This is a genomic window from Mesorhizobium sp., assembly GCF_965229135.1.
GTDB lineage: Bacteria > Pseudomonadota > Alphaproteobacteria > Rhizobiales > Rhizobiaceae > Mesorhizobium.
In genome coordinates this window covers 1,294,719-1,349,506 of record NZ_OZ245860.1, presented here as the reverse complement: position 1 = coordinate 1,349,506, position 54,788 = coordinate 1,294,719, and the positions used below count along the sequence as shown (strand labels likewise).

59 protein-coding genes and 2 pseudogenes (1 of these 61 only partly in view) are annotated in these 54,788 nt (G+C 61.9%); 31 read left to right on the top strand and 30 right to left on the bottom strand.

The genetic code is table 11. The annotated features are described in order from the left end of the window. Positions 1-1,702 carry the 3' portion of a DUF3971 domain-containing protein gene (locus ACO07C_RS06680; protein WP_421913406.1) on the top strand. 1,682 nt of this gene lie to the left of the window's left edge, so the window shows 1,702 of its 3,384 coding nt (coding positions 1,683-3,384); its start codon lies beyond the left edge, outside the window; the stop codon is at positions 1,700-1,702. A gap of 58 nt (positions 1,703-1,760) precedes the next feature. On the opposite strand, the gene tyrS is transcribed toward ACO07C_RS06680, so the two are convergent. Continuing rightward, positions 1,761-3,014, bottom strand: a complete 1,254-nt coding sequence (gene tyrS, locus ACO07C_RS06675) for a tyrosine--tRNA ligase (RefSeq protein WP_421913405.1) — start codon at positions 3,012-3,014, stop codon at positions 1,761-1,763. 222 nt (positions 3,015-3,236) lie between these two features. Continuing rightward, a complete protein-coding gene (locus ACO07C_RS06670) occupies positions 3,237-3,500 on the bottom strand; it encodes a hypothetical protein (RefSeq protein ID WP_421917620.1) in 264 nt (87 codons plus the stop codon). Between ACO07C_RS06670 and ACO07C_RS06665 the strand changes: the two genes are divergently transcribed. The 4 genes from ACO07C_RS06665 (at position 3,412) to ACO07C_RS06650 (ending at position 7,032) form a co-directional block, all read left to right on the top strand. Then, positions 3,412-4,146, top strand: a complete 735-nt coding sequence (locus ACO07C_RS06665; protein WP_421913404.1) for a glycosyltransferase family 2 protein — start codon at positions 3,412-3,414, stop codon at positions 4,144-4,146. The two genes, ACO07C_RS06670 and ACO07C_RS06665, sit on opposite strands and share 89 nt — an antisense overlap. Next, on the top strand, positions 4,139-4,474 hold the full coding sequence (locus ACO07C_RS06660; protein ID WP_421913403.1) for a lipid-A-disaccharide synthase N-terminal domain-containing protein: 336 nt from the start codon (positions 4,139-4,141) through the stop codon (positions 4,472-4,474). The genes ACO07C_RS06665 and ACO07C_RS06660 overlap by 8 nt, the downstream gene beginning before the upstream one ends. A 47-nt stretch (positions 4,475-4,521) precedes the next feature. Further along, positions 4,522-6,165, top strand: a complete 1,644-nt coding sequence (locus ACO07C_RS06655; RefSeq protein WP_421913402.1) for an ArnT family glycosyltransferase — start codon at positions 4,522-4,524, stop codon at positions 6,163-6,165. Between the two features lie 210 nt (positions 6,166-6,375). Beyond that, positions 6,376-7,032 carry a phosphatase PAP2 family protein gene (locus ACO07C_RS06650; RefSeq protein ID WP_421913401.1) on the top strand — a complete coding sequence of 219 codons (657 nt, stop codon included), beginning with the start codon at positions 6,376-6,378 and terminating at the stop codon, positions 7,030-7,032. Between the two features lie 45 nt (positions 7,033-7,077). Here the strand turns inward: ACO07C_RS06650 and ACO07C_RS06645 are convergent, their stop codons facing one another. Together ACO07C_RS06645 and ACO07C_RS06640 are read right to left on the bottom strand one after the other, a co-directional pair. Beyond that, positions 7,078-7,728 carry an FMN-binding negative transcriptional regulator gene (locus ACO07C_RS06645; RefSeq protein ID WP_421913400.1) on the bottom strand — a complete coding sequence of 217 codons (651 nt, stop codon included), beginning with the start codon at positions 7,726-7,728 and terminating at the stop codon, positions 7,078-7,080. Between the two features lie 16 nt (positions 7,729-7,744). Then, positions 7,745-8,419, bottom strand: coding sequence for an alpha/beta hydrolase (locus tag ACO07C_RS06640; protein ID WP_227347924.1), 675 nt, complete (start codon positions 8,417-8,419; stop codon positions 7,745-7,747). 237 nt (positions 8,420-8,656) lie between these two features. Here ACO07C_RS06640 and ACO07C_RS06635 point away from each other — a divergent pair, with 237 nt between their 5' ends. The 8 genes from ACO07C_RS06635 to sufA all read left to right on the top strand — a co-directional run bounded on the left by ACO07C_RS06635 (position 8,657) and on the right by sufA (position 16,238). Next, entirely contained in the window at positions 8,657-9,820 is a 1,164-nt protein-coding gene (locus ACO07C_RS06635; RefSeq protein ID WP_421913399.1) for a cysteine desulfurase family protein, read from the top strand. A gap of 185 nt (positions 9,821-10,005) precedes the next feature. After that, positions 10,006-11,523 carry a Fe-S cluster assembly protein SufB gene (gene sufB, locus ACO07C_RS06630; RefSeq protein ID WP_421913398.1) on the top strand — a complete coding sequence of 506 codons (1,518 nt, stop codon included), beginning with the start codon at positions 10,006-10,008 and terminating at the stop codon, positions 11,521-11,523. A gap of 253 nt (positions 11,524-11,776) precedes the next feature. Continuing rightward, positions 11,777-12,064 (top strand): hypothetical protein, encoded by a 288-nt coding sequence (locus tag ACO07C_RS06625; protein WP_421913397.1) that lies wholly within the window; start codon positions 11,777-11,779, stop codon positions 12,062-12,064. After that, complete coding sequence (sufC, locus tag ACO07C_RS06620; protein WP_421913396.1) at positions 12,057-12,812, top strand: Fe-S cluster assembly ATPase SufC; 756 nt, start codon at positions 12,057-12,059, stop codon at positions 12,810-12,812. The genes ACO07C_RS06625 and sufC overlap by 8 nt, the downstream gene beginning before the upstream one ends. A 19-nt stretch (positions 12,813-12,831) precedes the next feature. Beyond that, complete coding sequence (sufD, locus tag ACO07C_RS06615; RefSeq protein WP_421913395.1) at positions 12,832-14,100, top strand: Fe-S cluster assembly protein SufD; 1,269 nt, start codon at positions 12,832-12,834, stop codon at positions 14,098-14,100. Positions 14,101-14,104: 4 nt separating this feature from the next. Then, positions 14,105-15,349 carry a cysteine desulfurase gene (locus tag ACO07C_RS06610; protein WP_421917447.1) on the top strand — a complete coding sequence of 415 codons (1,245 nt, stop codon included), beginning with the start codon at positions 14,105-14,107 and terminating at the stop codon, positions 15,347-15,349. Positions 15,350-15,354: 5 nt separating this feature from the next. Next, positions 15,355-15,747 (top strand): SUF system Fe-S cluster assembly protein, encoded by a 393-nt coding sequence (locus tag ACO07C_RS06605; RefSeq protein WP_421913394.1) that lies wholly within the window; start codon positions 15,355-15,357, stop codon positions 15,745-15,747. Positions 15,748-15,857: 110 nt separating this feature from the next. After that, positions 15,858-16,238 (top strand): Fe-S cluster assembly scaffold SufA, encoded by a 381-nt coding sequence (gene sufA, locus ACO07C_RS06600; RefSeq protein ID WP_421913393.1) that lies wholly within the window; start codon positions 15,858-15,860, stop codon positions 16,236-16,238. A 14-nt stretch (positions 16,239-16,252) separates the two neighbouring features. On the opposite strand, the gene ACO07C_RS06595 is transcribed toward sufA, so the two are convergent. Then, the gene (locus ACO07C_RS06595; RefSeq protein ID WP_421913392.1) at positions 16,253-16,750 is read right to left on the bottom strand and encodes a GFA family protein; all 498 of its coding nucleotides are present in this window, start codon (positions 16,748-16,750) and stop codon (positions 16,253-16,255) included. An 89-nt stretch (positions 16,751-16,839) separates the two neighbouring features. On the opposite strand from ACO07C_RS06595, the gene ACO07C_RS06590 reads away from it, so the two are divergent. Beyond that, positions 16,840-17,163: a TfoX/Sxy family protein gene (locus ACO07C_RS06590; protein WP_421913391.1), complete on the top strand. Its 324-nt coding sequence runs from the start codon at positions 16,840-16,842 to the stop codon at positions 17,161-17,163. A 12-nt stretch (positions 17,164-17,175) separates the two neighbouring features. On the opposite strand, the gene ACO07C_RS06585 is transcribed toward ACO07C_RS06590, so the two are convergent. Next, positions 17,176-18,093 (bottom strand): pseudouridine-5'-phosphate glycosidase, encoded by a 918-nt coding sequence (locus tag ACO07C_RS06585; RefSeq protein ID WP_421913390.1) that lies wholly within the window; start codon positions 18,091-18,093, stop codon positions 17,176-17,178. Positions 18,094-18,169: 76 nt separating this feature from the next. Next, positions 18,170-19,114, bottom strand: coding sequence for a carbohydrate kinase family protein (locus tag ACO07C_RS06580; RefSeq protein WP_421917446.1), 945 nt, complete (start codon positions 19,112-19,114; stop codon positions 18,170-18,172). A 307-nt stretch (positions 19,115-19,421) separates the two neighbouring features. Between ACO07C_RS06580 and recA the strand changes: the two genes are divergently transcribed. The 5 genes and pseudogenes from recA to ACO07C_RS06555 all read left to right on the top strand — a co-directional run bounded on the left by recA (position 19,422) and on the right by ACO07C_RS06555 (position 24,650). Further along, the gene (recA, locus tag ACO07C_RS06575; protein ID WP_421913389.1) at positions 19,422-20,519 is read left to right on the top strand and encodes a recombinase RecA; all 1,098 of its coding nucleotides are present in this window, start codon (positions 19,422-19,424) and stop codon (positions 20,517-20,519) included. Positions 20,520-20,785: 266 nt separating this feature from the next. Further along, the gene (gene alaS, locus ACO07C_RS06570; protein ID WP_421913388.1) at positions 20,786-23,452 is read left to right on the top strand and encodes an alanine--tRNA ligase; all 2,667 of its coding nucleotides are present in this window, start codon (positions 20,786-20,788) and stop codon (positions 23,450-23,452) included. 10 nt (positions 23,453-23,462) lie between these two features. After that, positions 23,463-23,621: pseudogene (locus ACO07C_RS06565) on the top strand (NAD-dependent epimerase/dehydratase family protein); the annotation flags it as partial. 68 nt (positions 23,622-23,689) lie between these two features. Next, a pseudogene (locus tag ACO07C_RS06560) lies at positions 23,690-23,788 on the top strand (DUF2269 family protein); the annotation flags it as partial. A 67-nt stretch (positions 23,789-23,855) separates the two neighbouring features. Then, positions 23,856-24,650: a PhzF family phenazine biosynthesis protein gene (locus ACO07C_RS06555; RefSeq protein ID WP_421913387.1), complete on the top strand. Its 795-nt coding sequence runs from the start codon at positions 23,856-23,858 to the stop codon at positions 24,648-24,650. 151 nt (positions 24,651-24,801) lie between these two features. Here ACO07C_RS06555 and ACO07C_RS06550 read toward each other — a convergent pair whose 3' ends face one another. From ACO07C_RS06550 to ACO07C_RS06540, 3 genes are read right to left on the bottom strand one after another with little or no spacing between them, the layout of a single operon-like run. Further along, entirely contained in the window at positions 24,802-25,641 is an 840-nt protein-coding gene (locus tag ACO07C_RS06550) for a hypothetical protein (RefSeq protein WP_421913386.1), read from the bottom strand. Beyond that, on the bottom strand, positions 25,587-26,213 hold the full coding sequence (locus ACO07C_RS06545; protein ID WP_421913385.1) for a glutathione S-transferase family protein: 627 nt from the start codon (positions 26,211-26,213) through the stop codon (positions 25,587-25,589). Before ACO07C_RS06545 ends, ACO07C_RS06550 begins: the two co-directional genes overlap by 55 nt. Before the next feature lie 26 nt (positions 26,214-26,239). Continuing rightward, positions 26,240-27,451, bottom strand: coding sequence for an NADP-dependent isocitrate dehydrogenase (locus tag ACO07C_RS06540; protein ID WP_421913384.1), 1,212 nt, complete (start codon positions 27,449-27,451; stop codon positions 26,240-26,242). Between the two features lie 216 nt (positions 27,452-27,667). On the opposite strand from ACO07C_RS06540, the gene ACO07C_RS06535 reads away from it, so the two are divergent. Both ACO07C_RS06535 and murI read left to right on the top strand, forming a co-directional pair. Then, positions 27,668-28,582 carry an RNA methyltransferase gene (locus tag ACO07C_RS06535; protein WP_421913383.1) on the top strand — a complete coding sequence of 305 codons (915 nt, stop codon included), beginning with the start codon at positions 27,668-27,670 and terminating at the stop codon, positions 28,580-28,582. Then, complete coding sequence (gene murI / locus ACO07C_RS06530) at positions 28,575-29,363, top strand: glutamate racemase (RefSeq protein ID WP_421913382.1); 789 nt, start codon at positions 28,575-28,577, stop codon at positions 29,361-29,363. Before ACO07C_RS06535 ends, murI begins: the two co-directional genes overlap by 8 nt. A 58-nt stretch (positions 29,364-29,421) precedes the next feature. Here murI and ACO07C_RS06525 read toward each other — a convergent pair whose 3' ends face one another. Further along, positions 29,422-30,804: an RNB domain-containing ribonuclease gene (locus ACO07C_RS06525; protein WP_421913381.1), complete on the bottom strand. Its 1,383-nt coding sequence runs from the start codon at positions 30,802-30,804 to the stop codon at positions 29,422-29,424. 164 nt (positions 30,805-30,968) lie between these two features. On the opposite strand from ACO07C_RS06525, the gene ACO07C_RS06520 reads away from it, so the two are divergent. The 4 genes from ACO07C_RS06520 (at position 30,969) to ACO07C_RS06505 (ending at position 34,268) form a co-directional block, all read left to right on the top strand. Further along, positions 30,969-31,157, top strand: a complete 189-nt coding sequence (locus ACO07C_RS06520; protein WP_421913380.1) for a DUF3008 family protein — start codon at positions 30,969-30,971, stop codon at positions 31,155-31,157. A gap of 688 nt (positions 31,158-31,845) precedes the next feature. Then, positions 31,846-32,463 (top strand): 30S ribosomal protein S4, encoded by a 618-nt coding sequence (gene rpsD / locus ACO07C_RS06515; protein WP_023759539.1) that lies wholly within the window; start codon positions 31,846-31,848, stop codon positions 32,461-32,463. Between the two features lie 109 nt (positions 32,464-32,572). Next, positions 32,573-33,451 (top strand): tRNA 2-thiocytidine(32) synthetase TtcA, encoded by an 879-nt coding sequence (gene ttcA / locus ACO07C_RS06510; RefSeq protein ID WP_421913379.1) that lies wholly within the window; start codon positions 32,573-32,575, stop codon positions 33,449-33,451. After that, a complete protein-coding gene (locus ACO07C_RS06505; RefSeq protein ID WP_421913378.1) occupies positions 33,441-34,268 on the top strand; it encodes an inositol monophosphatase family protein in 828 nt (275 codons plus the stop codon). Before ttcA ends, ACO07C_RS06505 begins: the two co-directional genes overlap by 11 nt. 51 nt (positions 34,269-34,319) lie before the next feature. Here the strand turns inward: ACO07C_RS06505 and ACO07C_RS06500 are convergent, their stop codons facing one another. Beyond that, on the bottom strand, positions 34,320-35,588 hold the full coding sequence (locus tag ACO07C_RS06500) for a multidrug effflux MFS transporter (protein ID WP_421913377.1): 1,269 nt from the start codon (positions 35,586-35,588) through the stop codon (positions 34,320-34,322). A gap of 90 nt (positions 35,589-35,678) precedes the next feature. Beyond that, entirely contained in the window at positions 35,679-36,014 is a 336-nt protein-coding gene (grxD, locus tag ACO07C_RS06495) for a Grx4 family monothiol glutaredoxin (protein ID WP_006332883.1), read from the bottom strand. A gap of 163 nt (positions 36,015-36,177) precedes the next feature. Here grxD and ACO07C_RS06490 point away from each other — a divergent pair, with 163 nt between their 5' ends. Then, positions 36,178-36,972, top strand: coding sequence for a phosphodiester glycosidase family protein (locus tag ACO07C_RS06490; protein WP_421913376.1), 795 nt, complete (start codon positions 36,178-36,180; stop codon positions 36,970-36,972). Between the two features lie 5 nt (positions 36,973-36,977). Here the strand turns inward: ACO07C_RS06490 and ACO07C_RS06485 are convergent, their stop codons facing one another. The 5 genes from ACO07C_RS06485 to ACO07C_RS06465 form a co-directional block, all read right to left on the bottom strand. Further along, entirely contained in the window at positions 36,978-37,706 is a 729-nt protein-coding gene (locus tag ACO07C_RS06485; RefSeq protein WP_421913375.1) for a class I SAM-dependent methyltransferase, read from the bottom strand. Positions 37,707-37,739: 33 nt separating this feature from the next. Beyond that, positions 37,740-37,973: a BolA/IbaG family iron-sulfur metabolism protein gene (locus tag ACO07C_RS06480; RefSeq protein ID WP_227347895.1), complete on the bottom strand. Its 234-nt coding sequence runs from the start codon at positions 37,971-37,973 to the stop codon at positions 37,740-37,742. A gap of 133 nt (positions 37,974-38,106) precedes the next feature. Continuing rightward, a complete protein-coding gene (locus ACO07C_RS06475; protein ID WP_421913374.1) occupies positions 38,107-38,610 on the bottom strand; it encodes a hypothetical protein in 504 nt (167 codons plus the stop codon). After that, on the bottom strand, positions 38,607-40,838 hold the full coding sequence (gene purL, locus ACO07C_RS06470) for a phosphoribosylformylglycinamidine synthase subunit PurL (protein WP_421913373.1): 2,232 nt from the start codon (positions 40,836-40,838) through the stop codon (positions 38,607-38,609). Before purL ends, ACO07C_RS06475 begins: the two co-directional genes overlap by 4 nt. Before the next feature lie 165 nt (positions 40,839-41,003). Further along, on the bottom strand, positions 41,004-42,416 hold the full coding sequence (locus tag ACO07C_RS06465) for a PLP-dependent aminotransferase family protein (RefSeq protein ID WP_421913372.1): 1,413 nt from the start codon (positions 42,414-42,416) through the stop codon (positions 41,004-41,006). A gap of 93 nt (positions 42,417-42,509) precedes the next feature. Here ACO07C_RS06465 and ACO07C_RS06460 point away from each other — a divergent pair, with 93 nt between their 5' ends. Next, complete coding sequence (locus tag ACO07C_RS06460) at positions 42,510-42,755, top strand: DUF1127 domain-containing protein (RefSeq protein ID WP_421913371.1); 246 nt, start codon at positions 42,510-42,512, stop codon at positions 42,753-42,755. A gap of 32 nt (positions 42,756-42,787) precedes the next feature. On the opposite strand, the gene ACO07C_RS06455 is transcribed toward ACO07C_RS06460, so the two are convergent. The 6 genes from ACO07C_RS06455 to purC all read right to left on the bottom strand — a co-directional run bounded on the left by ACO07C_RS06455 (position 42,788) and on the right by purC (position 46,338). Then, positions 42,788-43,450, bottom strand: coding sequence for a Pr6Pr family membrane protein (locus ACO07C_RS06455; RefSeq protein WP_421913370.1), 663 nt, complete (start codon positions 43,448-43,450; stop codon positions 42,788-42,790). A 4-nt stretch (positions 43,451-43,454) separates the two neighbouring features. Then, entirely contained in the window at positions 43,455-43,871 is a 417-nt protein-coding gene (locus tag ACO07C_RS06450; protein ID WP_421913369.1) for a hypothetical protein, read from the bottom strand. Then, positions 43,868-44,533, bottom strand: a complete 666-nt coding sequence (locus ACO07C_RS06445) for a glutathione S-transferase family protein (protein WP_421913368.1) — start codon at positions 44,531-44,533, stop codon at positions 43,868-43,870. The genes ACO07C_RS06450 and ACO07C_RS06445 overlap by 4 nt, the downstream gene beginning before the upstream one ends. Before the next feature lie 61 nt (positions 44,534-44,594). Then, positions 44,595-45,263: a phosphoribosylformylglycinamidine synthase subunit PurQ gene (purQ, locus tag ACO07C_RS06440; RefSeq protein ID WP_421913367.1), complete on the bottom strand. Its 669-nt coding sequence runs from the start codon at positions 45,261-45,263 to the stop codon at positions 44,595-44,597. 1 nt (position 45,264) lies between these two features. Next, a complete protein-coding gene (gene purS, locus ACO07C_RS06435) occupies positions 45,265-45,507 on the bottom strand; it encodes a phosphoribosylformylglycinamidine synthase subunit PurS (protein WP_421913366.1) in 243 nt (80 codons plus the stop codon). Between the two features lie 36 nt (positions 45,508-45,543). Further along, a complete protein-coding gene (gene purC, locus ACO07C_RS06430; protein WP_421913365.1) occupies positions 45,544-46,338 on the bottom strand; it encodes a phosphoribosylaminoimidazolesuccinocarboxamide synthase in 795 nt (264 codons plus the stop codon). A gap of 275 nt (positions 46,339-46,613) precedes the next feature. Between purC and ACO07C_RS06425 the strand changes: the two genes are divergently transcribed. Together ACO07C_RS06425 and ACO07C_RS06420 are read left to right on the top strand one after the other, a co-directional pair. Next, entirely contained in the window at positions 46,614-46,934 is a 321-nt protein-coding gene (locus ACO07C_RS06425) for a DUF1476 domain-containing protein (RefSeq protein ID WP_421913364.1), read from the top strand. Positions 46,935-47,110: 176 nt separating this feature from the next. Further along, positions 47,111-47,884 (top strand): HpcH/HpaI aldolase family protein, encoded by a 774-nt coding sequence (locus ACO07C_RS06420; RefSeq protein ID WP_421913363.1) that lies wholly within the window; start codon positions 47,111-47,113, stop codon positions 47,882-47,884. Positions 47,885-47,912: 28 nt separating this feature from the next. On the opposite strand, the gene ACO07C_RS06415 is transcribed toward ACO07C_RS06420, so the two are convergent. Further along, on the bottom strand, positions 47,913-48,470 hold the full coding sequence (locus ACO07C_RS06415; RefSeq protein ID WP_421913362.1) for an RBBP9/YdeN family alpha/beta hydrolase: 558 nt from the start codon (positions 48,468-48,470) through the stop codon (positions 47,913-47,915). Between the two features lie 246 nt (positions 48,471-48,716). Between ACO07C_RS06415 and ACO07C_RS06410 the strand changes: the two genes are divergently transcribed. After that, the gene (locus ACO07C_RS06410) at positions 48,717-49,532 is read left to right on the top strand and encodes a VOC family protein (RefSeq protein WP_421913361.1); all 816 of its coding nucleotides are present in this window, start codon (positions 48,717-48,719) and stop codon (positions 49,530-49,532) included. Positions 49,533-49,549: 17 nt separating this feature from the next. Here ACO07C_RS06410 and ACO07C_RS06405 read toward each other — a convergent pair whose 3' ends face one another. The 3 genes from ACO07C_RS06405 to ACO07C_RS06395 form a co-directional block, all read right to left on the bottom strand. Continuing rightward, positions 49,550-50,278 (bottom strand): metallophosphoesterase family protein, encoded by a 729-nt coding sequence (locus ACO07C_RS06405; RefSeq protein ID WP_421913360.1) that lies wholly within the window; start codon positions 50,276-50,278, stop codon positions 49,550-49,552. An 8-nt stretch (positions 50,279-50,286) separates the two neighbouring features. Continuing rightward, positions 50,287-51,588 carry an adenylosuccinate lyase gene (gene purB / locus ACO07C_RS06400; protein ID WP_421913359.1) on the bottom strand — a complete coding sequence of 434 codons (1,302 nt, stop codon included), beginning with the start codon at positions 51,586-51,588 and terminating at the stop codon, positions 50,287-50,289. Between the two features lie 62 nt (positions 51,589-51,650). Next, positions 51,651-52,064, bottom strand: coding sequence for a hypothetical protein (locus tag ACO07C_RS06395; protein WP_421913358.1), 414 nt, complete (start codon positions 52,062-52,064; stop codon positions 51,651-51,653). A 320-nt stretch (positions 52,065-52,384) separates the two neighbouring features. Between ACO07C_RS06395 and ACO07C_RS06390 the strand changes: the two genes are divergently transcribed. Then, complete coding sequence (locus tag ACO07C_RS06390) at positions 52,385-52,639, top strand: DUF2171 domain-containing protein (protein ID WP_183453061.1); 255 nt, start codon at positions 52,385-52,387, stop codon at positions 52,637-52,639. Positions 52,640-52,648: 9 nt separating this feature from the next. Here ACO07C_RS06390 and ACO07C_RS06385 read toward each other — a convergent pair whose 3' ends face one another. Further along, positions 52,649-53,674 carry a P1 family peptidase gene (locus ACO07C_RS06385; protein WP_421913357.1) on the bottom strand — a complete coding sequence of 342 codons (1,026 nt, stop codon included), beginning with the start codon at positions 53,672-53,674 and terminating at the stop codon, positions 52,649-52,651. Continuing rightward, the gene (locus tag ACO07C_RS06380; RefSeq protein ID WP_421913356.1) at positions 53,674-54,747 is read right to left on the bottom strand and encodes a branched-chain amino acid ABC transporter substrate-binding protein; all 1,074 of its coding nucleotides are present in this window, start codon (positions 54,745-54,747) and stop codon (positions 53,674-53,676) included. The genes ACO07C_RS06385 and ACO07C_RS06380 overlap by 1 nt, the downstream gene beginning before the upstream one ends. Positions 54,748-54,788: the final 41 nt, after the last annotated feature.

The following is a 54,788-nucleotide window of genomic DNA, read 5'->3' as shown; positions in this document are numbered from 1 at the left end:
GCCCAGCGGCGGAACCGTTGCGGCCAGCAATGGCAAGCTGACGGTGAAGGCGGCGAACCTGCCGCCTGTGATTGGTTCGCTTGACATCGACGTTGCCGGCGAGGCTCCCGCGATTGCCGAACTCGCGTCCTACGAGCCGATCAACGCCATGCGCAATGTCGGTTTTGCGGCCGGAGACCTGTCAGGTTCGGTGACGGGGCACGTCAGGGCGGATATCCCGCTTACGTCCGGGGTTGATACGTCGAAACTCGATTGGCTGGTATCGCTTGATTACACCGGGCTTTCGCTGGCCAAGCCATTCGAAGGTCAGACAGTCACCAATGCCGACGGGGCGATCACGGTGGATCCGGAAAAAGCCGTGATCTCCGCCAAGGCGCAGTTGAACGGCATCTCGGCTGAACTCGACCTGGTCGAGCCGCTCAAGGATGATGGTCCGCCGCGCAGCAGGAAAGTCGCGCTTGTGCTCGACGACAAGACGCGGGCAAGCGCCATGCCCGGCCTGTCGCCGCTGCTTTCCGGGACGATCAAGGTGGCGATCGACAAAAGCGGTGATGGCAACCAGAACGTCTCGGCGGATTTGTCGAATGCCAAGCTGGACATCCCATGGGCGGGCTGGAGCAAGGGACCGGGCATTCCCGCCAACGTCAGCTTCGTCATGACAAAATCCGGCGACACCACCACGCTGTCCAATTTCGACCTGAGCGGAAAAACGTTCTCCATCGATGGCAACGTGGTGCTGGTCAACAACGGCCTGTCGTCGGCACGATTCAGCAAGGTCACGTTGAACAGGGATGACGACGTTGCCATCTCCGTCAAGCGGTCGGGCAGGTCCTATGCGGTCGACATATCGGGCAGTGCGCTGGATGCTCGCTCGCTGATCAAGCAATTTACCTCCGATGTCGATACCGCCACAAAAACCACGGGTTCCGACGCGATTTCCGTCAGCGCCAATGTGGATTCACTGACTGGCTTCCACGACGAGAAACTATCGAATCTCAAACTGGACTACAGTGCCGCCGGCTCCAAGGTGAATGGGCTGAAAGTCAGCGCCACTGCGAGTTCGGGTGCCGCCATAGCCATCAGCAATACCACCGGCGATGGCAGGCGCGCGCTGAGCGTCAAATCCGCCGACGCTGGGGCGATCCTTCGGTTCCTCAATATCTACGAGCATATGGAGGGCGGGTCTCTCACGCTTGCGCTGGCCGGCGCCAGCGACGGCCCAATGAAGGGGCAGGTGGACACCAGCAACTTCTTCGTGGTCAACGAGCCGAAGCTCGCATCGATCGTCTCGACCACGCCGGCCGGCGACAAGCGCAGCCTGAACGAGGCGGTCAAAGGTAACCTCGACACGTCGCGGGTCCAATTCGAACGCGGCTTTGCCGAGATCGACAAGGGCAGCGGCTATCTGAAACTGGCAAATGGCGTGTTGCGCGGCCCAAGGATCGGCACGACCTTCCAGGGGACGCTCTATGATCAAAACAACAACATGGACATGACCGGCACGTTCATGCCGGCCTATGGTCTCAACCGCATTTTCGGCGAGCTTCCGCTGGTGGGGGCGCTGCTTGGCAATGGCCGCGATCGCGGCCTGATCGGCGTCACCTACCGGCTGAAGGGCAATGCCAACAAGCCGGTTCTCGACATCAATCCACTGTCTGTCATCGCGCCCGGAATATTCAGGTCTATCTTCGAATATCGCTAGGCGCTCATGGCGTGAAAACGGAGAGGTCCATCCTGATCATCGGATGGATACGGTCCAATCAAAGCGGCCGCACCAGAATATGTTTTTTCCTGCCCAGCGAGAGCTTTAGGACGTTTTCCGGACTCAGGTCCTGAAGCGTCACCACGCGGCGGTCGTCCGACACCGGCTGGTCGTTGAGCCGTACCGCGCCGCCCTGTATATGCCGGCGCGCCTCACCGTTGGAGGCTGCGAGCCCAGCGGTGACGAACAGTGACAGGATGCCGACGCCGGCTTCGAGGGCCGCCTTGTCGATCTCGATGCTCGGCAGGGACTCGGCAAGCGCGCCTTCCTCGAATGTCTTGCGCGCGGTCTCGCTTGCCCCGTCCGCTGCCTCGCGGCCGTGCAGCAGGGCAGTGATTTCGGTTGCGAGAATCTTCTTCGCCTCGTTGATCTCGGACCCGCCGAGCTTCTGCAGCCGCGCCACCTCGTCCAGCGGCAATGTCGTGTAGAGCTTCAGGAAACGGCCGACATCGGCGTCCTCGGTATTGCGCCAGTACTGCCAGAACTCATACGGGCTCAACATTTCGGCATCCAGCCAGACCGCGCCCGAGGCGGACTTGCCCATCTTGGCGCCCGAAGAGGTGGTCAAAAGCGGCGTCGTCAGCGCATAGAGCTGCGCGTCTTCCATGCGGCGGCCAAGGTCGATGCCGTTGATGATGTTGCCCCACTGGTCGGAGCCGCCCATCTGCAGCCGGCAGCCAAGGCGCTTGTAGAGTTCGACGAAATCATAGGCCTGCAGGATCATGTAGTTGAATTCGAGGAACGACAGCGACTGTTCGCGGTCGAGCCTGAGCTTGACGGAATCAAAGGCGAGCATGCGGTTGACGGAAAAATGCCGGCCCACATCGCGAAGGAAATTGACGTAGTTGATCTCCATCAGCCAGTCGGCGTTGTTCACCATGACCGCGTCATTCGGGCCATCGCCGAATTTGAGGTAAGGCATGAAGTTGCGGCGGATGCCGGCGAGATTGTCGTCGATGTCCTTTGGCGTCAGAAGCTTGCGCGCCTCGTCCTTGAAGGACGGGTCGCCGATCATCGAGGTGCCGCCGCCCATCAGCGCGATCGGCCTCTGGCCCGTCTGCTGCAGCCAATGCAGCATCATGATCTGGATCAGCGAGCCGGCATGCAGGCTCTTCGCAGTTGCATCGAACCCGATATAGGCGGTTACCGTTTCCTTGGCGAAGAGCTGGTCGAGCCCGGCATCATCCGAGGTCTGGTGGATGAAGCCGCGCTCGCTCATCGTGCGCAGGAAGTCGGATTTGAAGGCGGACATGTTTTCTTTCCCGAAAGCTCCGGCCGGTGCTGTTTGGCCGTGGCGTGCATGAACGCGCGCGTTTAGCATCCAAGCGCGATCAGCAAAAGTGGAATCCGGTTTTGCGTGCGATCGCGCGTCATGGGGAATGCGCGATCAGCAAAAAGTGACAATCCGCTTCTTTGGATGACGTCTCCAATCGAATAGCCAATGGCACTGCCCAGCCTGGATCTGGAACGTTTTTCAGATCACATCAACGATCCCCTGAAACGATGCGGCATAGGGCGCGAATGCTTGCGTCATCGTTTCGGCTGGCGTAATGAGGCGCCGCGCCGCCAGGTTCTTGCAGCTCAAAGTCTGGAATGGCACCGTACGGCACCCATCGAATGCCATATCCCGCGACAGAGCCTCACATGATATGCCGGACGCATTGATATCCATTGTCATTCCATGCCGGAACGAGGCGGCAAACCTGCCGCTTTTGCTGGACGAGATCGGCGCGGCCATGAGCGGGCGCGCCTTCGAGGTGATCGTCGTCAACGATGGGTCGACCGACGAAACGGCCGACGTGCTCGCTGCTCAGGCCGCCATTCGCCCATTTCCGCTTCGCCACCTCAGGCATGAGAAATCAGCCGGCCAGTCTCTGTCCGTGCGCTCCGGCGCCTGGGCGGCAAAGGGTGACATCGTGGCCACCATCGATGGTGACGGCCAGAACGACCCGAAATACATTCCGGTGCTGGTCGATGCACTGCGTCAGGCGGGACCTGGTTTCGGTGCTGCTCAGGGTCAACGCCTGAAGCGCCGCGACAGCAAGGTCAAGCAACTGGCGTCCCGTTTCGCCAACTGGCTGAGAAATGCCATCCTGCATGACGAGACCCGTGATACCGGCTGCGGCCTGAAAGCCGTGCACACCGACATCATCCGCAAATTGCCCTTCTTCGATGGCACGCATCGTTTTGTTCCGGCACTGGTCATCCAAGAGGGCTATCGCGTCGTTCATTGCGATGTGGTCGACAGGTCGCGCCGCCACGGCAGCTCGAATTACGGAATTTTCGACCGTGGCCTGCAGGGCGCCCTCGATCTCGGCGGCGTCTGGTGGCTGCGCCGCAGGCGCCGCCGAATGCCCAAGGTAGAGGAAATCAGGCATGGCTAACGTGCTTCAGGAACTGGCGAGCTGGATACACCAGGTTTTTGTGCTGCAGTTCGATGGCTGGGTTCTGCTCGGCTTCGTCGCGCAGTTCTTCTTCACAATGCGCTTCGTGGTGCAATGGGTCGCATCGGAGAAGGCAAAGCGCAGCGTGGTGCCGATCGCGTTCTGGTTCTTCTCGCTGTTCGGGGGCGGGCTGCTGCTGATCTATGCCATCCAGCGCAAGGATCCGGTTTTCATCGCCGGCCAGGCCATGGGCATGTTCATCTACGTCCGCAATCTCTGGCTGATCGCCAACGAGCGTCGGGCGGCGGCGATGACGAAGGTCGACTGAGCGGCCGTCGTTTTGAAGCAAGCGGTTCGAGGGGCTGGGATATCGCGATGAACAGGAACTACATCTTTCTCTTCCTGTTCAGCGTGCTGATGACCGTTTCCGGTCTGGCTGCGATGCCGCCGCTCGACCGCGACGAGCCACGCTTCGTCCAGGCCACCAAGCAGATGGCCGAGACCGGCAATTATGTCGACATCCGGTTCCAGGAAGGCACGCGCTACCAGAAGCCGATCGGAATCTACTGGTTGCAGTCGGCGGCCGTGATCCTGAGCGGGCAGGGAGCCGGGGCGCCAATCTGGGTGTACCGCCTGGTTTCGGTCCTGGGCATCGCGATCGCCGTTGTCGCGACCGCGTGGACGGGCGCCAATCTCTTTGGCGCCAACGCCGGCCTCGCCGCAGGCCTTATCATGGCCGCCGTTTTCGCGACCGCCTTCGAGGGGCGGGACGCCAAGACCGATGCCATGCTTCTCGCCTGTTGCGTTGTGGCGCAGGGCGCGCTGGCGCAGATCTACATGGCTTCGCGCGGGAACGAACCCGTGCCCGGCCGTTTGCGATGGATGTTCTGGATCGCGCAGGGCGCGGGAATCCTGATCAAGGGGCCTATCACGCCGCTGATATCGGCGCTGACCATCGTCGTGCTTTTTGCCTTCGAGCGGGACTGGCGCTGGCTGTCGAAGCTGAAGGCCGGGCGCGGCCTGGCCCTTGTTCTCGTCATCGTTCTGCCCTGGCTCGCCCTCATCACCTGGAAGAGCGGTGGGGCCTTCCTGCAGCAGGCGGTCGGCAAGGATCTGATGGGCAAGGTCTCGCAAGGCGCGGAATCGCATGGCGTTCCGCCCGGCTTCTATGTGCTGACCTATTCCCTGTTCATGTGGCCGTTCGGCCTGATGGCGGTGGGCGCCGGGCTCCAGGGGATCAATCGGCTGCGCGACGATCCTCGGGTCCGGTTCTGCCTCGCCTGGTACATTCCGTTCTGGCTTGTCTTCGAGCTGATCCCCACCAAGCTGCCGCACTATGTCCTGCCCGCCTATCCCGCAATGGCCCTGCTGGTCGGATGGCTCCTGACCTTGACGCCGCAGGACGCGAATGCGCCGCTGAAACGCTGGCAGGTATGGTTGTGGTGGGCGACCGCCTTTGGCCTGGGCACGGTCACCATTGGCCTCGCCGCGTTGTGCATTGGCGCGCCGATCTATCTTTCCCATGCCTTTTCCTGGTGGAGCATTCCGGCGGCCGCCGCGATGCTCGCGGCCGGTTATCTGGCCTTTTCGCGGCAGCTACGGGTTCCCGTCAGCCGCATTGGCGCCGCCGCGGTCTGCGCGGGCATTGGCTACGCCCTGCTGTTCGGCGTCATAGCGCCGTCCTTGAAACCGATATGGCTGAGCCCGGCGATCGAGGCGGCCGTAAAAGCCAATCGCCCTTGCGACACGACGGTGCTGGCTTCGGCTGGCTTCCAGGAACCAAGCCTGGTGTTCCTCGTCGGCACGAATACGCTGCTGACCGATGTGAAAGGCGTCGCCCAACACATGCTCGCGGATCCTGCCTGTGCCATGGGATTGGCGCCAGTCAAACAAGAACAGGAACTGAATGGTGTCCTGACGGGGCAGGGCAAGTCGGCGAACCGTGTCGCCGTGATCGACGGCATCAACTATTCGTCAGGTGAGAAGATGTCCCTCGGCCTCTACCGAATGGTCCAATGACGGCTGTTCGGTGATAGGGTCCGGCCTCAAATGCTGCTGAAATCGCGCACTTCCATCTCCGCCGCGCTGCTTGCGATGCCGCGCCGATCGGTTGATAATTTTCGCGACACTTTACGGATCGCGAGGAAGCGCTTTGCGACGCGTCCAGCCACTTATCCGCGCATCAAATGGCCGGTCTGGGTACTTGTGTGGGGACTGGCTACAGCGGCGGTGTTTGTTCGCCTCGACCTTCCCGCCGGAATGCTTCGGGACCAATGGCCGCCGGGCTTCGTCAAGCTTGCGGATTTTCTCACCCAGTTCGCCTTGGGCGGCTGGTATCTCATACCCGCGGCACTTTTGCTCGTCGTCGCCAATCTGACCGATTGGCGAAGCCTTTCACGGCGAACCCTGATGCTGGCCTACAACTGGACGTCGCTGGCATTCCTGGTGCTGAGTGCGGTTGGCCTGTCCGGTCTCGCCGTCAACGTGCTGAAATACGCGATCGGCCGCGCTCGTCCCTCGCATTTTCAAGAGTTTGGCGTTCTGTCCCTGCACCCCTTCGCGATGGATGCAAGCTTTGCCGGATTCCCATCCGGCCACGCCACCACCATGGGGGCCGTCTTTGGTATCGCTCTCCTGCTGTTTCCGAAGCGCTGGTACATTGCGCTGGCGCTTACCGCGATCCTCACGTCCACGCGGGTTTTCGTCGGGGCACACTATCCAAGCGACACGGTCGCCGGCTTTGGGCTCGGCTTTGCCTTTGCCGTAGCTTCGACGCTGGTCTTTGCCCGCCTTGGGTTCATGTTTCGTCAGGTGCGGTCAGGCCTTCCGGTCCGCAAGAAGACGTTTCGGCTGACATGGTTCGGCGAAGCGAAGCGGGTCGGCTAGCTAGAGCACACGCGCTTCGGATGGGTCCGTTAGGACGCGAAACGCTTAAGGGTTGTCCAGCCCGCCATAGGATCTTACCAACTTGGCCATCTCGGGCGAATTGGGCTCTTCGTTTTCCATGCCCTCGGCAACGCCGACGCGGTCGGCAACCGGACGGTTCTGGCTGACTTTCCACTTGCCGCGCATGTCGGTGATCTCGATCTCCAGCCCGACAATGCCCTTGATCTGCGACTGGATGAACGAGGCTGGGGCATCGGTAACGGCCCACGGCGCTTCGCGTCGGCCTTCGTGGGCCGCGGTCAGTTCCGTGATCTGCCGCGCCAGCCAATCCGGGTCCTCGATCACCCTTACCATGCCGCGCACCTGGACCATGGCATAATTCCATGTCGGCACAACCTTGCCGGTCTCACGCTTGGTCTCATACCATGACGGCGTCACATAGCTGTCCACACCCTGGAAGACGATGAGCACGGGTGACGCCGGATTGTCGGCAAGAAGACGCCACTGCGGATTGGCCCGGGCAAGGTGGGCGCGCAACCGGCCGTTTGGCGGCACATTGGCGTCGAGCAGGAACGGGAGCAGGTTCGCGACCGGCCCCTCCGGTCCATTGGAAGTCAGCATGCCAAGCGGGTGCGCTGTTATCAGCCCGTGCAGCACGTCCTGCCGAATCTCCTGGAAGAGAGGGGGCTCGTACATCGCGATCGGCTCTTTGCTACCTCAGCCGCTTGGGCCGTGGATCCGACAACTCGCCCGCAAGCCGGCGGTCGAGATAATCAGCGCATTCTTCCAGCAGAAGGTCCGCGTCATTGGCGAAGAAATGGTTCGCCCCCGGCAGCGTCTTCTGGGTGATCGTGATGCCCTTTTGCGTGTGCAGCTTGTCGACGAGGCCCTGGACATCCTTTGGCGGCGCCACCTTGTCGGCATCGCCATGGATGATCAGGCCCGACGACGGGCAGGGCGCCAGGAACGAGAAGTCGTAGGTGTTGGGCTGCGGTGCGATCGAGATGAAGCCTTCGATCTCCGGCCGGCGCATCAGAAGCTGCATGCCGATCCACGAGCCGAACGAATAGCCCGCCACCCAGCAGCTCTTGGAATCCGGATGCAGCGACTGGACCCAGTCGAGCGCCGCGGCGGCATCCGACAACTCGCCGGTGCCATGGTCAAACTCGCCCTGGCTGCGGCCAATGCCGCGGAAATTGAAGCGAAGCGTGGTGAAATTGCGCTTCTGGAACATATAGAAGAGGTCGTAGACGATCTTGTTGTTCATCGTGCCGCCAAACTGCGGGTGCGGATGCAGGACGATGGCGATCGGCGCGCTCTTTTCCTTGGACGGCTGATAACGGCCTTCCAGGCGACCAGCCGGACCGGTAAAAATGACCTCAGGCATAAAATACTCCACTTGGCATACGAATGCGCGGCGCCCGGAACAACTTTTCCTCTGGCCTTGACGCAGGGCGAGCGTCTTCTTAGAAGCTAGTTTAGAATTGTTCAAAACTGGATGGCCAAAAAACAGCTTGTCCATCCGCGCCGCAAGCCGCGTAAATAGGACGGCTCGCCTTGGAATTTCAAGGAAATAACGCGATACGCTCGCGGAATGGCTTTTGACGGGACCAATTGAAGGGAAATGACCGCGATACGCGCCTATCTCGACTACAATGCCAGCGCGCCGCTGTTAGCCTCGGCGCGTGACGCCATGGTTGCGGCGCTCGACATTTCGGCCAACCCGTCATCGGTCCATGCCGAGGGGCGCGCGGCACGGCGGCTCATCGAGACTGCCAGGCGCGATATCGCGTCGCTGGTCAACGCCAGGCACGAGCACGTCGTGTTCACCTCCGGCGCGACGGAAGCGGCTTCGACCTTGCTCACCTCGGATTGGCGGATGGGGCGCGCATCGGTGCGCATGAGCCGGCTCTATGTCAGTGAGGCCGATCACCCCTGCCTCTTGAATGGCGGGCGCTTCCCGGCGACGCTGGTCACGCGGATCGGCGTCGATGCCAACGGTGTCATTGATCTCGGCGCATTGGCGGCGGCTCTCGCCACTCATGACAAGGCCGAGGGCTTGCCGCTTGTGGCTCTGCATGCAGCCAACAACGAGACCGGCGTCATCCAGCCCATCGACCGGGTCGCCGAAATCGTCAAGGCGGCGGGCGGTATCCTGGTTGTCGACGCCGTACAGGCAGCTGGGCGAATTCACATCGACATGTCAGCGGGTTACGGCGATTACCTGATTCTATCCTCGCACAAGATCGGCGGGCCCAAGGGTGTCGGGGCCATCATCGCCTCGTCCGATCTGATGATGCCGAAGCCGCTCATCAATGGCGGTGGCCAGGAGAAGGGCCATCGCGGCGGCACCGAGAACCTCGCGGGGATCGCCGGCTTTGGCGCCGCGGCACGGGAAGCCGTCGCCGGCCTGAAGGACATCGATAGCGTCCGGCGTCGCCGCGACGAGGTCGAGGCCATCGTCAAGAGCCTGGTGCCGGACGCGGAAATCTTTGGAACCGGTGCGACACGGCTTGCCAATACGACATTCTTCGCTATTGCGGGCATCAAGGCCGAAACGGCACAGATTGCCTTCGATCTTGCCGGTGTAGCCCTGTCTGCCGGATCCGCCTGCTCGTCGGGAAAGGTCGGTCCAAGCCATGTACTGAAGGCCATGGGACATGGCGACGGCCTCGGAGCCCTTCGCGTGTCGATTGGTGCGGCCACAAGCGCCGGGGAAATCGCATTGTTTCGTGCCGCCCTTGCTGGAATAGCGTCCCGGCGGGCAGGCCGGGAACAGGCCGCCTGAGGGCGGTACAATGAATTCAGGCCGTTTGGCCTGGTAGAGCCGTGCGTTTCAAGCTGGCCGGGTGAAATTCCGGCGGAAACGCACTATATGGAACTTACGCCGCCTCGGGTGCCCTCGGGTGCTGTTGGCGATGCCATAGTTTGAAAACTGTCGGGCCTTGACCCCGGCGTGGATGGAGAACGCTGATGCCTGCTGTGCAGGACACGATCGATCGGGTCCGAAAGATCGACGTCGACCAATATAAATACGGGTTCGAGACCGAAATCGCTGTCGACAAGGCTCCAAAGGGCCTGAGCGAGGATATCATCCGATTCATCTCGGCGAAGAAGGACGAGCCGTCCTGGATGCTGGAATGGCGTCTTGAAGCGTATCGCCGCTGGCTGACGCTTGAGGAGCCCACATGGGCGCGCGTTCATTATCCAAAGATCGATTTTCAGGACATCTACTTCTACGCGGCGCCCAAGAGCACGCCCGGCCCGACGTCGCTGAGCGACGTCGATCCGGAAATCCTGAAGGTCTATGAGAAGCTCGGCATCCCGCTCAGGGAGCAGGAAATCCTTGCCGGCGTGCAGAAGACCGACGCCTCGGAACTCGAGGAAGCCGGCGACAATGTCTACAAATCGGGCCGTGTCGCTGTCGATGCGGTGTTCGATTCCGTTTCCGTCGTCACCACCTTCAAGAAGGAACTGGCGCAGGCCGGCGTCATCTTCTGTTCGATCTCGGAAGCCATCCGCGAGCATCCGGAACTGGTGAAGAAATATCTAGGTTCGGTCGTACCGACCTCCGACAATTATTATGCGACGCTGAATTCCGCCGTGTTCACCGACGGTTCCTTCGTCTTCGTGCCCAAGGGCGTGCGCTGCCCGATGGAACTGTCGACCTATTTCCGCATGAACGAGAAGAACACCGGCCAGTTCGAGCGCACGCTGATCATCGCCGAGGAGGGGGCCTACGTCTCCTATCTCGAGGGCTGCACCGCGCCGCAGCGCGATGAGAACCAGCTTCACGCCGCCGTGGTCGAACTGGTGGCGCTGGACGATGCCGAGATCAAATATTCGACGGTGCAGAACTGGTACCCCGGCGACGCCGAGGGCAAGGGTGGCATCTACAACTTCGTCACCAAGCGCGGCGACTGCCGTGGCGACCGTTCGAAGATCTCGTGGACGCAGGTTGAGACCGGCTCGGCGATCACCTGGAAGTATCCGAGCTGCATCCTGCGCGGTGACGATTCCTCAGGCGAATTCTATTCGATCGCCGTCTCGAACGGCTACCAGCAGGTCGATAGCGGCACCAAGATGATCCATCTCGGCAAGAACACGTCGAGCCGCATCATCTCCAAGGGCATCGCCGCCGGCTTCTCGCAGAACACCTATCGCGGTCAGGTCTCGGCGCACCGCAAGGCAACCAACGCCCGCAACTTCACCAATTGCGACTCGCTTTTGATCGGCGACCAGTGCGGCGCGCACACCGTGCCCTACATGGAAGCCAAGAATTCCACGGCGCAGTTCGAGCATGAGGCGACGACCTCGAAGATTTCAGACGATCAGAAATTCTACGTCATGCAGCGCGGCATTCCCGAAGAACAAGCCATCGCGCTGATCGTCAACGGCTTCGTCAAGGACGTCATCCAGCAACTGCCGATGGAGTTTGCCGTCGAAGCGCAGAAGCTGATCGGCATCTCGCTGGAAGGCTCGGTAGGCTAGTCGAGAAGATGCGGAAGCTCTTGGAAAAAGTGCTACTTGGTGCCTTGGCGATAGCGCTGTTCCTGGCGGTAGCCGGTGCTGTGTTGGCGCTCGTCGGATCTATCGGCGAGTTTCCGGTTCTGAAGCACGTTGGAGGCTCGCTATCCGTATTGGGTGTGTCCTGCTTTTTTACTGCCTTTCTGGTGTTGGGCGTTGCTAACCGAATGAGACCGATGGGACAGCACAAAGTCGATGGCGGTGCTGGGTGATATCGATGAGTGCGCCCATTCCCAGAGAGAACATCTGGTTTGCCGTCCGCTGGCGGCGGCTTTGGGCCGTCCGCCGCGAGGGCAACATCGCTATGGCAAAGTATGCCGCCGCAACCGTCGTCTCGGCGTTCGCCGGCATCCTCTTGGCAGCCTTCGTCAATCTCTATGCCGGAATCGCGGTCTTTGCGATCGCCTTCGGCGTGTCCTTCTGGTGGTTCAAGGCGCTGCAGCGCCGTCACACCGACTATTCGATCACTTACGACGATTATTTCAGAGAAAAGAACAATGCTTGAGATCAAGAACCTGCACGCCCGCATCGCTTCGACGGGCACCGAAATCATCCGTGGCCTGAGCCTGACGGTGAAAGCCGGCGAGGTCGCCGCCATCATGGGCCCGAACGGTTCGGGCAAATCGACGCTGTCCTACATCCTCGCCGGCCGCGAGGACTATGAGGTGACCGAAGGCGACATCCTCTACAACGGCCAGTCGATCCTCGAAATGGATCCGGCCGAGCGCGCCACGTCGGGCATCTTCCTCGCCTTCCAGTACCCGATGGAGATACCGGGCGTCGCGACCATGGAATTCCTGAAGGTGGCGATGAACGAGCAGCGCAAGGCGCGTGGCGAAGAACCGCTTAAGATCCCGGAATTCCTGAAGCGGGTGAAAGAAGCCGCCGCGTCGCTCAGCATGGACATGGCGATGCTGAAGCGGCCGCTCAATGTCGGCTTCTCCGGCGGCGAGAAGAAGCGCGCCGAGATCCTGCAGATGAAGCTTCTGGAACCGAAGCTCTGCGTGCTCGACGAAACCGATTCCGGCCTCGACATCGACGCGTTGAAGATTGTTTCCGACGGCGTCAATGCGTTGCGTGCGCCCGACCGGGCCTTCCTGGTCATCACCCACTACCAGCGCCTGCTCGAACACATCGTGCCCGATAGCGTGCACGTGCTCTACAAGGGTCAGGTCATCAAGTCCGGCGACAAGTCGCTGGCGCTCGACCTCGAAGCCAATGGCTATGCCGGCGTGATCGGCGAAGCCGCGTGACATGCCTGAGGCCAAGCTGATGAATATGCACACACAACCGCAGCGGACACCGGCCGAAACCGCGTTGATCGACGCGTTCGGCGACCGGCTGTCGCTGCTGCCGGGCGATGGCGCTGTCATGCTGAAGCGCGACGACGCTATCGAGGCGATCAAGCACGGCCTGCCGACGCGGCGCGTCGAATCCTGGCACTATACGGACCTGCGCCGACTCCTGAATGTGGTGCCGGACTTCGATCCGGCCGCCGTCGCCAAGGCCGTCGCGCCGATCGTCGAAGGGTCTGCCGTTCTGGCGATCCTGAACGGCAAATCCGACGCGAAGACGCCTGATATCGACGGCGTCACCTTCCAGCGCGTTTCGGAAAAGTTGATCGACGGCAGTATCGCGCCAGGGCTCGATCCCTATGGCAGTGACGATGCGATCGGCGCGCTGAACACCGCTTTCGTCGCTGATGGCTACTTTGTCGACATCGCCGATGGCACCGAGCTGGAAAAGCCCCTCGAACTGCAGAACCTGCAAGCTGGCGGCCAGACCCATGTCCGCCTGCCGGTGCGCGTCGGCGCTGGCGCCAAGGCAGTTATCGTCGAGCGCCAGACGGGTGGCGGGGCTGCTCTGGTCAGTTCGGTCAGCCAGCTTGTGCTCGGCGAGGGCGCCGAGGTGACGTGGCTGATCGTGCAGGAACAGCCGGAAACGGCGACATATCTGGCGCAGTTCAAGGCCGATATCGGCAAGAACGCCAAACTGACGCTGTTCGTCATGAACGCTGGCGGCAAGCTCGTGCGCCAGGAGATCATGATCAAGACGACAGGCGAAGGCGCTGATTTCAAACTGCGCGGCATCAACCTTCTGGCCGGCGACACCCACACCGATGTGACCATGGTGCTCGACCATGCCGTGCCGCACACGACGTCGACGGAAATTATCCGCAACGTGGTGACAGGCAAGGCCCGCGGCGTCTTCCAGGGCCGCATCAACGTCCATCAATATGCGCAGAAAACCAATGCCAAGATGGCCTGCAACACGCTGCTGCTGTCGGATGATGGTGAGTTCTCGACCAAGCCTGAGCTCGAAATATTCGCTGACGACGTGGTCTGCGGCCATGGCGCGACGGTCACCGAGATCGACCACAATCATTTGTTCTACCTGATGGCGCGTGGCGTGGACGAGAAGAGCGCGCGGGGCCTGTTGGTCAAGGCATTCGTCGCCGAGGTGATCGAAGAACTGGACGACGAGGTTATCGTCGAGGCGCTGGAAGCGAAGCTCGACGAATGGTTTGTAGTGCACGGGTGACATGATGAACGCTCCAGGCAAGATCGGGGATTTTTACGACGTCGAGGCGATCCGCCGCGACTTCCCGATCCTGTCGCGCGAAGTCTACGGCAAGCCACTGGTATATCTCGACAATGGCGCCTCGGCGCAGAAGCCGCAGGTGGTGCTGGATACCATCCAGCACGCTTATTCCCAGGAATACGCCAACGTTCATCGCGGCCTGCATTTCCTCTCCAACGCCGCGACCGATGCTTACGAGAAGGCGCGTGAAACGGTGCGCCGCTTCCTCAATGCGCCGAGCACCGACAACATCGTCTTCACCTCGAACACGACCTCGGCGATCAACACGGTAGCCTATGGCTACGGCATGCCTAATATCGGCGAGGGCGACGAGATCGTGCTGTCGATCATGGAGCACCACTCCAACATCGTTCCCTGGCATTTCATTCGCGAGCGCCAGGGCGCCAAGCTGGTCTGGGTGCCGGTCGACGATCTCGGTGCGTTCCATATCGAGGAGTTCGAGAAACGGCTGACCGACCGCACGAAGCTTGTCGCCATCACGCAGATGTCGAACGCGCTGGGCACGGTGACGCCGATCAAGGAGATCGTGCGGATCGCGCATGCGCGTGGAATTCCCGTGCTCGTCGACGGCAGCCAGAGCGCCGTGCACATGCCGATCGACGTGCAGGACCTCGACTGCGATTTTTTCGTCTTCACCGGCCACAAGGTCTACGGCCCCTCAGGCATCGGCGTGCTCTATGGCAAGAAGGACATTCTTGCCGGCATGCGCCCCTTCATGGGCGGCGGCGAGATGATCGAGGAGGTGACGGAAGACATCGTGACCTACAACGAGCCGCCGCACCGTTTCGAGGCCGGTACCCCGCCCATCGTCCAGGCGATCGGACTGGGCGCCGCGCTCGACTACATGGAAAGCGTCGGCCGCGATCGCATCGCCGCGCATGAGGAAGACCTAAAGACCTATGCGCATGAGCGGCTGCGGGCTATAAACTCGCTGCGTATCTTCGGCGACGCACCGGGCAAGGGCGCCATCATATCCTTCGAATTGCAAGGTATTCATGCCCATGACGTGTCGATGGTGATAGACAGGCAGGGCGTTGCCGTCCGCGCCGGCACCCATTGCGCCCAACCGCTGTTGAAACGCTTTGGTGTAACCTCCACATGCAGGGCATCGTTCGGCATGTATAATACCAGGGCCGAAGTCGACGCTTTGGCCGAGGCGCTTGAAAAAGCGCGAAAGTTTTTTGGGTGACCACCATGGATGATGCGACCATCGCTGCAGAGACCGCTCCGGACACGGCAGCCAACCCGCTGGTTTCAGCTTCGGCCATCCCGGCTGACGAACTGGCGCGGCTGACCGACGACATCGTCTCGGCCCTGAAGACAGTCTATGACCCGGAAATCCCCGCCGACATCTACGAACTCGGCCTCATCTACAAGATCGATATCGAGGACAACCGCTCGGTCAAGATCGACATGACGCTGACGGCGCCCGGCTGCCCGGTGGCCGGCGAAATGCCGGGCTGGGTGGAAAACGCGGTCGGCGCCGTCGAAGGCGTGTCCGGCGTCGAGGTCAACATGACCTTCGATCCGCCATGGTCGCCCGACCGCATGTCGGAAGAGGCGCAGGTCGCGGTGGGCTGGTACTAGCGTCAAGCCGGACAATGGTTGGCGCACTTGCGCCAGTGATAAAACTTCACCATTTTAGGTGAGGAATCATTCGGCAGGCCTTGAACCTGCATGGAATGGAGAAGGAAAACATGGGACGCTTCGCCGTCATCACGATGACCGAAAAGGCCGCCGACCGGGTGCGCGAGATCGTCGCGACCCGTGACAATGCGCATGGCATTCGCCTGGGCATCAAGAAGGGCGGCTGCGCCGGCATGGAATACACGGTCGATCTGGTGACCGAACCCAACGCCAAGGACGACCACATCGAGCGCGACGGCGCCCACGTCTATGTGGCGCCCGAGGCTGCGCTTTTCCTGTTCGGCACCGAGATGGATTTCGAGCAGACGACGCTGCGCACCGGCTTTACCTTCCACAATCCGAACCAGAGCTCGGCCTGTGGCTGTGGCGAATCCGTCGAACTAAAGCCTGCCGATCTAAAGGCGCTGGCTGAAGCACGCGCGTCGGCCTGATTGTCGCGGACGCTTCAGTCCACCCACATTCCCGTCCGTTTGTGCCAGTCGGCGATCGATTCTTCCGGGTAGACATCGAACGTCTTGTCGCTCTTGCCGACCACCGGTTCGACCCAGCTCGCCTTGTATTTCAGCATCAGATGCACCCGGCTCGGCGGGATGGGAAGATCGTTGTCGATTGCCGAGGCGAACGGATGCACAAGCTCCGTCCAGGTCGGGTCGTAGAGCCACAGCGCCGATCCGCATTTTCGGCAGAAGTTCCGCTCGCCAGACGAGACATCGCAATGCGGATGCTCGTCGTCCTCGATCTTCGCGCGATAGACGCCGATGTTTCTTTTTCCCCGGATGTTCAATGTCTCGCTGTCGGCGCCCAGATTGATTGCAAAGCCACCGCCGCCCTGCTGTTTGCGGCAGATCGAGCAGTAGCACAGCATGAAAGGTGCCGGCGTGTGGCTTTCCACCTCGAAGCGCACGGCATTGCACCGGCATGAACCCTTGAGCAGAAGCGGCATGGCAAAACTCCGACGAATGGGAGTGAACTTGTCAGCATCGTTTTGGTTGCGGCGATGACAAGGCTCAAACCCGGTGACATGATCGCCGTATGGACAATGAACGCATAGAAGAACTTTTCCAGAGCCTCGGCCCGGTCAGCATTCGCAAACTCTTCGGCGGCAAGGGCATCTACTCGGACGGCGTGATCGTTGCCATCGTGCTGCGCGGTGAGTTGATGCTGAAGGCGGACGGGCAGAGCGCTGGCGACTTCGAAGCCGCCGGCTGTACGCAATGGACCTATACCGGATCCCGCCATGGCAAGCAGGTCTCCATGCCCTACTGGAGCATTCCCGACAGCGCCTTTGACGATCCCGACGAGATGGCGGTTTGGGCGCGCCGGGCCTATGAGGCCGGACGGCGCGCCGGGAAATAAGTGTCTTTGAGACTACAGAGCCTTGGCGATCTTCGCCGCCAGCCGTGCGTTGTTCTCGACCAGCGCGATGTTGGTCTTCAGGCTCCGTCCGCCGGTCAGTTCGAGGATTTTCGACAGCAGGAACGGTGTCACCGCCTTGCCGGTGACGTTCTGCGCCAAGGCGGCCTTTTGCGCCGCCTCGATATAGCCAGCCATCTCGCCGGCGGGGATCTCGTGGTTCTCCGGAACCGGATTGGCGATCAGCATGCCGCCGCCAATCCCGAGCGCCTGTCGCGTCCTGTAGAAATGCGCGATGTCCTCCGGGGTATGCAGGGTCAGCGGTGCGCGGAAGGGCGACTGCCTCGACCAGAAGGCCGGCATTGTCTCGCAGCCGTGGCCGACCACCGGAACGCCACGCGTTTCCAGCACTTCCAACGTCTTTTCGATGTCGAGGATAGCCTTGGCGCCAGCCGACACGACGATGACCGGCGTGCGCGCCAGTTCGTCGAGATCGGCGGATATGTCGAAGCTCTTCTCGGCGCCCTTGTGCACGCCGCCGATGCCGCCAGTGGCGAACACTTTTATCCCGACCATATGCGCCGCGATCATCGTGGCGGCGACCGTCGTGCCGCCGGTGCGCCCTTGCGCGACCGCAAAGCCAAGGTCGGCACGCGACAGTTTCATGGCGTCGCCGGTCATGGCCAGCGATTCGCGCTCGCCGTCCGAAAGGCCGATCTTGATGCGACCGGCAACGACGGCGATCGTCGCCGGCACGGCGCCGCCATCGCTAATGATCTTTTCGACATCGGCCGCCATGGCGCCATTGTCGGGGTAGGGCATGCCGTGGGTGATGATGGTGCTTTCCAGCGCCACAACCGGCCGGCCAGCGGCCAGCGCCTTTGCCACAGGCTCGTGAATGTCGATGAAGGGGCGGGCGGTCTCTGGGGTCATGTGTATCTCCAATCCGGAGCGCTATGCGTCCATCAGGACAGGCAAGCGACATCTCGGCACTGTGAATTTGCCGGTCTCATGCCACTTCCTGCGCGTTGGGCACAAGAGCCAGGGCTGCGGCAAAGGTGGCAGCGCTGAAATCCGGAACGGCACTGGCGCTTTCTATGGCGAGTGTCGCCGCAGCGATGCCTTCGCGCAACGCGGCGCGCAACGCCATGCCATGCAACAAGGCCGCGACCGTCGTGCCCGCCAGGGCATCGCCGGCGCCGGTCACATCCGTAACCCTTCTTGGTGGCGGCGGCAGGATCGAGAAGGCGCCGTCCTGGTCGAAAGCGAGCATGGGATTGCCGCCCGCCGTCACCACGCCGCTTTTGAGTCCGGCACGCCGCAGGCCGTCGAGAATGCCTCGCTCTGTTGTCCCGGTGTCGACGCCGGCCAATGCCAGGGCCTCGCGGCGGTTCATGAACACCATGGCCAGCCTGTCGAGCACCGGATGCAGCCGCACGATCTTGGCCGGAGAGATCGCAATCGCGAAGATCGGCGTGCCGTTGGCGAGCGACACAAGCCGCTCGAGCGCGGCAGAGGGCAGGTTTGCGTCACAGAAGACGGCATCGGCGGCATCGATCGCCGCCCGCACCTTGGCGCGCCGTATTTGCTTGGGAAACGCCAGATCATAAAGCGCCATATCGGCAAAGCCGACGATCAGCTCGCCGTCCCGGTCCAGCAGCGCCGTGTAGCTCGGCGTTGTCCTGTCGAGGAACACCGCGGACAGATCGGAAATGCCCGCCCTGTCGATGGCGGCCGATACCGTGTCGGCGGCGGCATCGCCGCCACGAACGGATAGCAGCGACGCCGATACGCCGCGGCGCACGGTGCTGCGCAAGGCATTGAAGACCCCGCCGCCGACATCCTCGCGCATTGTGCCTGGATTTGACGCGGCGGGCACATAGTCACCCGAAACCTGACCGCGCCGGTCGATGTGGGCGCCGCCTATCGCGAGGATTCTCGGGGACTTCACCATGCTGGCCATGTGACCCTTCTGTTTGTGTGCGGCTCGGACATCAATCCATGTCGAACTGCCCGACGCGTTCTAGATCGCCCGGCGCGACCTCGCAACCGAAGGCGCGATTCGGAAGAACGCGGATTGGGCCAGTCGCGGTAGTGCCGGGCAACCTTGGGCCAGGGCTGGGAAACAAAAATGGAACAGATTTGGATAGCTATTTATCTTCAGTAGCTTAGGGCTCTTGCCAAATGAGAACAAAAAAGGTACAAATCAACAGGGATAACGGATTGTCCGGCCTTCATTGACGACCAAGGGGTGATGTATCATGGCTCAGAATACTTTGCGGCTTGTAGAGGACAAAGCGGTGGACAAATCAAAGGCTCTGGATGCGGCGCTGTCGCAAATCGAGCGGGCTTTCGGCAAGGGCTCGATCATGCGGCTCGGCGCGAATGAGCAGGTCGTCGAGATCGAGACAGTACCGACCGGCTCGCTTGGCCTCGACATCGCGCTTGGCGTCGGCGGCCTGCCGCGCGGTCGCATCATCGAAATCTATGGGCCGGAAAGCTCGGGCAAGACGACAATGGCGCTGCATACGGTTGCCGAAGCCCAGAAAAAGGGTGGCATCTGTGCCTTCGTCGATGCCGAGCATGCGCTCGATCCGGTCTACGCTCGCAAGCTCGGCGTCGATCTCGAGAACCTGCTGATATCGCAGCCCGATACCGGTGAGCAGGCGCTGGAGATCTGCGACACGCTGGTGCGTTCCGGTGCCATCGATGTGCTGGTGGTCGATTCGGTCGCGGCTTTGACGCCGCGCGCCGAAATCGAAGGCGAGATGGGCGATTCGCTGCCGGGCTTGCAGGCCCGCCTGATGAGCCAGGCGCTGCGCAAGCTGACCGCCTCGATCTCGCGTTCCAACACCATGGTCATCTTCATCAACCAGATCCGCATGAAGATCGGTGTCATGTTCGGCTCGCCCGAAACCACAACGGGCGGCAACGCGCTGAAATTCTATGCTTCGGTGCGCTTGGACATCCGCCGTATCGGCTCGGTCAAGGATCGCGATGAGGTCGTCGGCAACCAGACCCGCGTCAAGGTGGTCAAGAACAAGCTGGCCCCGCCCTTCAAGGTGGTCGAGTTCGATATCATGTATGGCGAAGGCGTCTCCAAGACTGGCGAACTGGTCGACCTCGGCGTCAAGGCCGGCGTGGTCGAGAAGTCGGGCGCCTGGTTCTCCTACAATTCGCAGCGCCTTGGCCAGGGCCGCGAGAATGCGAAACTCTTCCTGCGCGACAATCCCGACACCGCCCGCGAGATCGAACTGGCACTCAGGCAGAACGCCGGTCTGATCGCCGAGAAGTTCCTCGAGAATGGCGGTTCCGAAGGTGGCGACGACGGTTTCGAGGATGAAGCCGGAGCCATGTAGTCAGGCGGTGTCTGCCGCGATGAGTTCGCATATCCCAGTTTGAGTTTGCGTATCGATGCGTTTTCAACCGCCGGCCTCGTGCCGGCGGTTTGCATTTGGGCCCCGGACCGGGCCAATTTGCTGGCCGGCCAAGGCCGCCATTTGGACCAATTCCGTGTTTCTGGACAGGGTGCGGTGTGACCGCTAAAAGGCCAAGTCTATCTTCTAGAAACGCAAAGCCCAATTCCGCTGGTTCTGCCGGCGGTCCTCTGGAAAAGGCAGCATTCATGAGTGGCGTGAACGAGATCCGGTCGACATTTCTCGACTACTTCCGCAAGGAGGGTCACGAGATCATCGCGTCGAGCCCGCTGGTGCCGCGCAACGATCCGACATTGATGTTCACCAATGCCGGCATGGTGCAGTTCAAGAACGTTTTCACCGGTCTTGAAAAGCGACCCTATTCGCGCGCCTCGACCGCGCAGAAGAGCGTCCGCGCCGGCGGCAAGCACAATGACCTCGACAATGTCGGCTACACAGCGCGCCATCTGACCTTCTTCGAGATGCTTGGGAACTTCTCGTTCGGCGATTACTTCAAGGAACGCGCCATCGAGCTTGCCTGGAACCTCATCACCAAGGAGTTCGGGCTGAACAAGGACAAGCTGCTGGTCACCGTCTATCACACCGATGACGAGGCGGCCGGCTTCTGGAAGAAGATCGCCGGTTTCTCGGACGACCGCATCATTCGCATCCCGACGTCGGACAATTTCTGGGCCATGGGCGACACCGGTCCTTGCGGTCCGTGCTCGGAGATATTCATTGACCGGGGCGAACACATCTGGGGCGGCCCTCCCGGCAGCCCGGAGGAAGATGGCGACCGGTTCCTCGAATTCTGGAACCTGGTGTTCATGCAGTATGAACAGGTGACGAAGGAGGAGCGCATTGATCTGCCGCGGCCGTCGATCGACACCGGCATGGGCCTGGAGCGCATGGCTTCCATCCTGCAAGGGGTGGAAAGCGTCTTCGAAACCGATCTGTTCCGTCATCTGATCGACGCCGCCTCATCGGCTATCGGGCATGGTCCCGACAAGGAGACGGTCGCGTCGTTCCGTGTCATCGCGGATCATCTGCGCTCGTCCTCCTTCCTGGTCGCCGATGGCGTGCTGCCGTCGAACGAAGGCCGCGGCTATGTCCTGCGTCGCATCATGCGCCGCGCCATGCGGCATGCGCAGTTGCTCGGCGCCCGTGACCCGCTGATGTGGCGTCTGGTCCCGGCGCTGGTGCGCGAGATGGGCCAGGCCTATCCCGAGCTGGTGCGGGGCGAACAGCTGATCACCGAGACGTTGAAGCTCGAGGAAACCCGGTTCCGCAAGACGCTGGTGCGCGGTCTCGGCCTGCTTTCAGAAGCGACGGAGACGCTGCATGCCGGCGACATGCTGGACGGCGAGACGGCCTTCAGGCTTTACGACACCTATGGCTTCCCGCTCGACCTGACGCAGGACGCGCTGCGCCAGCGCAACATTTCGGTCGATCTCGCCGGCTTCACCAATGCCATGGAGCAGCAGAAGGCCGAAGCGCGAAAGCATTGGACTGGATCAGGCGAGGCCGCCACCGAGACGGTGTGGTTCTCGGTGCGTGAAAAGACCGGCGCCACCGAGTTCCTCGGTTACGAAACCGAGCAGGCGGAGGGACTCATCCAGGCACTGATCAAGGACGGCAAGACCGTGGACAGTGCCGGCAAGGGCGACGCTGTCGCCGTGGTCGTGAACCAGACGCCGTTCTATGGTGAGTCCGGTGGCCAGATGGGCGACACCGGCGTCATCTCGGGCGAAGGCTTCTCGATTGAGGTCTCCGACACGCAGAAGAAGGCTGATGGACTGTTTGTCCATATCGGCAAGGTGGTCGGCGGCACCGCCAAGGCGGGCGCCGCCGTCGAACTGAAGGTCGACCATGCGCGGCGTTCCAGGCTGCGGGCGAACCATTCGGCGACCCATCTGATCCACGAGGCGCTGCGCGAGGTGCTGGGCACCCATGTCGCGCAGAAGGGTTCGCTGGTCGCGCCCGAGCGTCTGCGCTTCGACATCTCGCACAACAAGCCCATTTCACCCGAAGAGCTCGAAGAGGTCGAGCGCATGGCCAATGAGATCGTCGTGCAGAACGGCCCGGTAACCACGCGCCTGATGTCGGTCGATGACGCCATTGCCGAGGGCGCCATGGCACTGTTTGGCGAGAAGTATGGCGACGAAGTGCGCGTCGTGTCTATGGGCACGGGCCTGCATGGGGCAAAGGCCAACCGGCCCTATTCGGTCGAGCTCTGCGGCGGCACGCATGTCAGGGCGACCGGCGATATCGGTCTGGTGCGTGTCGTGTCGGACAGCGCGGTCGCCGCTGGCGTGCGCCGCATCGAGGCATTGACCGGCGAGGCTGCGCGCAAGCATCTCGACGAGCAGGATCGGCGTCTGAAGTCCGTTGCCTCGACGCTGAAGATTTCGCCGGCCGACGTGCCGGCGCGCGTCGAGGCGCTGCTCGACGAGCGCAAGAAGCTCGAGAAGGAACTGACCGAGGCGCGCAAGAAACTGGCGCTGGGCGGTGGTGCCGCAGCCGGTGCGCCGTCGGAGAACGAGACGGTGGCTGGCGTCGGTTTCCTAGGCAAGGCGGTCTCCGGTGTATCGCCAAAGGACCTGAAGCCGCTCGCCGATGCCGGCAAGACCTCGCTGGGTTCGGGCGTGGTGGTCTTCGTCGGCGCTGGTGAGGACAACAAGGCCAGCGTTGTCGTTGCCGTCACCGATGATCTCGTCGGCCGCTTCAGCGCCGTCGATCTGGTGCGGGTGGCGTCTGCCGCATTGGGCGGGCAGGGCGGCGGTGGCCGGCCCGACATGGCGCAGGCCGGTGGCCCCGATGCTTCCAAGGCCAACGATGCGATCGCGGCGGTAAGGGCTGCACTCGAAGCGGCCTGAGAGCCACGACATGAACGTGCTCGTCCTCGGCGGCTATGGTTTGATCGGGGACGCCATCGTCGGCCGCTTGCTCCGTGACGGTCATCATGTCACCGGCTTTGGCCGCGATGTCCGGGAGGCGCAACGGCGCAGACCTGCGGTTCGCTGGGTCGCGGCGGACATCTCGCAGCGGCTTGCCGCCGAAGATTGGCTGCCGGTGGTGGCGGGCATCGATGTGGTGGTGAATGCGAGGAGAGGCGTCTTTTTCGCATATGGTTCGCTTGCGGCTTTCCTGCATTCGCCGCCGTACTTGCAATCCTCTGGCTGATGGTCACCCGACCGGCAATCCATTTTTAGGTCGCTGTCCGCGCCGGTGAGATGAGGCTGGCCTGGACGTCTGCCAGCGACATCTTGGAGGGATATCGTGCCAACGCTGACCATGTATCAGGTAGACGCTTTTGCCGAGCGCGTCTTCCAGGGCAACCCTGCCGCCGTCCTCATCCTGAAGGACTGGCTTGCGGACGAGGTCATGCAAGCGATCGCGAACGAGAACAATCTTGCCGAAACCGCCTTTGCGCGGCCGAACGGCAAGGGTTGGGACTTGCGCTGGTTCACACCGGTTCATGAAGTCGATTTCTGTGGCCATGCCACCCTTGCAACCGCCCATGTTCTGGCCTCCGAACACAATGTGGCCGGTGACATGGCATTCGCCACGCGTGTGGGTGAGCTGCGGGTTTCCCGGCGGCAAGGCGCCTATCAGCTCGATCTGCCCTGTTTTCCGCCGCGGCCAATCGACGGTGAACCGATGTCGATGCTGCAAGAGATGTTCTCGGAGCGCCTGGTCGCGAGCTTTCGCAATTTCGAGAACCTGTTCGTGGAGCTTGCCGACGAGCAGTCCGTGCGGTCTTTCGTTCCGGATCTGCTTCGGATCGGAGCCTTCCATCCGCTGGGCCTTGTCGTCACGGCGCGCGGCCAGGCGCAAGATTTCGTCTCCCGCTATTTTGTTCCCGGAGCAGGCATTCCCGAGGACCCGGTGACCGGCTCCATCCACGCGACACTGGTGCCATACTGGTCTGAAAAACTCGGCAAGACCAGTTTGTCAGCGTTCCAGTGCTCTCAGCGCGGCGGGCATCTGTTGTGCGATCTGGTCGGAGATCGCGTGCAAATCCTGGGTCACGCCAGCACCTTCATGAAGGCGGAAATCTGCCTGCCTGAGTGAACGGCAAGGGGTGCTGATTGTCGTGCTTGCGATATCTCTTCATCGGCTCCGATCTCCGACCGGTGGTGGAATGGTGAGTCATCCGAGGCGACAAGAGAATGGCTTTCGCGACCTCCTCCGGATGGCTCCATCGCCGCCAACGAAGGCATTGTCAGACGAAGCCGTGTCCACCCGTGTACTTGCGGCGCAGCCGCTTGAGCAGCCATTTGTGCAGGGGTTGGTTTCGCATCCTGTGAAGAAAGACAGTCTGGCCAAACGGCTCTTCCCAAGCCGGCGCGGGAGCCATGTCCCAATATTGCGACGGGTCGCGAAAAATGGCGACGCCCTGCTGCTTGGCAAGGATGGTTAGTACGGACTGGTCATGCCGATGCTCGACGAAGTCCGGCAGGTTTGGCAGGCCATGGATATTCGGCATGTCGGTAAGACGCGTCTCGCTGGCCATCGCCGCCGCAAGCAACGACACAAATTGCCGGGCTTCCGCACCGGCACGGTAGAGCTGTATTCCCCCCAGAAGTTGTGGCAGCGACCAGAACTCTTCGGTGTCGGCACCCATTTCGACGAAGCAGTCGCGCTTTGTCCATGTCCCCTGCAGCATTGGTCCGCTCATCTTGAAGAGACATACCGGGTGAGTTTTGGCGAGCGATATCAGAGGCGTGGGGTCGGCTATGAAAGTCATCGCCACGTCCGTGTACAAAACCGCGGTGCCGTCAGGCACGCTGTTCAGCACGTCCAGGATGATAAAGGGTTTCCAGAGCCAGTAACCGGCGCCGCGTGGCGCGGCCATGATTGACGGATACTGCCGCCTCAAGTCGGCCAAGGCCGGATGCTCCGGCGTGTAGAGGCGGCTGTCGAGACCGAACCGGCGCACGCTCTTCCGCAGAATTTTGGCGGCTTGCGAGAAGTTCGCGGTGGCGTAGCTCAGATGAACGGTGTCCATCACCCCGACTTTTGCGTGCGCGCAAAGCTCGCACGCTCCGCGATGCGGTTCCACCAGGCCTGAATATCGGGAAATTCAGCCAGCAGGCTTTGCCCTTCGCCGACCTTGAGAAAGTAGCCGATGATGGGCGCCGCATGAAGGTCGGCCAGGGTCAGTTCGTCGCCCATCAGCCATGATCCTTGCGCCTTCAACGATGAGAGCGCCTGCAATGCAGTGGCTGCCTGGTGAAGTCCCCTGGCAATCAGATCCTCGTCAGGCGCCGGCTTCTCCAGCCTCTCGACGGCGACATCCCAGACCATCGACCGATACGCATAGGCATCGAGCAGGCCGATCATCTGGTTCATTGTGGCGCGGGCGCGGGCATCCGCCGGCTGTAGGGCAGGACCCGCAAAACCCTCATCGACATAGCGGGCGATGGCGCTGGTCTCGAAGAGGCGAAAGCCGTCATGCTCGAAGGCCGGTATGCGGCCGAACGGATGATGTTCGAGATACCAGCCGGGTACACCGTCAGCCGCGAAGACGTCGACAGGCACCAGTTCGTATTCAATCCCCTTTTCCTCGAGAGCAAGCCGGACGATGCGCACATAGACGCTGTAGTTAGCACCGTAGACGACCGGCTTGCTCATTTTTCCCCAGAAGAGGGTCTTGCCTGTTATGCCATTGCCTTCTGCAGATTCTCGTCGATCTTGTCGAGGAAGCCGGTGGTCGACAGCCACGGCTGGTCGGGGCCGATCAGCAGCGACAGGTCCTTGGTCATGAAGCCGGACTCGACAGTCTGGATGCAGACCTTTTCCAACGTCTCGGCAAAGCGCTTCAGTTCGGCATTGTCGTCGAGCTTGGCGCGATGCGCAAGGCCACGCGTCCAGGCGAAGATGGAAGCGATCGAGTTGGTCGAGGTTTCCTCGCCCTTCTGATGCTGGCGGTAGTGGCGGGTGACGGTGCCATGCGCGGCTTCGGCTTCCACCGTCTTGCCGTCCGGTGTCATCAGCACCGAGGTCATCAGGCCGAGCGAACCGAAACCCTGCGCGACGGTGTCGGACTGAACGTCGCCATCATAGTTCTTGCACGCCCAGACATAGCCGCCCGACCATTTCAGGCTGGATGCGACCATGTCGTCGATCAGGCGGTGCTCGTACCACAGCTTCTTGGATTTGAACTCGGCCTCGAATTCGGCCTCGTAGACCTCCTGGAAGATGTCCTTGAAGCGGCCGTCATAGGCCTTGAGGATGGTGTTCTTGGTCGAGAGATAGACCGGATAGTTGCGCAGCAGGCCGTAGTTCAGCGAGGCCCGCGCGAATTCGCGGATCGATTCATCGAGATTGTACATCGCCATGGCGACGCCGGCGCCAGGCGCGTCGAAAACCTCATGCTCGATCACCTTGCCGTCCTCGCCGACGAACTTGATGGTCAGCTTGCCCTTGCCGGGGAAGCGGAAATCGGTGGCGCGGTATTGATCGCCGAAGGCGTGACGGCCGACGATGATCGGCTTGGTCCAGCCGGGCACCAGGCGCGGCACGTTCTTCATGATGATAGGCTCGCGGAAGATGGTGCCGCCGAGGATGTTGCGGATCGTGCCGTTCGGCGACTTCCACATCTTCTTCAGCTTGAACTCCTCGACGCGCTGCTCGTCGGGGGTGATCGTCGCGCACTTGACGCCAACACCGTATTTCTTGATGGCGTTGGCCGAATCGATCGTCACCTGGTCGTTGGTGGCGTCGCGGTGCTCGATGCCGAGGTCGTAATATTCAAGCTTGAGGTCGAGATAAGGGTGGATCAGCTTGTCCTTGATGAACTGCCAGATGATGCGGGTCATCTCGTCGCCGTCGAGTTCGACGACCGGGTTCGCCACCTTGATCTTCGCCATGGAAAGAATGCCTCGTTGCTGGGGATATGGGACGGCCTTGCCCGCGTGGCGTTCGGCCGGAGAAGCCGCCCGTATATCAAAGCGTTTTTGGCCGTGCAAACAGCGATCGGTCACGAATTGGAGGCGAGCACGGTGGTTGTTGGCGAATGCTTCATTTTCACGCCCGAATATGGCAGGGAACGCTGAAATGCCGCAAACAGCAGTTCATTGATAATCATGCCCGACACCAAAGATCCCGACAACATCGCAGCCGCCGGCCCGGCCATCATCCTGGTCGAGCCGCAGCTCGGCGAGAACATAGGCATGGTCGCTCGCGCCATGGCCAATTTCGGCCTCTCGGAGCTGCGCCTCGTCAACCCGCGTGACGGCTGGCCGAGTGAGAAGGCTCGCGCGGCGGCGAGCCGGGCCGATCATGTCATCGATGCCGTCACGGTATTCGACGATCTGGCCTCGGCCCTTGCCGACCTGAATTTTGTTTTCGCGACGACGGCCAGGCAGCGCGATGGCTTCAAGGCGGTACGCGGTCCGGTCGAGGCGGGCAGGGTGCTCCGGGCCCGCCACGGAATGGGTCAGCGGACCGGCATCCTTTTCGGGCGCGAGCGCTTCGGTCTCTACAATGACGAGGTCGGCCTTGCCGACGAGATCGTCACCTTCCCGGTGGACCCGGATTTCTCCTCGCTGAACATCGCCCAGGCCGCGCTTCTGATGTCCTACGAGTGGATGAAGTCCGGTCTCGAAGACGAGACGCAGACCAATTTTTCCGGTCCGGAGATGAAGCCGGCGAGCAAGGAAGAGCTGCACGGCCTTTTTGCTTATCTGGAAGGGGCGCTCGAAGCGCGTGGCTATTTCCGCCCGGCGCCGAAAAAGCCGAAGATGGTCGACAATCTGCGCGCCGTGCTGACGCGTGCCGGTTTCGCCGAACCGGAGCTCAAGGTTCTGCGCGGCATCATCTCTTCGCTGGACAGATTCTCACCGGCAATGCCCCGTGGCGATGGTTCGCCGGGCGATGATCCAAGACGATTGCCCGCGGCAGCCGCGCGCGTCCGCAAAGCGGAGGCGGCTGGCCAGGCGCCCGACGCCGACGATAATGACACGCCACCTCCCGGCGGTAGGGGAACCGACAATGACTGAGCGGCCGATCCTGATGTTCGATTCCGGCATCGGCGGGCTGACCGTGCTGCGCGAAGCGCGCGTGCTGATGCCGGACCGCCGCTTTGTCTACGTCGCCGATGACGCGGCTTTCCCCTATGGCGCATGGGAGGAGCCGGCCCTCAGCGCCCACATCCTCGGGCTGTTTGGCGCGCTGCTGGAAAGATTCCAGCCGGAGATTTCGGTTATCCCCTGCAACACCGCCTCGACGCTGGTGATAGACGCGCTGCGCCAGAAATTCCCCGGCCATCCCTTTGTCGGCACGGTGCCGGCCATCAAGCCGGCGGCTGAGCGCACGCGCTCTGGCCTGGTTTCCGTGCTGGCGACGCCGGGCACGGTGAAACGTCAGTACACGCGTGACCTGATCAGCAAATGGGCGCAGAAATGCCATGTGCGGCTGGTCGGTTCGGACCGGCTGGCGCCTCTGGCTGAAATCTACATGCGCGAAGGATTTGTCGACGAGGAGATCGTTCGGCAGGAGATAGCGCCATGCTTTGTCGAAAAGGATGGTGCCCGCACCGATATCGTCGTTCTGGGTTGCACGCACTACCCCTTCCTGGCCAATCGCATGCGCAAGACAGCACCCTGGCCGGTGGACTGGATCGATCCGGCCGAAGCGATTGCCCGACGCGCCATGTCGCTGCTGGCGCCCGTCGATGGACCGTTGCCGGTAGGCGAGCCCGACATCGCCGTCTTTACATCCGGCAAGATGGATTTCGCCACCAGCCGGTTGATGCAGGGCTTTGGCCTGACGGTTGCCTGATGCGAGCAGTCGGGCTCGTCGTGAGTCTGAAGAGAGGGTGGAGGAAAGCGTCTGCTGCTCAAACAGCTTCGAAGACGATGCTGCGTTGATCCGGATCGGCCAAGACCAGCCTTAGCGTCAGAAGATCACCCTGTCCAAGCCCGGATGCCTTCAGATTGGCGACGACAGGCATGTCCGCGAGTTGGACGCGCACGCCATGGTCGACGAGATCGGTCACAACGGCTTTGAAGGTCTCGCCCTCGCGTCCCTTCAGCATTACCGCCTCGGCAAGGTCGATGGCCGCATGGTTGATCTGCGACGCGCGGCTATCCGCACGTCCCATCACCTTCGGCAGCCTCTCGAACGCATCGGTGACGGCCTGCGGCACCGGCTGGCCGTTGGCGATGGCCAGCCCGCAACGCACGACGTAGCGATCGGCCAGCCGTCTGAGTGGCGCTGTTGCATGAGCATAGGTCGCCGCCATCGCCTCATGCCAGGGGACGACACCCTCCCGATAGGGCTGATAGGACGCGCCGGTGCCGGCATGGCGGATTTCCAACATCAGTGCCGCCTGTTGCTTGTTGCTCGCATCAAGGGTCCGCTGATAGTCGCGCAGGCTGGTCGAGGCCGGCCAGGACAGTCCGAGAGCCTGTGCCGCGCTGCGCAGTCTTTGCACCTGGGAAGCATCCGGCTCCGACATCACCCGGAACAAACCGGTCTTGTGCGCCAACATGGCGTCGGCAACCGCCATGTTTGCAGCCAGCGAAAGCGCGGCGTTGTCTTGCTCGGATCGCAACAGCGGTCTGAAAGAAAGCCGGAATGTGCCATCGGCGAGCCTTTCTACCTCTTGCTCGGGCGGGTCGACCCGGGAAGCGCCACGACCCTCTTCATTCGCCGCCATGCGTCGCGCCAATTCGGCAAAGCCGGTCGGGACATCGGAGGTTTGCACGCTGTCATAGGCGAGCTTGGCGCGGCTTCGAATGATTGCCCGCTCGGCGCCGTCCAGTTTGACCGCGCCGTCCCCGGCGACCCGAACGGTGAAGATGACGGCTGGGCGCGGTCCATCCGGCAAAAGGCTCGCCGCACCCTCCGCGATTACCGGCGGGTAAAGCCCGGCCTTGCCGTCAGGCAGGTAAAACGTCTCGCCCCGCGTCCAGGCTTCGCGATCGACAGCGTCGCCGTCATCGACGAACCAGGCCACGTCGGTGATGGCATAATGCAGCAGAAGATCACTGCCGCTCGCCTCGATCGAGAACGCCTGGTCGAGATCGGTAGAGGCGGCCGGATCGAGCGTGACAAAGGGCATCGCTGTCCGATCGGCATGCTGGTCCGGCACGCGTCTGGCGGCAGCTTCCGCCGCGGCCATGACGTCGGCCGGAAATCCATCCGGCACGTGGAATTCGGCGCGGATTTTCGTCAGTCCGGTGGAAAGCGCTTGCGTAGGATCGGTCAGTGATTTCATGCCGTCGTCCTACACTGGCTCCATTCACACGGGAAGGTTGCCAACCAAAATCGCCAAAGCTTGCCGACTGGCAGGCACGGCCGCTCGCAAGCATCTGGGGCCTTCCACTGGAACTGCCGCCGAATGGCGGCGTTTCTTCTCTGACAGCAGAAGGAGAAATGGCCATGCCTGCCAAATCAAAAGCCCAGCAGAAGGCCGCGGGTGCCGCCCTGTCGGCCAAGCGCGGCGAGACCAAGAAGAGCGAACTGATCGGCGCGTCCCGGGAGATGTATGAGTCCATGAGCGAAAAGCAGCTTGAGGAATTCGCCGAAACGAAGCGCAAGGGGCTGCCTGACAAGAAGTCGAAAGACTGACTATTCGAGCCAGACTCTCGGACCAACGAAACAGGGCCTGCGAAGTATCTCACAGGCCCTGTTCTGATTTGATTTTATCTTGAGCGCGTGCGCGCTCGAGCAATAAATCTACTAGCGATGGCAGCGACGGATGCGCTCCACGATCACCTTACGGTGTCCATGGCGCCATACGACTCTCTTTTTGACGATGACTCGACATGCCTGGGGATGTCGATGGCCTTGCCAATGCCTCGCTTGTGCCGGCTCCGGCGCAACCGCCATGGAACCTGCAAGCACCGCGGCGCCTGCCAGGGTAAGGAAAAACTTCTTCATACTAATAGGCTCCTCTAACTCCAGTCCCTTCCTGATGCCGGTTGGCGCAACCTCTTGCCAAATCCGGCACGGCATCAACGTCGAAAATGCCGTATGGTTGCCGTCAGCCATTCTAGCTCCAAGCTTGACACCTGATGAAACTCCGTCTAACCACCCCATCAACACCGGGCCGCAATGCCCGGTGGTTTCTTTTGTATGCGCAAGACCGTTCCGCCTAGCCGATTCTGGTCTTGTTTGAAATGACGTGTCCCGTGGGCTTTCCGCCGCGTTGCGTGGGAAAGCCCTGTCAGGCCTCGAAAACGGGGGCCAGAGGAGGGCGCGTTTCCTTCACCCGGACCATGAGGTTCCGGGTGTGTTGTTTTGAAAAGGGAATGCGATGAGCAAGCGCGAATCCGCGAAGTACAAGATCGACCGCCGTCTCGGCGAAAATATCTGGGGCCGCCCGAAGTCCCCGGTCAACAAGCGTGAATACGGCCCCGGCCAGCACGGCCAGCGCCGCAAGGGCAAGCTTTCCGATTTCGGCCTGCAGCTGCGTGCCAAGCAGAAGCTGAAGGGTCACTATGGCGACGTTTCGGAAAAACAGTTCCGCAAGGTCTATGAAGAGGCCGATCGCCGCAAGGGCGACACCTCGGAGAACCTGATCGGCCTGCTCGAGTCGCGTCTGGACGCGGTCGTCTACCGCGCCAAGTTCGTGCCGACCATTTTCGCCGCCCGTCAGTTCGTCAACCACGGCCACGTCAACGTCAACGGCAAGCGCGTCAACATCGGTTCGTATCGCTGCAAGCCGGGCGACGTCGTCGAGGTCCGCGAGAAGTCGAAGCAGCTGGTCATCGTTCTGGAAGCGGTGGGCCTGGCCGAGCGCGACGTGCCTGATTACATCGAAGCCGATCACAACAAGATGGTCGCGACCTTCTCGCGCATCCCCGGCCTGGCCGACGTTCCGTTCGCCGTGCAGATGGAGCCGAACCTGGTCGTCGAATTCTATTCGCGCTGATCGGTCCCGGTTTTCGATATCAGGAAAGGCCGCCCTTCGAGGCGGCCTTTTCTTTGGTGGACATGTCCGCTAATCCGGTCCCTCGAATTCACTAAAGAGGCGCGGCGCCATGAACATGTTGTCAGAGCCAATCGCCGACGTCGAAGGCGGCTTCCATCCGATGTTTGCCGATGTGCCTTCGTCGGTCGAATTCAACAAGCTGCGCAAGCGGCTGCTGCGGCTCACACGCCAGGCGATCGAGGACTTCTCGATGGTGAGACCGGGCGACCGCTGGCTGGTCGCCCTGTCGGGCGGCAAGGATTCCTACGGCCTGCTCGCCCTGTTGCTCGACCTCAAATGGCGCGGACTGCTGCCGGTCGAACTGTTGGCCTGCAATCTCGACCAGGGCCAGCCGAATTTCCCCAAGCACATCCTGCCCGACTATCTCAATGCCCATGGCATCGCGCATCGCATTGAATATCAGGATACCTATTCGGTAGTCACCGACAAGCTCCCCGAAGGCAGCACCTACTGTTCGCTTTGCTCGCGGCTGCGGCGCGGTCATCTCTACCGGATCGCACGGGAGGAGGGATGTTCGGCGCTGGTGCTCGGCCATCATCGCGAGGACATTCTTGAAACCTTCTTCATGAATCTCTTTCATGGCGGCCGTCTTGCCGCCATGCCGCCGAAGCTGCTCAATGACGAAGGCGACGTCATGGTGCTCAGGCCGCTGAGCTATTGCGCGGAACCCGATCTCGAAAAATTCGCTGACGCCATGCGCTTCCCGATCATCCCATGCGATCTCTGCGGCAGTCAGGAAGGACTGCAGCGCAATGCCATGAAGGCGATGCTGGAGGATATCGAGAAACGCATGCCAGGGCGCAAGGACACCATGATCCGCGCGCTCTCCAACACCAGGCCTTCACATCTGCTCGACCGGAAGCTGTTTGATTTCGCGAGCCTCAACGAAACCCTCGGCGAACGGCAAGATAGTCCCCATGAGATTTGACGATACCGCGATCGACTGGCTCGCAACCATGCTTGCGGAGGCAGCCGAAGCTGAAATCATGCCGCGGTTTCGCAGGCTGGGCGCTGGCGACATCCGCCAGAAGAGCTCGGCGGCGGATCTGGTGACGGAGGCCGATGTGAACGCCGAGCGGCTGATTACCGCGAGGCTTCGCGAGCGTTACCCGTCGGCCATGATCGTCGGCGAGGAAGCGTGCTCCGACAATCCGGCGCTGCTGCAGGGGCTCGGCGACGCCGAACTCGCCTTCGTCATCGATCCTGTCGACGGCACGTTCAATTTCGCCTCCGGCATGCCGTTGTTCGGCGTCATGCTGGCCGTGGTGGTGGAGGGCGAAACGGTAGCCGGCATCATTCACGATCCCGTTGGCAAGGACTGGCTGATCGGCGCGAAGGGGGCTGGGAGCCATATAAAGCACTCCTATGGCAGCTTGGAGAAAGTCGCGGTCGCACCACCCGTGCCGATCTCGGAAATGACCGGTTCCGTCTCCTGGCAGTACATGGCCGAGCCCGAGCGCTCACGCCTGGCGCGCAACCAGACGAAGACACTGTCGCAATTCGCCTATCGCTGCGCCGCGCACGAATACCGATTGCTGGCGAGCGGCCATGCCCACTTCGTCGTTTACAACAAGCTGATGCCCTGGGATCACCTTGCCGGCGCGCTGATCCACGCCGAGGCCGGCGGCTATTCCGCCCGCTTCGACGGCAGCGCCTATCTGCCGTCCCACATCGATGGCGGCCTGCTCGTCGCACCCGACGAGGAAAGCTGGCGGGACCTGCGCCGCGAGATCTGGGCGGAGTAATTCCTACGCTTGGTGTTTAGATCGGCGAACTGCCGGCCGACAGATAATGGTTCAGTGCAGGTCGGTGACGTGGCCTGAAACGGGTGGGTTGTGTGGCTGGAACATCTTGCCCCGCTCGGCGAGCAGGATCATCAGCAGTGCCGCCACCGACACGCTGCAGAAGCCGGCGGCGAGCGGCGTCACAGTGCCGTTGAAGGCTTGGCCAATCAGCGTGCCGAGAATACCGCCGAGGAACGTCTGCATGAAACCCAGGATGGATGATGCCGTGCCGGCCAGCGCGCCCAGCGGCTCCATCGCAAGGGCATTGAAATTGGCGCCGAGCGCACCGAACGGAAGCATGGCGCTGGCAAAGAAAGCGATGAACAGCCAGAGCGGCATCTGCATTTCCAGCGAAACCACAAGCCACACAAGGCTGATCACAAGAAACAGCAGCAGCGCGCTCTGCGACAGGCGACGCATGCCGATGCGGCCGACCAGGCGTGAGTTCAGATAGTTGGAAAAGGCGAGCACGCCGGCGACGCCCGCGAAGATGACCGGAAACACCTCGCCGACATGGAATATGTCGACGTAAATCTGCTGTGCCGAGGCGATGAAGCCAAACATGGCGGCAAAGACGAAGGTGCTGGCGAAGGCGTAGCACAGCGCGATCCGATTGGTGAGCACGATCCGGAACCCGCCAAGGATGGATGACGCAGTCAGCGGCCGTCGGTATTCGGGATGCAGCGTTTCCGGCAGGCGCAGCAGCGACCAGGCTGAGACGAACAGCGCCCCGATCGCCATGGTGATGAAGATCCAATGCCAGGTGGCGAACAGCATGATGAACTGGCCAATGCCGGGAGCTATGACCGGAATGGCCATGAACACCATGAAGATAAGCGACATCACCTCGGCCATGCGCCGACCGTCGAACGTATCGCGCACGATCGAGACGGCGATGACGCGGGTCGCGGCCGCACCGATGCCCTGCACGACCCGGCACAGCAGCAGTGTTTCAAAACTTGGGGCAATCGCGGCCGCGGCTGCCGCCGCGACATAGATCACCAGTCCCGCGACCAGGGGCGCACGGCGCCCGAAGCGGTCGGAGATCGGCCCGAAGAAAAGCTGGCCTCCGCCAAAGCCAAGAATATAGGCTGTGACCACATATTGCCGGTGGTTTTCATTCTCGACGCCAAGGGAGGCGCCGATCTGCTGCAGCGCCGGCAGCATGATGTCGATGGCCAGCGAGTTGAGTGCCATCAGCGCGGCGCACAGCGCGATAAACTCCCAGCGCGGAATTGGCAGGGTGCTTGCCGGCTTGGCAGCGGCAGTTTGCTGGTCCACGGTAGATCCGATCTTTCAAAAGAAAATGCGCCGGCGGGCCGGCGCATTGGCGCGTCTCATGTCCCGGCAGTCGGGACAACAAGGCAGGATTCAGGCTGCGCCCTTTACGCTTACGCCCTTCTCGACGAGGAACGTCTGCAGCTCGCCTGCCTGGAACATCTCGCGAATGATGTCGCAGCCTCCAACGAATTCACCCTTGACGTAGAGCTGCGGGATAGTCGGCCAGTTGGAATATTCCTTGATGCCCTGGCGCAGTTCGGCCGAGTCCAGAACGTTCACGCCTTTGTAGTCGGCGCCGATATAGTCGAGAATCTGCACAACCTGGCCGGAAAATCCGCACTGCGGGAAACCGGGCGTGCCCTTCATGAAGAGCACGACGTCGTTGCCCTTCACTTCATTGTCGATGTAGTCGTTGATGCCACTCATGGTGAATCCTTTCACGCCTGTGGGAGTCAGGCTCGAAACATACCTCTCAAATAAACCCATAGATTGCCCGAAACAAGACGTTTGCCACGCCGCGGCTTAAATGGCGTAAAGGATGGCCCGATGTTGGGCCAAGCGTCCAAGCGTCCCACTTCCGTGAAGAATGATGAAAACCCGATACCTTGCCGGAATGCTGACCGCCGTTCTTCTTGTTTCGCTAGCCTTGGTCTGGTGGCGCCCGTCGCCTGTGCGCCCGCCGCTTGTCGTCGGTGGCGGATTGCCGGGTCCTTGCCGCGACCTCGATTTCGAGGCCGTCTCCTATGTCGTCTGCGAGATCGACCCGCGCGGCCATGATGTCGCGGTTTTCCTCAAGGCCGATGACGGCAAGGCTTTCGGCTCGCTGGAGACATTCGACGAGGCGATGTCGGCGCAGGGCAGGCCAGTCCTGTTGTCCATGAACGCCGGCATGTATCACGAGGACCTGACACCGGTCGGACTGCTCGTCGAGAACGGGCAGGAGGAGGCGCCGCTCAACCTCGCCGACGGCGCCGGCAATTTCTTCCTGAAGCCAAATGGCGTCTTCATGATCGGCAAGGACGGCAAGGCAGCCGTCATGGAAACGACGGCATTCGCCGCCGCGAAGCCCCAGGCGATGTTCGCCACGCAGTCTGGCCCGATGCTGGTCATCGACGGTCACATCCATCCTCGCTTTGAAGAGAACGGCACCTCGCGTTTCATCCGCAACGGCGTCGGTGTCCGGGTCGATGGCACCATCGTGCTGGCGATCTCACGATCCCAAGTCAGCCTCGGCAGCTTCGCGCGCCTGTTCCGAGACGCGCTGCAGTGCCCCAATGCGCTGTTCTTCGACGGTGCCATCTCGGCGCTATCGGATGGCGGCAGGATGATCGTGGGTGGAAAATCCCCGGTAGGGCCGATCATTGCCGTGACTGCAAAACAATAGGCGATCTATTTCCGCGCACGCACGCAGATGAACGCGGGCGCCCGACTGAGCTCGGCAAAATGCCGGGGGTCTACGGTTCGCATTTCGGCAACGGGAAGCGGCTCGACGAAACGGTCGAGTGTCCAACCGGTGCCGGTGAGGCCGTTGAGGATGTCACCGAGTGGCCTGCGATAGGATTCGACATATGGATTGGGTTCGCCAAAGCCGCTCCAGTGCATGCCCCAGCGATTGGTTTCGAAATAGGTCTTCTCACCCCTGGCGCGAACATCCGCCCAGTCGCGCATCGGGTGCCCCATGGAAAAGACCAGCCAGCCGCCTGGCCGGGCGACGCGGTGGAATTCGGCGAAAACCGGCTGGAGGTTCTCGACATAATCCAGTGCCAGCGAGCATAGCACGCCATCGACGCTGCCATCGACAATCCAGTCCAGCGGCTTCGACATGTCGCCCTCCCGAATATCCACGTCGAGCCCCGCGCATCGCTCGCGGGCCAGCGCCGTCATTTCCGGCGTGACGTCGAAGGCACGGACACGCCCGCCCGCAATTGCCAGCTTTTCCGAGCAGATGCCGGAGCCGCAACCGGCATCGAGAATGTCGAGGCCGGCGACATCGCCTACGAGCGCCAGGGACGCGGGGCGTTCGTAGAGCGCATTGTGCGGCTTGGTTGGAGCAAGCGCATCGTAGCGATCGGCAAACGCAGCATAGGCTGGCTTGGCGATCGGCGTATCGCAGGTCATCTTGTCGGTCTCTGTAGGTTGAAAGGAGACGCCTTAGTCAGGCACACTGGTCTGCAGCGCCAGGGCGTGCAGAACGCCGCCCATATTGCCCTGCAGTGCGTTGTAGACCATCTGGTGCTGCTGCACGCGGCTCTTGCCGCGGAAACTCTCGGCCACCACTTCAGCCGCATAGTGGTCACCGTCGCCGGCCAGGTCACGAATCGTCACCTTGGCGTCCGGAATGCCGTCCTTGATCAGTTTCTCGATGTCGTGGGCATCCATTGCCATGGCTTGATCCTGTCTATAGCGGGCAGACGAGCGGCCCATGCGACGATGTGACTCGCCAGAACCTAAAGCCTTTCGGCTCCGGATTGAAGCCGGTCTGTTCCATTGCGGCAAATCGGAGTGCCGAGCTGATCTGCTAGCTTGCGTCGGCTTCCGGCTCGTCCTCTCGGGTCGAGAAGGCGCGGCCAAGACTGAAGGCTAGCACATAAAGTGGAACGTTGATGACCAGGCTGACAATGGGAAGATAACTCGTCATCTGCCAGGACGGCGAGAAGAACGACAGGCCGTAGCCGTCGCATACAAGCGACGAACCGTACTCCCACACCGCGCCTACAGCCGCCGCGATGACAAAAAGCTTGATGCAGGTGACGATATGCCTTGCCCGCGCCGGCTCTGGCGCAAGGCGGCCCCACAGCACCAGGCAGACGATCGGAACCGCATAGATCAGGTTCTGAACGGCAAGCATTGGAATGGTGGCATTCGCAGCGGCGAGGAATTCACCACGCGTCTCCAGCCTGGCGCAAACCTCACTCGAGGTCGTCGACAGCAGGAAAAAAACGAACGGTCCCAGGAACCAGAAGAAGAACAGCGACGGCCAGAAAACGACTGCAAGCAGCGCCCGGGCAGCCAGTCTGGTCAACTGGCCTGGTCCATGAAGCGCGGGAACCAGCCTTCATGGGCCGAGGTCAACTCGCTGACCGGTATTGCGCGCGCCTCGCCAAGCTTCAACTCGCTGCCACCGGTCGAGCCGATCCACGGCGCGAAAATGCCGAGTTCGCCCTGCTGTTTGCGAATGGCGTCCCACTCGTCGCCATGCGGGTCGATCGACAGTGTCAGGAGATAGCGGCCCTGGTCCTCGCCGAACCAGACCGGGATCGGATCTGTGCCGACAAGCCCTGGAACGGTCGCGCCAATGCCGGATGCGATCGCCATTTCGGCAAGCGCGACGGCGATGCCGCCATCGGAAACGTCATGCGCCGCCGTGACGATGCCGGACGCGATCAAGGCGCGCACATGGTCGCCGACGCGCTTCTCATGATCAAGGTCGACCGGCGGCGGCGGGCCGTCGGCGCGGCCGTGGATATCCCTGAAGTAGACCGACTGGCCGAGATGCGTTCCCCATGAGGCGGGGGCGCCGACCAGCAGGATCATCTGGCGCTCGGCGGCAAAGCCGGTCCGCACCATCTTCGACCAGTCTGCAATCAGGCCGACGCCGCCGATGGTCGGTGTCGGCAGGATACCCTGGCCATTGGTCTCGTTGTAGAGCGAGACGTTGCCGGAAACGATCGGGAAGCCGAGCGCGCGGCAGGCATCGCCTATGCCTTTCACCGCGCCGACCAACTGACCCATGATTTCCGGCCGTTCCGGATTGCCGAAATTGAGGTTGTCGGTGGCAGCGAGCGGCAGCGCGCCGGTGGCTGTCAGGTTGCGCCAGCATTCGGCCACGGCCTGCTTGCCGCCTTCATAGGGATCGGCCTCGCAATAGCGCGGCGTGACATCGGAGGAGAAGGCGAGTGCCTTGGTCGGATGGCCTTCGACGCGCACCACGCCGGCGTCGCCGCCGGGGAGCTGCAGCGAATTGCCCTGGATCAGCGTGTCGTACTGCTCCCACACCCAGCGGCGCGAGGACAGGTCCGGTCCGCCGAGCAGCTTCAGCAGCGCATCGGCGACATCGGCCTGTGGAACGTCGTTGGCGGCGAGCGGCGCCGGCTTTCTCGGCTCGGTCCAAGGGCGGTCATATTCCGGCGCCTTGTCGCCAAGATCCTTGATCGGCAAATTGGCGACCTCGTCGCCCTGATGCAGGACGCGGAAACGCAAATCGTCGGTGGTCTTCCCCACGATGGCGAAGTCGAGCCCCCATTTGTGGAATATCGCTTCGGCTTCTTTTTCCTTCTCCGGGCGCAGCACCATAAGCATGCGCTCCTGGCTTTCCGAAAGCATCATCTCATAGGCGCTCATGCGCTCCTCGCGCACCGGCACCTTGTCGAGATCGAGCTCGATGCCGAGGTCACCCTTGGCGCCCATTTCGACAGCGGAACAGGTGAGGCCGGCGGCACCCATGTCCTGGATGGCGATGACGGCGCCGGACGCCATCAGTTCGAGGCAGGCTTCGAGCAGGCATTTTTCGGTGAAGGGGTCACCGACCTGCACGGTCGGGCGTTTCTCATCGATCTTGTCGTCGAACTCGGCGGACGCCATGGTGGCGCCGCCGACGCCGTCGCGGCCGGTCTTGGCTCCGAGATAGACGACCGGCAAGCCAACGCCCTTGGCTTCCGAAAGGAAGATGGCGTCTGTCTTGGCAAGGCCCGCCGCAAAGGCGTTGACCAGGATGTTGCCATTGTAGCGGGCATCGAAATTGACCTCGCCGCCTACGGTCGGAACACCGAAGGCATTGCCATAACCGCCGACGCCCGAAACCACTCCGGAGACGAGATGCCGGGTCTTGGGATGGTCGGGCGCGCCGAAGCGCAGTGCATTCATCGCCGCGATCGGCCGCGCTCCCATGGTGAAGACATCGCGCAATATGCCGCCGACGCCGGTTGCCGCACCCTGGTAGGGCTCGATGTAGGAGGGGTGGTTGTGGCTCTCCATCTTGAAGACGACGCAGTCGCCGTCACCGATGTCGACGACGCCGGCATTCTCGCCGGGCCCCTGGATGACCTGCGGTCCGGTGGTCGGCAGGGTGCGCAGCCACTTCTTCGAGGATTTGTATGAGCAATGCTCGTTCCACATCGCCGAGAAGATGCCGAGTTCGGTAAAGGTCGGTTCGCGGCCAACGAGGTCGAGGATGCGCTGATACTCGTCGGGCTTAAGCCCATGCGCGGCGATGAGCTCGGGGGTGATCGGCACGGAATTGGAAATGGTCATGGGCGGCGATTTGTGTCCATGGAAGTGGGGATTTTGAGTCTCCTCTTATCGCAAGCCGACAGGCCGATACACCCATGTATTGGCGAAAAAAGCACGAAAACCGGACAAAGCCACAGGCCAATCCGGGATAGCTGGCGTTCGTTGGCCCGTGAAGCGGTTGGAGACTTAGGAAAAGCTGTCGTAACCGGCGCGGCCTTCGTCCAGCAGACGTCTGATCACCGCAACCCCTTCGGCGATGTCCTTGCGCTGCCTTGGCTGCGATATGCCGAAGCGGACACCGTGAAAGACCTGCTCGGAGCGGCCAGCCTTGAACTCGTCTTCGTCATCGATCAGCACGCCGTGCTCCAGGCAGGCATTCTTGAATGTCCCGGATAACCATGGATCGGGCAAGGTAAGCCAGACAAACGGCACCCTTTCATGTGACTTGAACGTGAAGCCGGCCAGGGTCTCGCGTACGATGGCCGTGCGAGCGCTTATTTCGGCGATGCTGCCCTTGCGGATATCGCTGGCCTGACCAGACAGCACCAGCCGGGCATTCACCTCCGCCAGCAGGAAAGGCATGCCGCCGGTCATCATCTTATGGGCAACCCGGATGCGGTGGCGGTAGGCGGGCGGGCAGGAGAGCCAGCCGCCGCGCACGCCGGCTGCCACCGATTTTGACAGGCCGCCGGCAACGATGGTTCGTTCGGGCGCATATTCGGCGAGCAGCGGCGTCGGGTCGTCGGTCAAATTGCCATAGAGGTCGTCCTCGATGAGAATAACATTGTATTCGCGTGCGATACGCGCAATCGCCGCGCGGCGCTCCGCCGACAGGGTCACAAGTGTCGGATTCTGCGCCGTCGGCATCAGGAAGATCATTTTGGGATGCTTTTGCGCGCAGACGCGCTCGAAATCATCGGGATCGACGCCGTCCTCGTCCGAGGCCACCAACGCCGTCCGTCTGCCGATCAGTCCGGCGCTGCGGGAAATCTGCGAATAGGTGAGGTGTTCGAAGGCGACATACTCGCCGGGCGTCGTCAGCGCCGCGATTGCCCCCATCACCGCGGCATGGGTGCCAAGCGTGGGCACAATGGCATCGGCGGCAGGGCGAAAGGCGTTTCGCGACAGCCATCGAGCGCCCGCTTCGTACCAGCGGTCTGGAAAATCGCGTGTGTAGCTTGAGATTTCGTGCGGATGGTCCTGCGCAGTGCGCGACAGAACGTCTGCGACGATAGCGCCTTGGCCGATGTCAGGTGCCGCCGTGCTGTCGAACCGCAACTTGTCGCGGGGCGCGTCGATGTACCGGGTACCCTCGTCATTGGCCGGCAACAGATTGGGTTCGGCGCCGTCCGCGCGTTGCCCGAGCACATAGGTTCCACGTCCGACCTCGCCACTCACCAGCCCGCGCTCGCGCAGCAGTTGGTAGGCCCGGCCAACCGTGCCGACAGTCGCGCCGATATCATAGGCGAGATCCCGCTGTGGCGGCAATTTTGCCCCGGGATCGATCGTGCCCTTGTCGATGTCGGCCTCGATGGCGTCGGCAAGGCGCTGGTACAGCGGCCCGGAACCGGTGGTTAGGTCAGGAAGCCAATTTGTCATGGTGACAATTTTCTATATTGCGCAGCACAATGAGTCAATACATATCAATCGCGTGGCAAAAAGGGTGCAATAGGAACTTCTGGTAGCAATAAAATGGGTACAATAGAGACAATCCATCACGCGGATATGTTTGGACAGGCTGTGCGCCCCTCGGCCCGGCGCGGCTACGTCCGTCGCCTCGTGCGGATGGCTACATCGTTGGCGCTCTGGATCGATGACTTGATGGAGCGTCGGCGCAGCCGCCTGGCATTGCTTGAAATGACGGATGATCAGCTAAAGGACATCGGCCTATCCCGCTGCGACGCCCACCGCGAGGGCATCCGGCCGATCTGGGATTGAGAAAAGCCGGTGCCTTCCAGATATGGAGGGCATCAAGCCTTCTTCCGTGCGTGCACCCGTCTGTTGGGCGCCCTGGTGGCTGAGAGGCCGTGGTCCGCAAGCACGACAATCACGCACAGGACAAGAAAGAGCGCCGTGATCGCGAGCGACCAGACGGCCACGCTCATCCAGCCATTCTTGGCGGCGTCGAGGAACGGGTAGGGCACTTCACCGGCGATAGGCGCCCGGGCCAGCGCATAAATCAGATAGGCGATCGGGTAGACTACCCACCAGGAAATGTCGCGCCATCGCGTTGACCCGTCAGTGCCCGCCACCAGCCACCACAGCACGAAGAGCACCGGCGTCACATAGTGCAGAAGGACGTCGCAGAGCAGGAACAGGCCTTGTGGCTGCCAAAGTCGTGCCAGCACGGTGGCATAGACGATGAAGACCAGGGCGATGGACACCGCAACGCCAGCCCGCATGCGCGGACCGGCAAAGGCCGGCAGCCAGGCGTAGCCGCTCGGTGACAGCAGCGAGGCATGAACCAGCACGGCACCGATATTCGTCAGGATGGTGAAGAAGCTGAAATAAAATACTATCGAGCCGAGGAAACCGCGACCGGCGTCCATGGATGCCAGGATGGTGATGCAGAACTGCAGGACAAGCGCGGCCAGACCGATGACCAGACCCGCAACCTGCAGGAACCGGCCCACGGTGTCATGCCGACGCGCTGCAGGACGGATTGCCCGTCTGCCAGCGGGCGATGTCCGAGCCGATACGCGCGCCAAGCGGTTGGGCCATCAGCGGACCAAATGCGTCGACACGGCTCGAATTGCCCTTGGCCTGCACCACCAGCAACGGTTTTCCGCCGTAATGGTTGGCTGGAACCAGCAGGAAGCGCGGTGTGCCGCTGAACGAGTTCAGTTCGTTCGCCATCTGGTATGATTTGAAAGCCGGGTCCTTGCTTGCGATCCAGCATTTGTGGGCGGCGATCGCCACCTGTTCCATGGAAAGAAGTCCGGCACTCTTGCCCGAAGGAACTGGCGTGCTCGTCGGGCTCGATTGGCAGGAAGCAATCAGAAGGCCGGCGGCAGCGACAAGAGTGAGGCGAACAGTCGTCTGTCTCGTGGTCACGCTGCACCCATCTCCAGTTCGGAAAGAAAGATCTTCAACCCATCCGTCATCTCGCCCCAGACGCGCGACAGTGCCGGATGCTGCGAGGCGATCTGCTCGTAGGCATCGAATTTGGGATAGGCGTCAAGCAGGTCATGATGTCCTGTCATCGCCCGGAAATTGTTGAAGATGAAACGTGTCGGCGTCAGCCAGGCGTCGGCGAAGCTGATGTCGTCGCCAAGCGCGAAGGGCCCTTGCGCCATCCGGGCTTCGATGGCCGCCAGTCCGTGATGCAGGCGGGCGAACTGCGCCGCGATCTCCGTCTCGTTGCGTTTTGGCCCGAAATGAAGCTCGAAAAGCTTCATTGTCGGAGTAAGCACGTCGAGATCCGTTATGCGGGCGAACATGCGCACCAGCGCGCGATCCTTCGAATCGGGCGGCAGCAGTGCCGGCTCGGGAAACCGCTCTTCAAGATATTCGGCGATGACCACCGATTCCACGATCGTCTCGCCTGAACCGGTGATCAGCACCGGAATTCGGTTAAGCGGCGAAATGGCGCGGAATTCCTCGGGGATGGGAAATCCGGCCGGCGGCGCGATGATCTTGAGCGGGACGTCCTTGATGTAGGCAAGTGCCCGCACGATGGATGAGTAGGGCGACAACGGCCGCGAATAGAGTTTCATGACCGTCTCTCTCCCTCTTGTTTTGATTTGTCCGCAATTCTTAAGGTTGCGGTCGCAAACTTCAAGCGGCAATACCGAGGGCGCTTTCGAACAGCGCCCTTCCGTCATTGCCGCCATGCGCCGCTTCGATCAGGTTCTCGGGATGCGGCATCAGGCCGAGCACATTGCCCTGGCCGTTGATGATGCCAGCGATATCGTTGATCGAGCCGTTGGGATTGGTGCCGTCCGCGTAGCGGAACACCACCTGGCCTTCGCCTTCGATACGGGCAAGCGTCTCGGCGTCGGCAAAGTAATTGCCGTCATGATGCGCGACCGGCGAGCGGATGATCTGGCCGGGCTGATAGCGGCGGGTGAACATCGTGTTGGCATTGGTGATCTGCAGCTTGACCTGCCGGCAGACGAATTTCAGCGATGTGTTGCGCATCAGCGCGCCCGGCAACAGGCCAGCCTCGACCAGGATCTGAAAACCATTGCAGACGCCGATGACCGTGACGCCCTTGGCCGCCTTTTCGGCGACCGCCCGCATCACCGGCATGCGCGCGGCAATCGCGCCGCAGCGCAGATAGTCGCCGAAAGAAAAGCCGCCCGGAATGGCGATTAGGTCGACATCGGGGATTTCCGTATCGGTCTGCCAGACAGTGACCGGCGGCGTTCCGGAAATCTTCGTCAGCGCCGCGATCATGTCGCGGTCACGGTTGAGGCCAGGCAGGAGGACGACGGCTGATTTCACCTTATGCGATCTCCACCGCGTAGTTCTCGATCACCGTATTCGCCAGCAGCTTGTCGCACATGGCCTTGAGGTCCGCCTCGGCCTTGGACTTGTCGCTTTCGGCCAACTCGACGTCGAACACCTTGCCTTGCCTCACAAGACCAACGCCGTCGAAGCCCAATCCCGACAGCGCGTGTTCGATCGCTTTGCCTTGCGGGTCGAGAACGCCATTCTTGAGAGTGACGGTAATGCGGGCCTTGATCACGCTGGAAACGCTCCTGTTCGAATATCGGTCTTGAGGTTAGTGAGGCTTGCCCTTGAGGCCATCCGTCGAGGCGACGAGCACAGGGCCGGTTGGGCGCGCCGGCTCGTTCTCGTTCATGATGCCAAGGCGGCGGGCCACTTCCTGATAGGCTTCGACCAGTCCGCCCATGTCGCGGCGGAAACGGTCCTTGTCGAGCTTGTCGTGCGTGGCGACGTCCCACAGGCGGCAGGAGTCCGGCGAAATCTCGTCGGCGACGACAATACGCATCATGTCGCCCTCGAACAGGCGCCCGCATTCGATCTTGAAGTCGACGAGCTGGATGCCAACGCCCATGAACAGGCCGGAGAGGAAGTCGTTGACGCGGATGGCCAGCGCCATCACGTCGTCGATCTCCTGCGGGCTCGCCCAGCCGAAAGCCGTAATGTGTTCTTCCGACACCATCGGATCGTCGAGTGCGTCCGCCTTGTAATAGAATTCGATGATCGAGCGCGGCAGAACCGTGCCTTCCTCGATGCCCAGGCGCTTGGACAGCGAACCGGCGGCGACGTTGCGCACGACGACTTCGAGCGGAATGATCTCGACTTCCTTGATCAGCTGCTCGCGCATGTTGAGCCGGCGGATGAAGTGGGTGGGAATGCCCATGCGGTTGAGATGGTTGAAGATGTGCTCGGAAATGCGGTTGTTCAGCACACCCTTGCCGTCGACCACTTCGTGCTTCTTCTTGTTGAAGGCGGTCGCGTCGTCCTTGAAGAACTGGATCAGCGTCCCCGGCTCGGGTCCTTCATAGAGGATCTTGGCCTTGCCTTCATAAATGCGGCGGCGATTTTTCATCTGATTTTTTCTCTGGATTTGCGGGCAGGCGGCAAGCGACCAGTTCCTGTCCGTCTGCCTATATTAGTGCGGCGACGGTTGGGTTCAATGCCGGGTCTATCCCAATCACATCGTTTGCTCAATCGGCAAATCCTTCCAATCAACTGGTTTCGGGACCGAAATGCCGCAGCGCAGCATGCGACGAAGCGTATTGACCCGTCCGCGACCTTTTGGTTTGTGCTTTGGCAACACACATATTCACCTGCCAACGAATCGGATTTACCCGGAGGGACGCCATGAGCAGCATGAAAGACCGCGAAGAGGGCTTCGAGCGCAAATTTGCATTCGACGAGGAGCTCCGGTTCAAGGCCGCGGCACGCCGCAACAAGGCGCTCGGCCTTTGGGCCGCGGAGAAGCTTGGAAAGTCCGGCGACGACGCCGAGGCCTATGCCAAGCAGGTGGTCATCGCCGACATCGAGGAAGCCGGCGACCACGATGTTTTCCGCAAGATCCGCAAGGATTTCGATGCAGCCGGCGTCGACCAGTCGGACCATCAGATCCGCCGCACCATGGATGAAATGATGGCGCAGGCGATCGAGCAGATCAAGAACACCTGATCCAGCCAAGCAAGATTCCGCCGCGGTTTTGCGACAGAGCCTGCGACAATCAAGGAATGACTGGCCCAATCGACCGCTCGGCCTAGCCGGGCGGTTTTTCTTTGCCTTTTTCACGGTTTCCGGCTGAAACTGTGCCGGGGCCCGTCCTCGGGCCTATCCAACAAGGAAAGCGCCAAATGTCCCTGAAATCACGCCTGGCGGCGGATGAGACCCTGTTCACGGCATGGTCGGGTGTTCCGGACGCACTGACGGTCGAAATTGTCGCCAATCAGGGGTTCGATGCCGTGACGCTCGACATGCAGCATGGCGGCCACCACGAGGACAGCGTGCTGCGCGGCCTTGTTCCGGTGCTGGCCGCCAACAAGCCGGCATTGGTGCGCATTCCCGTCGGCCGCTTCGACATGGCAAGCCGCGCGCTCGATTTCGGCGCCGAGGCGGTGATCGCACCAATGGTCAATTCCGTCGCCGACGCGAAGCTGTTTGCCGCGGCGATGAAATACCCGCCGCTGGGCGAGCGGTCCTGGGGCCCCACCTATGCCTTCCCGCGCCATGGCAAGGGCGACCAGGCCGATTGGCTGCGCGACACCAACCAGCGCACCTTGGCCTTCGCCATGGTCGAAACCCGCGCCGCGCTTGATGCGCTTGATGGCATCCTCGATACGCCGGGCATCGACGGTATATTCCTCGGCCCGTCGGACTTCTCGATCGCATGGACCAACGGTGCGACCGTGAGTTCGACGCTGGAAAGCATGATGGAGACCGTTGCGTCGGTCGCCGAGCGTACCCGCAAGGCCGGCAAGCATGCCGCGATCTATGTCGTCGAGCCGGCAATCGCCGGCCGCGTCGTATCGATGGGCTACAGGCTGCTCGCCATGGGTTCGGAGCACGCGCTGATCGGCCTGGGAGCGAAAACGCTGCTAAAGAGCGTGCAGGACTCGATCAGGGGCTAAGGCCTGGTCTTGCTTGCTGCTGGCCGATCTACGGGGTTTTGAGGTCGGTCAGGAACTTGGCGAAGGTCATGGATCCTTCGGGCCATGGCCCGAAGCCGGAATCGGCATTGAGGTGACCGGTCTCGCCAGCATCGATGAACAGCGATCCCCAGGCCCCGGCAATGTCCTCGGCGACGTCGAACGCACAGAATGGATCGTTGCGGCTGGCGATGACTATTGAGGGAAATGGCAGGGGCTCGCGCGGGTAGGGGCCAAAGGTCATCAGGTGCCTCGGCCTTATCTCCGGATTGGCGACGTCGGGCGGCGCCACGAAGAAGCCGCCAGCGATAGGCTTCCGGAACTGCGGTATGGCCTGGACCGCAGCCGCGACACCAAGCGAATGGGCGACGATGACGACCGGGCGCTCGGCCTCATTGACCGCTTTAGCCACGCTTGATGTCCAGTCGTCACGCACCGGCTTCGACCATTCCGCCTGCTCGACCCGGCGCGCCGTCGACAGTTTCGACTGCCAGCGGCTCTGCCAGTGCTCAGGGCCTGAATTGGTGTATCCCGGCACGATGAGAATATCTGCGTCCTTGACCTTCATGGTGCTGAGATAGCGAGCGCTGCTGCTTCCTGCAACTGTCTCGGAATGCGCGCTTGGTCAAAACAGTGAACAGGATGTTCGCATATTGCCACCTTGTGTGAACGATGCCGATCAACGATTTGTTGTTGGGAATGGAAACAGCCGTGGATGGCCAGGATTTTGGGACTGACACGACGTACAATGATCGGTGGCGCTGGGCTCCTCGCATGGGACCTTTCTTCGGCTGCCGCCCGAACGGAGCATCAGATGAGTGAACTGCCCTTTGCCGCCACGACCCCCGTCAGCGTTTCTCGTGTCGGGTTGAAGGCGCGCGACGCCGAAAGCCTAGCTGCCTACTATCGCAAGGTCGTCGGCCTGCAGGAATTGAGCCGCGCCGATGGCGCGATCACGTTGGGCGCCGCCAATCGTCCGCTGCTCGTCATCGAGGCGGATGCCGCGGCCAAGCCCGACGACCCGCGCAGCGCCGGCCTGTTCCACACTGCATTTCTGCTGCCGAGCCGTGCCGATCTCGGTCGCTGGATCAATCACGCCATCGCCGACAAGATCGCCATCGAGGGGGCCTCGGACCACTTGGTCAGCGAGGCGCTCTATCTCACCGATCCGGAAGGCAACGGCATCGAGATCTATGCCGACCGCCGTCCGCAGGACTGGAAGTGGAATGGCGACAAGGTGGCGATGGCGACCGAACGGTTGAACGTTCCGTCCGTCCTTGCCGAAGTCCCGGCGGGTGATGCCGGATGGCTGGGGGCGCCTGAAAACAGCATTGTCGGCCATGTCCACCTGCGCGTCGGCCGCCCGGAAGACGCCGAAGCGTGGTGGAACCAGGAATTCGGCTTTGACACTGTAGCCAAATATGGTGGCCAGGCGGTGTTCCTGTCGTCGGGTGGTTATCACCACCACATCGGCGCCAATGCCTGGCAGAGCCCCGGCGCCGGCCGCCGCGACTCCTCTCGTTCGGGCCTCTCATGGGTCGAAATGCGTTCGGACAATGTGTCGAGCGAAACGACCCGCGAAGACCCGTGGGGCACGGTGATCAGGAGCGTGCCTGGCAAGGCTGGCTGAAGACGATTCGTTGGGTCTTACCGGGACCTCGCTCCGAAGCCTGTCAGCAGCCCGTGCTCCCAATTGGCGAATCCGGTTGCCGCCGCGCGTCCGGAGGCCTCCGCCCAATCATAGGCAATCATGCGCTGGCTGAACGACCATTTTCCGTCAGCTCGTGTAGCGATCGCGAAGCGCGCGTGCGGGCTGCCGGTCACGGTGAGGCCGGGGAACGCCTGGACGCCAACACTGCCGGGATTGAGTATCAGCTGACTGTCGGACAGATGAACGACGCGTGGCGTATGTGTATGGCCGCACAAGATCAGCTTGGCATCGGCACGTCCCAGCTTGCGCCTGACCTGTTCTTCACCGGATGGATAGAAGTGATTGCCGCCGTCTTCCTCAAGCAGGAACGTCTCGTCGTTGTCCGGACTGCCGTGACATAACAGGATTTCCGAAGCCAGCAGCAGGGTGGCCGGCAAGGTCGAAAGCCAGGTCAGGGATGTCCCGGAGAGACAGCGGCGGGCAAATGCATCGATATCTTCCAATCCGGAATCGGGAGGCTCGATCAGAACCCGGTCATGGTTGCCTCGAACGGTCGGCCAGTTCTCGGCGATCAGATACTGGGTGGTTTCCTCCGGCCACAACGGGCCGGAGACACAGTCGCCCAGATTGACGACGATGTCTGGAGAGCTTTCCTTGATACGCGCATGTACGGCCTCCAGCGCGCGAAGATTTCCATGGATGTCCGAAACGACAGCCAGCCGCATTGAAGATCCTATCCGAATACGCGCTTGAAGATCGTATCGACGTGCTTGGTGTGATAGCCGAGGTCGAATTTCTCGCGGATCTCGGCTTCCGGTAGGGCGGCGGTGACTTCCTTGTCTGCCAATAGTTCCTCAAGAAAATCAGCGCCTTGCTCCCACACCTTCATGGCGTTGCGCTGCACCAGCCGGTAAGAATCCTCACGCGACAGGCCCGCCTGCGTCAGCGCCAGCATCACGCGCTGCGAATGCACGAGACCGCGGAACTTGTTCATGTTCTTCAGCATGTTCTCGGGATAGACGAGCAGCTTGTCGACGACGCTGGTCAGCCGCGACAGCGCGAAATCCAGCGTCACCGTCGCGTCCGGTCCGATCATGCGCTCGACCGAGGAGTGCGAAATGTCACGCTCGTGCCAGAGCGCCACGTTTTCCATCGCCGGCAGCGCCATGGAGCGCACCATGCGGGCAAGGCCGGTGAGGTTTTCGGTCAGCACCGGGTTGCGCTTGTGCGGCATCGCCGACGAGCCTTTTTGGCCCGGCGAGAAATACTCCTCGGCTTCCAGCACCTCGGTGCGCTGCAGATGACGGATTTCGATCGCCAGCCGCTCGATCGACGAGGCGATGACGCCGAGCGTGGCGAAGAACATGGCGTGGCGGTCGCGCGGGATGACCTGCGTCGACACGGGTTCCGGCTTCAGGCCGAGCTTTGCCGCCACATACTCTTCGACATAGGGTTCGATGTTGGCGAAGGTGCCGACCGCGCCTGAAATCGCGCAGGTGGCAATGTCTTCGCGCGCATGCACCAGCCGCTCGCGGCAGCGGGAGAACTCGGCATAGGCCTGCGCCAGCTTGATGCCGAAGGTCGTCGGCTCGGCATGGATGCCATGGCTGCGGCCGATGGTAACGGTGTCCTTGTGCTCGAATGCACGGCGCTTGAGCGCGGCGAGCAGGCCATCGATGTCGGCAAGCAGAATGTCGCTGGCTCGCGTGAGCTGGACGGCAAAACAGGTGTCGAGAACGTCCGAAGAGGTCATGCCCTGGTGGATGAAGCGGGCGTCCGGTCCGACGAAGTCGGCGAGATGGGTCAGGAAGGCGATCACGTCATGCTTGGTGACGCGCTCGATCTCATCGATCGCCTCGACGTTGAATGTTGCCGCGCCGCCCTTTTCCCAAATGGTTCTTGCGGCTTCCTTGGGAATGACGCCGAGTTCGGCCAGCGCATCACAGGCATAGGCTTCGATCTCGAACCAGATGCGGAACCGGGTTTCGGGCGACCAGATGGCGACCATTTCCGGCCGGGAATAGCGAGGGATCATGTCGATTGATTTTCCAGCGTCGCGTTGCGTTGGCCGCGTCCTAACAGAGGTGGGCAAAATCCTCAACGCTGGCGTCGCGCAAACCAGACCCCAGCGACAGCCAATGCAACGAAACCAAACGGTAAATAGAGCCGGATGCCAAGAACGGCGAACTGATAAAGCGCGATCAGCACGGTGAACGAGAATTGGAACGCCCAGGTGACGGTGAAGGCGGGTGCGTGCCACTCGGCATAGTAGGAACGGTACTGCAGGGCGAACAGCCCTCCGGTGAGGCCGATCGTCGAAGCGACGAGGCAGACAAGACCCGCCGCCAAGGCGACTTCCCGCTGCCGTCCAAGCGACACAAGCCGTGCGAGGAAAAGTGCGACGGGGAAGGCAATCGCCCCGCCAGAGGCAAACAACAATGAAATCAGCCGGATTTTTGCCGGTGTTTCCCATCCGGCCAGCAACAGGTTGGTCAGTGCGCTGGTGCCCATCGCCATGCCCCAGAGCAAGCCGCCCAGAAGCGCGTCTGGCAGTGGTGGCAGCGCACGGCGGACACGATCACGAGCGCCGCTCGCCATCGCGGGTTGATCGGATGTCGTCATGATGTCCGGTCACTGTGTGGCAGCAGCCTGTTTCCCAAGCGCGAGCAAGCAAATGACAGCCGACAGCGGGAGCGCATCTCCGATTCGTCGGCCAGCGGAGCAAATCCCTATCATGGCGGGCCCCCACCGTCGCGAGGCCTATAAAGCAAATGCAATGCATCCAATCGGCCAGTCATTTGTTATTGTCGGCAGTCCAATGGAGAACCACCATGACCGACACCAGCAAAATTCGTGAACACATGGAAGTCGTCGGCGCCGATGGCGTGCATGTCGGCACTGTCGACAAGGTTGACGGCCAGCGCATCAAGCTGACCAGGGCCGACAGCGGCGAGGGCGCTCACAAAGGCCATCACCATTACATTTCGCTGGCCCTGGTTGCCGAGGTCGACGGCAAGAAGGTTTGGCTATCCGCGAATTCCGATGTAGCGGTGACGTTTGAGGAAGAAAAGTCGGACCCCGTCTGATCGGTCGCCTCAGGCCAAGCGCGACGACCACACCGGAAACAGGTCGCCATCTGATCGCGTCGCGGCGTGCACGCCGCGACTGATGGCCCTCGCCATCGTTGCGCCGGCCATCGCGTAGAGGTCTATGGCATCGTTCGGCGAAAGCTCGGTGCCGCTCTTTCCTGTCGCCAGAGCGAAAACAAGATCGCCATCCGCGGGCGTGTGCGCCGGCCAGATGGCGCGAGCGAAGCCGTCATGAGCAGATATGGCCAAGCGCTTCGCAGCGGCCTTGGTGAGAACCGCATCCGTGGCGATGATGGCAATGGTCGTGTTGCCGCCGCCGATGTCCTTGTCTCGAGCCTTCCTGTCGCGAAATTTCAGCAGGATCTTTCTCGCGTCGTCTGGCATTGGCGAGGGATAGCCCAGCCCGCCGAACTCGTCCTCGATCTCGAATGGTGCGGCCCAGAAATAGGGGGTTCGGCCTATCGTCACCGAGCCAGTGGGATTGACGGCGGCCAGTGCCCCGATGGTGACGCCGCTGTCGAGCACGGTGGAGGCCGAGCCGAGCCCGCCCTTGAGCCCGGACGTCAGCGCGCCCGTGCCGGCGCCGGCAGTACCGAGTGCAAAATCGATGGTCGCGGCTTGCGCCGCTTCGTAGCCGAGTTCGCGATAGGGCGGATAGCGGCCCCAATCCTTCTCGCCGCCATTGCGCAGGTCGAATAGGATCGCGGCCGGCACGATCGGAACGCGAAACCCGCCGACGTCCAGCCCAACGCCATTTTCGCGCAAGGCGGCCTGGACGCCGGAGGCCGCGTCGAGGCCAAAGGCCGAGCCGCCTGAAAGCACCAAGGCGTGAACGATTTCGACCGAATTGTGCGGCTCGAGCAGATCGGTCTCGCGCGTTCCCGGCGCTCCGCCCAGAATCTGGACGCCGGCTACGGTGGGCTCCTCGCAGAGAATTGTCGTCACGCCGGACTTCAGCCTGGCGTCGGATGCATTGCCGACGCGCAGGCCCGCAACATCCGTGATCAGATTGCGCGGGCCGGTTCTGAACATCAGTTGTTTTCCGCATGCACAAAACGCGTGCCGTCGAAGCGGAAGACGCGGTAGAGGCTCTGGCTGACGTCGCCTTTCCCGTCGAAGCGGACTGGCCCGATCGCCGTAGTGAAGTCATGCCCGGTGAGCGCATCGGCCAGAGGCTTTGCGGAGATTTCCGACAAACCCGACGCGGCCTTGGCGATCTCAACCGCCGCATAGGCCGGCAGCGTGTAGCCGTCCGGCACGATCTTCTGGCCGGCGAATGCCTGCATCACCTTGGGGTCGGCAATATCGGCCCACTCTGGCGGCGCGATCATCAGAGTACCTACCGCATACGGGACGTCACCAGGCGGTGTGCGCAAATTTTCGCCGCCGGCAAACACGATACCCGCATTGAGCTGCGCTGCATCGCGGCCCATGATCGCGATGTCGTCACCGTCGCCGCCAGCAAAGACATGCGTTGCGCCGGCCTTTTTCAGCCTGCCGATGAGGCCGATCTGATTGTCGAGCTGCGGCCGGAACGTGTCGGTGAATACCGGTTTCAGCGCGGCCTGCTCCGCGGCTGCCCGGAATGTTTCGGCCATCTCGCGACCATAGATGGTGCCGTCGTCTATGATGGCGAACAGTTCGTTCTGCCACAGACGGGTGAGGGTCGTGGCGACCGCGTTGCGTTCGTCGTCGCCGCGCGGCCCGAGACGATAGATCGGCCAGCCTGTCTTGGCACGCCGGTCAGTCAGGCTCTCGGTGCGCACGCCCACCGTAATGACCGGTATGTTGGCGTCCTTCAGGATCGGAAGCGCCGCCTCGATGGCGTCGGTGCAGAGGAAGCCCACGACCATGTTGACCTTGGCCGCCGCGAGTTCCCGGGCGGCGGCGGCACCGCCATCGGCCGAGCAGGCGTCATCGACCGTCTTGATATCGACGTCATTCGCCTGGGCCGCCAGTGAGGCGCCCGTCGCGATCTGCTTGCCGAGGATCGCCGATGGTCCCGACAGCGGCGCGGCGATGCCGACCAGCAGCGCCTGGGCACTCGCGCCGCCGGCCACAGACAGCCAGAGCAGCAGCGCTATTGTCGTTGTCCCCGGTCGCATTCTGGTCGAAACATTCCTTTGTACCGGTCACGCGTGTCCCG

Excerpts from the sequence above, each read along its gene's own strand:
- tyrS (WP_421913405.1), bottom strand. The coding sequence starts at position 3,014 with ATGTCCGCCTTCAAATCCGACTTCCTGCGCACGATGAGCGAGCGCGGC.
- ACO07C_RS06665 (WP_421913404.1), top strand. The coding sequence starts at position 3,412 with ATGCCGGACGCATTGATATCCATTGTCATTCCATGCCGGAACGAGGCG.
- ACO07C_RS06670 (WP_421917620.1), bottom strand. The coding sequence starts at position 3,500 with ATGGCCGCGCCGATCTCGTCCAGCAAAAGCGGCAGGTTTGCCGCCTCG.
- ACO07C_RS06660 (WP_421913403.1), top strand. The coding sequence starts at position 4,139 with ATGGCTAACGTGCTTCAGGAACTGGCGAGCTGGATACACCAGGTTTTT.
- ACO07C_RS06655 (WP_421913402.1), top strand. The coding sequence starts at position 4,522 with ATGAACAGGAACTACATCTTTCTCTTCCTGTTCAGCGTGCTGATGACC.
- ACO07C_RS06645 (WP_421913400.1), bottom strand. The coding sequence starts at position 7,728 with ATGTACGAGCCCCCTCTCTTCCAGGAGATTCGGCAGGACGTGCTGCAC.
- ACO07C_RS06640 (WP_227347924.1), bottom strand. The coding sequence starts at position 8,419 with ATGCCTGAGGTCATTTTTACCGGTCCGGCTGGTCGCCTGGAAGGCCGT.
- ACO07C_RS06635 (WP_421913399.1), top strand. The coding sequence starts at position 8,657 with ATGACCGCGATACGCGCCTATCTCGACTACAATGCCAGCGCGCCGCTG.
- sufB (WP_421913398.1), top strand. The coding sequence starts at position 10,006 with ATGCCTGCTGTGCAGGACACGATCGATCGGGTCCGAAAGATCGACGTC.
- ACO07C_RS06625 (WP_421913397.1), top strand. The coding sequence starts at position 11,777 with ATGAGTGCGCCCATTCCCAGAGAGAACATCTGGTTTGCCGTCCGCTGG.
- sufC (WP_421913396.1), top strand. The coding sequence starts at position 12,057 with ATGCTTGAGATCAAGAACCTGCACGCCCGCATCGCTTCGACGGGCACC.
- sufD (WP_421913395.1), top strand. The coding sequence starts at position 12,832 with ATGAATATGCACACACAACCGCAGCGGACACCGGCCGAAACCGCGTTG.
- ACO07C_RS06610 (WP_421917447.1), top strand. The coding sequence starts at position 14,105 with ATGAACGCTCCAGGCAAGATCGGGGATTTTTACGACGTCGAGGCGATC.
- ACO07C_RS06605 (WP_421913394.1), top strand. The coding sequence starts at position 15,355 with ATGGATGATGCGACCATCGCTGCAGAGACCGCTCCGGACACGGCAGCC.
- sufA (WP_421913393.1), top strand. The coding sequence starts at position 15,858 with ATGGGACGCTTCGCCGTCATCACGATGACCGAAAAGGCCGCCGACCGG.
- ACO07C_RS06595 (WP_421913392.1), bottom strand. The coding sequence starts at position 16,750 with ATGCCGCTTCTGCTCAAGGGTTCATGCCGGTGCAATGCCGTGCGCTTC.
- ACO07C_RS06590 (WP_421913391.1), top strand. The coding sequence starts at position 16,840 with ATGGACAATGAACGCATAGAAGAACTTTTCCAGAGCCTCGGCCCGGTC.
- ACO07C_RS06585 (WP_421913390.1), bottom strand. The coding sequence starts at position 18,093 with ATGACCCCAGAGACCGCCCGCCCCTTCATCGACATTCACGAGCCTGTG.
- ACO07C_RS06580 (WP_421917446.1), bottom strand. The coding sequence starts at position 19,114 with ATGGTGAAGTCCCCGAGAATCCTCGCGATAGGCGGCGCCCACATCGAC.
- recA (WP_421913389.1), top strand. The coding sequence starts at position 19,422 with ATGGCTCAGAATACTTTGCGGCTTGTAGAGGACAAAGCGGTGGACAAA.
- alaS (WP_421913388.1), top strand. The coding sequence starts at position 20,786 with ATGAGTGGCGTGAACGAGATCCGGTCGACATTTCTCGACTACTTCCGC.
- ACO07C_RS06545 (WP_421913385.1), bottom strand. The coding sequence starts at position 26,213 with ATGAGCAAGCCGGTCGTCTACGGTGCTAACTACAGCGTCTATGTGCGC.
- ACO07C_RS06540 (WP_421913384.1), bottom strand. The coding sequence starts at position 27,451 with ATGGCGAAGATCAAGGTGGCGAACCCGGTCGTCGAACTCGACGGCGAC.
- ACO07C_RS06535 (WP_421913383.1), top strand. The coding sequence starts at position 27,668 with ATGCCCGACACCAAAGATCCCGACAACATCGCAGCCGCCGGCCCGGCC.
- murI (WP_421913382.1), top strand. The coding sequence starts at position 28,575 with ATGACTGAGCGGCCGATCCTGATGTTCGATTCCGGCATCGGCGGGCTG.
- ACO07C_RS06525 (WP_421913381.1), bottom strand. The coding sequence starts at position 30,804 with ATGAAATCACTGACCGATCCTACGCAAGCGCTTTCCACCGGACTGACG.
- ACO07C_RS06520 (WP_421913380.1), top strand. The coding sequence starts at position 30,969 with ATGCCTGCCAAATCAAAAGCCCAGCAGAAGGCCGCGGGTGCCGCCCTG.
- rpsD (WP_023759539.1), top strand. The coding sequence starts at position 31,846 with ATGAGCAAGCGCGAATCCGCGAAGTACAAGATCGACCGCCGTCTCGGC.
- ttcA (WP_421913379.1), top strand. The coding sequence starts at position 32,573 with ATGAACATGTTGTCAGAGCCAATCGCCGACGTCGAAGGCGGCTTCCAT.
- ACO07C_RS06505 (WP_421913378.1), top strand. The coding sequence starts at position 33,441 with ATGAGATTTGACGATACCGCGATCGACTGGCTCGCAACCATGCTTGCG.
- grxD (WP_006332883.1), bottom strand. The coding sequence starts at position 36,014 with ATGAGTGGCATCAACGACTACATCGACAATGAAGTGAAGGGCAACGAC.
- ACO07C_RS06490 (WP_421913376.1), top strand. The coding sequence starts at position 36,178 with ATGAAAACCCGATACCTTGCCGGAATGCTGACCGCCGTTCTTCTTGTT.
- ACO07C_RS06485 (WP_421913375.1), bottom strand. The coding sequence starts at position 37,706 with ATGACCTGCGATACGCCGATCGCCAAGCCAGCCTATGCTGCGTTTGCC.
- ACO07C_RS06480 (WP_227347895.1), bottom strand. The coding sequence starts at position 37,973 with ATGGCAATGGATGCCCACGACATCGAGAAACTGATCAAGGACGGCATT.
- purL (WP_421913373.1), bottom strand. The coding sequence starts at position 40,838 with ATGACCATTTCCAATTCCGTGCCGATCACCCCCGAGCTCATCGCCGCG.
- ACO07C_RS06465 (WP_421913372.1), bottom strand. The coding sequence starts at position 42,416 with ATGACAAATTGGCTTCCTGACCTAACCACCGGTTCCGGGCCGCTGTAC.
- ACO07C_RS06460 (WP_421913371.1), top strand. The coding sequence starts at position 42,510 with ATGGGTACAATAGAGACAATCCATCACGCGGATATGTTTGGACAGGCT.
- ACO07C_RS06445 (WP_421913368.1), bottom strand. The coding sequence starts at position 44,533 with ATGAAACTCTATTCGCGGCCGTTGTCGCCCTACTCATCCATCGTGCGG.
- purC (WP_421913365.1), bottom strand. The coding sequence starts at position 46,338 with ATGAAAAATCGCCGCCGCATTTATGAAGGCAAGGCCAAGATCCTCTAT.
- ACO07C_RS06425 (WP_421913364.1), top strand. The coding sequence starts at position 46,614 with ATGAGCAGCATGAAAGACCGCGAAGAGGGCTTCGAGCGCAAATTTGCA.
- ACO07C_RS06420 (WP_421913363.1), top strand. The coding sequence starts at position 47,111 with ATGTCCCTGAAATCACGCCTGGCGGCGGATGAGACCCTGTTCACGGCA.
- ACO07C_RS06415 (WP_421913362.1), bottom strand. The coding sequence starts at position 48,470 with ATGAAGGTCAAGGACGCAGATATTCTCATCGTGCCGGGATACACCAAT.
- ACO07C_RS06410 (WP_421913361.1), top strand. The coding sequence starts at position 48,717 with ATGAGTGAACTGCCCTTTGCCGCCACGACCCCCGTCAGCGTTTCTCGT.
- ACO07C_RS06405 (WP_421913360.1), bottom strand. The coding sequence starts at position 50,278 with ATGCGGCTGGCTGTCGTTTCGGACATCCATGGAAATCTTCGCGCGCTG.
- purB (WP_421913359.1), bottom strand. The coding sequence starts at position 51,588 with ATGATCCCTCGCTATTCCCGGCCGGAAATGGTCGCCATCTGGTCGCCC.
- ACO07C_RS06395 (WP_421913358.1), bottom strand. The coding sequence starts at position 52,064 with ATGGGCACCAGCGCACTGACCAACCTGTTGCTGGCCGGATGGGAAACA.
- ACO07C_RS06390 (WP_183453061.1), top strand. The coding sequence starts at position 52,385 with ATGACCGACACCAGCAAAATTCGTGAACACATGGAAGTCGTCGGCGCC.
- ACO07C_RS06385 (WP_421913357.1), bottom strand. The coding sequence starts at position 53,674 with ATGTTCAGAACCGGCCCGCGCAATCTGATCACGGATGTTGCGGGCCTG.
- ACO07C_RS06380 (WP_421913356.1), bottom strand. The coding sequence starts at position 54,747 with ATGCGACCGGGGACAACGACAATAGCGCTGCTGCTCTGGCTGTCTGTG.